The organism is Herbaspirillum sp. VT-16-41 (assembly GCF_001994935.1).
Taxonomy (GTDB): Bacteria; Pseudomonadota; Gammaproteobacteria; order Burkholderiales; family Burkholderiaceae_D; genus Herbaspirillum; species Herbaspirillum frisingense.
In genome coordinates, this window is sequence record NZ_MUXB01000099.1 from 398,241 (window position 1) to 455,542 (window position 57,302).

Consider the following 57,302-nt stretch of genomic DNA (forward strand, 5'->3'; position numbering starts at 1 on the left):
CGACCACTTCCAGGGCGCGGATGGCCTTGTGCTTCAACTCGACGCTGATGGTGGCGGTGACGGCAGGGTTATCCAGCACCAGCCGCGCAAACACCAACCCGGCGCGCGTCAGGCCGGCGTCGAATGCACGTTCGTACCATTGCGCAGCTTCCTGCGGCTTGGCCAGCGGTACCACGACCTCATAGGGAATATGCTGGGCGATCAGCATCCAGGCATCGGCCAGCCCCTGGCGCGCCGCCCGCTCCAGCCAATGAAAGGCAGTGCCTGCACTTTGCGGCAAACCATTACCGCCAAACAGATAACGCTTGCCCAGCGTCAATTGCGCCTGCGCCTCTCCAGCACGCGCGGCGCGGATGATTGCAAGATCCTCGCGATTGGCCATCAGACCTCCACGTCCGGTCAGAAAGCCAAAATTATGCCCCACAATCGACATTTCTTTAAAAATGACTCGAAAAACTATCAGAATGCATCTTTTTGACAACAAGCGTATTGACGAGACGATGCGGATCAAGTTTGCGTCATACCTGCCGTTAATGAGTGACAAGCTGAGTGCCAAAATTTGCCTGTCATGCATTGACGGGGTGGAAAGCGTTTGAAAAAAACAACACTCATACTGCACTTTGGCGCTTTCAACCAAAATTCCTCCCCCCACGTGACCAATCTGCGGCCACGCCAAATGAGAACCCTTAATGTCTCACCATCCGACCAGAAGTACGGATCCTCAAGACTATTTTTATAGAAGGATGTCAAATGAAAAAATCTCTGCTGGCACTGGCCGTCCTCGGCGCGTTCGCAGGTGCTGCTCAAGCACAAAGCTCCGTTACTATCTACGGTATCGTTGATACCGGTATCGCTTACTCCAGCAAGGTTACCGGCGCCCCCGGCGGCGGCACCGGCAGCAAGTTCGGCCTGAACTCCGGCGTGATCCAAGGTTCCCGTCTGGGCTTCAAGGGCGTTGAAGATCTGGGCGGTGGTCTGTCCGCAGTCTTCAATCTGGAAGCTGGCTTCACCAACGACGACGGCGGCCTGCAAGGCAGCGACAACGTCACTACCTCCAACCTGTTCCGTCGCAAGTCGGTGGTCGGTCTGGCTGGCGGCTTCGGTACCGTGCTGCTGGGTCGTCAAACCGACTTCGCTGACACCCTCTCCGCTTACACTTCGATCAACGACTTCGGCGGCGTGGTCTCCAACTCGGGTTCGGGTCTGAGCCGCCTGCAAGGCACTCGTACCAACAACTCGATCAACTACACCACTACCAACCTGAGCGGCTTCACCGGTAACCTGATCTACGGCTTCGGCGAAACCGCTGGCAAGACCTCTGCTGGCCAATCCTTCGGCATCGGTGGTAAGTACGACAACGGTCCTCTGGGTCTGGGTATCAACTACTACCAATCCAAGGCCGGCGCGACTCCGTCTGACACCAGCCTGATCCCGGTCACCGCCGTGGGTACCACTCCTGCTGCTACCAACGTGTATACCAACGCTGCCAACATCGGTAGCTCCGCTCAGAAGGTCTTGAACGTGGTCGCTTCGTATCAGTTCGGCCCGGCACGCGTGTACGCCAACTACTCGCGCGTCAAGCAAGACCTGAACACCATCGGCACCGCTGGCTTCACCTCCGCTCGTACCCTGGGCGCTTCGAAGAAGGCTGACATGTACGAAGTCGGTACTTCGTACGCTCTGAGCCCGTCCCTGAAGCTGATGGCTGCTGTGGACCACACTCGTGCCGACATCGACGGCAGCGGCACCAAGGGCAAGCTGACCCAAATCTCCCTGGGCGCTGACTACTGGCTGTCGAAGCGTACCGACCTGTACGCCTTCGTGTCCAACATGCGTGCTACCGACATGATCAACCCGGGCGTGACCGGTGGTTCGACTGGTTCCGATGCCAGCCAAACCGCTATCATCACCGGTATCCGTCACAAGTTCTAATTCATGGATCTGAAACTGGCATGAATGTGTCAGTTTCAACCTGAATTGAGCCTGAGCTGGAACGAAAAAGGCCTGCATGAGCAATCATGCAGGCCTTTTTCTTTTGCCTTTCCTTTACCTTCCCTTGCTTTTTCTTGTCGCACCAACATGCTTTGCACGCCATGGCAGGCAAGGCCGCCTGGCCACGCCGGCGATGATTGTCAGCATGTCCGATAGCGAGGATAATCTCGCGATATTTCCGGCACGCCACCTTTTGCCTGCCGCTGGTACCTCACTCACAGACCCTCGACGATGACCTCCGAACTGGATTCCAACCTGATTGCCGACTACCTGCTGGAACATCCTCATTTCTTCGAGGAGCATGCAGAGCTGCTTTCGACCATCAAGTTGACCAGCCCGGTAATGGGCCGCGCGGTCTCGCTGCAGGAGCGGCAGATGGAAATCCTGCGCGAAAAGATCCGCGTGCAGGAATTGCGCATGGCCGACCTCATGCGTATCGCCCAGGAAAACGACGAGATCACCAACAAGTTCCAGGCCTGGAGCCGCGCCCTGCTGTTGACGCGCGACGCCGCCGACCTGCCACGCACGCTGGTCACCCAATTGCAGGAAATCTTCCACGTGCCGCAAGTGACCGTGCGCCTGTGGAACCTGGGCCAGGCCCATGCCGACAACTGGGCCACCCGGCAAGTCTCGGACGACGCCCGCATCTTTGCCAACGGTCTGTCGGCGCCCTTCTGCGGTCCCAATAAGGAATTCGAAGCGGCCACCTGGCTGGACGATGCTGACTCGGTGAAATCGGTCGCCATCCTGCCACTGCGCGTGGGTGCAGCGCCTGAAGCCTTCGGCCTGCTGGTACTGGGCTCGCCGGACCCGAGCCGTTTCACCTCCGACATGGGGACCGATTTCCTGACCCGCATCGGCGAAACCGGTAGCGCCGCACTGGCCTGCCTGCTGCGCTGATGCACCGCCTGGCAGAGCGGCCCTGTTCCGTTCTGCGCACGCCGCCAATGTGAAGGATGACGCCATGGATGGCACCGCCTCCGCCCTGATCGGCCACTATCTCTCCTTTTTGCGCGCCCAGCGCAAGCTGTCCCCCCATACACTGGACAACTACGGCCGTGACCTGCAGGAATTACGCTCGCTGCTGGCGCCGGCCGACGCGGACGCATCTACTGCCGAGCTCGATCTGCGCGGCGTCACCCAGGTACAGATCAGGAAATGCGCCGCCCGGCTGCATGCACGCGGCCTGAATGCCCGCTCGATTTCACGCAAGCTGTCGGCCTGGCGCGGCTTCTTCGGGTGGTTGTCGATGGAAATCGAACTGCCCGCCAACCCGGTCGATGGCGTCAAGCCCCCCAAGAAGAGCAAACCCCTGCCCAAGGCGCTGGCCGCCGATGATGCCGTGCGCCTGGTCGCACAGGCCGATCCGGGGCGCGACCCCGACTCCACCCTGGCGGCCTGCAATCGCGCCATGTTCGAATTGCTCTATTCGAGCGGATTACGCGTCTCCGAGCTGGTGGGCATCGACGTGGCCGATATCGGCGAAGGCAGCTATGAGTCCGCCGGCTGGATCGACCTGGGAGAAGCCGAGGTCACCGTCACCGGCAAGGGTGGCAAGAAGCGCAAGGTACCGGTGGGAAAAGCCGCCCTGCAGGCCATCAGCGACTGGCTGCCGCTGCGGGCCGGCCTGGTGCGCGCCGATGGCGGCACCGACTGCCATGCACTTTTCCTCAACGAGCGGGGCGCCCGCATGTCGCCCCGGGTCACGCAATTGCGTTTGAAAGCGCATGGCAAGGGTGTGGAAATGGCGTCGGACGTGCATCCCCACATGTTGCGGCACTCCTTTGCCTCGCATGTGCTGCAGAGCTCGGGCGACCTGCGTGCGGTACAGGAAATGCTGGGCCATGCCTCCATCACCGCGACCCAGGTCTATACCGCGCTGGACTTCCAGCGCCTGGCCCAGGTCTACGACCAGGCCCACCCCCGCGCGCGCAAGGGCGGCAAGGACAACAACAACTAGCCGCGACCGCCGCTACGGCTGTCGGCGCGGGAGGGTGAGCGCCGCATGGGCTAAAATAGATGACCGGCGCTTGCTGCGCCGCCAAGTTTCTCTGCCAGTGACCTGGCTCCTCGAACGTTCCAGCCGATGCCGACCATGAAAGCCAAAGCCGCCGACCACTCCTCCGCCAGCACCAGCGCGCAAGCCGCGACCGTGACGGCGCTGGCCGAGGCGCAACTGCGCGAAGCCGGCGTGCGGGTGACGCAGGCCCGCGTGAATGTGCTGGGAGCATTGCTGGAAACCCGCAGTGCGGCGTCACACCAGGATATCCAGGATCGCTTCGCCGACATGGACCGGGTCACGCTCTACCGCGCCCTGGATTGCCTGACCGAGGCCGGCCTGGCGCACAAGATTTCCAGCGATGATCGGATCTTCCGCTACAGCGCCGGTGCCGATCATCCCGAGCACGGCCTGCACGACCACTCCCATGGCAAGCAACACCAGCACGGTCATTTCAAATGCACCCGTTGCCACCGCGTGTTCTGCCTGGATGCCAGCGATGGCACCGATTTCCTGGCGACCGTCCTGCCCGATGCCGATCGGCATCGCTCCACCGCCGCGCAATTGCAGTCGGCCCTGCGCAAGACACTGGGCAAGGGTTTCCAAAGCCACGAAGTGGAGCTGACCATCAAGGGCTGGTGCGCCGATTGCGCCGACTAAGGCCAGCCCGGCCACTCAGCAACCCAGCAACCCCATCCTCGCCTAGCGCAAGGCTCCCAGCGCCGCCAGCCGGCGCGGCAACTGCCGCACTGAACGAACCTTCACATCAACGAAACCCGGTAAGCGGCTCAAGGCGCGCTGTCCCCCCATATGTCCCAGGAGCGCCTGGCTGCCGCGCAGGTACTGGGTCACCCAGGCAGTACGCACGCCAAGTTCACGGGCACTTTTCAGGTTATCTACGGTGTCCTCGACCAGGATGCAGCGACGCGGCGCGATCTTGTGACGCGCCAGCAGCTTGCGCAGCATCAGCCGCGAAGGCTTGGGCCGCAACTGGCGATGCACGTGCATGCTCTCGATGGAAATGTGATGCGAGAAATGGCGGTGCAGCCCCAGATGCCGCACCAGTTCGCGTGAATAACGGCGGGGCGCATTGGTGAGCAGGATCTTGCGTCCCGGCAGTTGCTGCAGCCAGCGGCCGATGCCACGCTCGGCACGGACCATGCCGGGCAGGTCATCGAAGAGGTGTGCCTCGTGCAGGAACTCATCGATATCCATGCCGTGATGGCGCACCAGGCCCAGCAGGGTGGCACCGTACAGTTTCCAGTAATGCCGGCGCAGATAGTTCACCGCCGCCTCGTCGCTGGGCTGCCCGTCGTTCTCCAGCACCCGCTGGATGATGCGGTTCATGTTGGTGTTGATGGCCGGGAAGATCGCGTGCGAGGCGTTGTGCAGGGTGTTGTCGAGGTCGAACAGCCAGAGCGGTGTAGTATTGGACGCCATAAATCGGACCGGCGCGCCTGCCAGCAGGCATGGACGCACCTTCAGCAAAGAAAGGCCAGCAGTGAACGGATTGATGCAACGGGTGATTATAGTGAGTTTGACCTGGTTGTCCTGCTTTAACTTCTCCCTCCCCGCCCATGCGGCCGCTACCGGCGAGGGACAAAGCAGTATCCCGCCGCGCGGCGCGCTGTATCAGGTCTCCGATGGTCGCCATTCCCTGCTGCTGTTCGGCACCATCCACGTGGGTGCACCCGATTTCTATCCGCTGGAGCCGCGCCTGACCCGCGCCCTGTCTGCCGCCCCCGTGCTGGCGCTGGAACTGGACCCGGACAATGGCGCCGCGATGCAGAACGCCGTGCAGCGCTATGCCCTCTACCCTGACGGTCAGCGCATCCAGGACCACCTCGATCCCGCCCTGGCGCAGCGCACGATTGCCACGCTGGAACGTATGGGCCTGCCGCTGCAGGCTGTACAGCACATGCGTCCATGGATGCTGGCCATGGCCCTGACGGTGCAAGAATACGGGCGCCACGGTTACCGCACCGACCTGGCCGTGGACAGCCATCTGGCCAACGCCGTGCGCGCCCACGGTGGCAAAGTAGTCGAACTGGAGAGCGCGGACCGCCAGATGAGCCTCTTCAGCCAGCTTACCGAAGCACAACAGGCCGAATTCCTGGCCGATACCCTGCGCGAACTGGATGACGCCGCCCTGAGTCGCAAGCTCGACCTGCTGGTGACCGCCTGGCGTCACGCTGACAGCGCCGGCTTCGCCACCGCGCTCAAGGACATGCGGCAGGATGACAGCTTCGCCACCCGCTTTACGCTCAAGACCCTGCTCCAGCAACGCAATCCCGGGCTGGCCAAGGGCGTGGCCGACCTGCTGCGCCAGCATGACGGCGCCGTAGCGGCGATCGGCATCCTGCACCTGGTGGGACCGGACAGCGTGCCGTTCCTGCTGAAGCAAAAGGGATTGCAGGTCAAACAACTCTATTGAGCTGTACCACGCCTTGACCGGCGGGCATAAAAAAATGGATGAGCATGCTCATCCATTTTTTGTCCTGCCGACTACCCGACGCGGTATCAGTGCGAGCGGATCATGGTCCCGAAGGCCTGTTCGGTCAGCACTTCCAGCAGCAGCGAGTGTTCGATGCGACCGTCGATGATGTGCACCGTGTTCACGCCCGACTTGGCCGCATCCAGGGCCGAGGAAATCTTGGGCAGCATGCCGCCGGAAATGGTGCCGTCGGCAAACATCTCGTCGATCTCGCGGGCCGACAGGTCGGTCAGCAGATTGCCGGCCTTGTCCTGGACACCGGCGATGTTGGTCATCATGATCAGCTTTTCGGCGTGCAGGATTTCGGCGATCTTGCCGGCCACCACGTCGGCATTGATGTTGTAGGCCTGGCCGTCGTCACCGAAACCGATGGGCGAAATGATGGGGATGAAGGCATCGTCCTGCAGCGCCTTGACCACCGCCGGGTTGATCGCCTCGATCTCGCCCACGTAGCCGATGTCCAGGAACTGGCCCGGATGCTCCTTGTCCGGCATCTGCATCTTGCGCGCGCGGATCAGGCCGCCGTCCTTGCCGGTCAGGCCCACCGCCTGGCCACCATAGTGATTGATCAGCATCACGATGTCCTGCTGCACTTCGCCGCCCAGCACCCATTCCACCACTTCCATGGTCTCTTCGTCGGTGATGCGCATGCCCTGCACGAAGGTCCCCTGCTTGCCGATCTTCTTGAGTGCCGCATCGATCTGCGGGCCGCCACCGTGGACCACCACCGGGTTCATGCCGACCAGCTTCAACAGGATCACGTCACGGGCGAAGCCGTGCTTGAGGCTTTCCTCGGTCATCGCATTGCCACCGTACTTGACCACGATGGTCTTGCCGTGGAATTTACGGATATACGGCAGCGCCTCGGCCAGGATTTCGGCTTTGATCTGGGGGGCTACGTTGGTCAGGTCGGTGGTCATGGCAATGTCCTGTCGATGCGATGAGGGATGGGTGACGGGTAAAGGTTAGGGACGGGATTTTACATGGAAAGCCGCCCGGCTTCGCAGCGCAACATGCGGCGTGTCCGATCCAGACAACGCCGCCGCCTTCAGGCGCTGCAGCCGCGGATTTCCTGGTCCGGGAAAGCGCTCTTGATGTTGTCCAGGGCGCTGCGCGCCTCCGGTGTCAGATCCCGCAACTGGAACACCTGCTTACCGGCCCCGGAGCGACGCGCAATGATGCGGGCGCTACGCACCCCGCGCGAGATCAGCTGGCTGACATAGGCCTTGGCCGCCTCCTCGGTGCGGAAGATGCCCAGCGAAACACCCGAGCGCAATGCCGGGTTGGGGAAACTGTCAGGAATGACGTAGAAGTCGCCGATGCCCAGGCGACGCAGCTCGGCGATGCGCCGGTCGGCTCCCTCTCGGCCATCCTGGGGGGGGATGTAGACCATGTGGCTGGTCACATCCTGGGTCAGCTTCTGGACCACCTTGTCACCCAGGTTGAGACTGGCAAGCTGGGCCGAGAAGCGACGGGCATCGGCAGCCGTGAAGTTGCCGACCTCGGTGCAGGAAGGGGTAACGGCAGCGACCTGAGGCGCCGTCGTGGCTGGGGTGGATGGGGTTGCTGAGGTGGCCGGCCCCGCCGGCGTCGCTTGCGCAGCGGCGGCAGGTTCACTTGCAGCAGGCGTGGCGGCGGCCGGGGCGGTGGCAGCGGATGCTGCGGCGGACGCCCCCTCGGCGCTGGCAGGCGCGCCGGGCGCCGGCTGCGCCCGCAACTGGGAGGCCAGCTTCTCGCTATTGGCCGGCAGCACGCTCAACAGCTCGGGATGCAATTGCTCGGCCAGGCGCTGCGGCTCGCGTCGTTCGGTCGCGCTGGCGCCGAAATAGCCGCGCGGCAAGCCGAACAGGACCACGTTACCGACCAGCAATAGCCAAAAAAGCAGTTTCAGCTTCATCCGTGCCTTGTCTTTCCTTGTCTTTGCCTGCCTTGGTTGATCTGCCTGACTCGATGGACTGGCTTCAACGCCCATGGTTCATGGCCGTCTGCAGGCCGAGCAGGACCAGATTATCCACTTTTTCCAGCGCCGTATCGCCCAGCCGCAGGTAAGGCGCCAGCAGCACGCCAGCACCACCGGACAGCAGGCAGCGCACCCGCGCCCGGGGTCGCGCCAGCTGGCGTTGCGCCAGCGCATGTTCGATCGCCCCGACCTGGGCGGCGATGCAACCGGAAACGATGGCGTCCACCGTATTGTCGGCAAATACCTTCTCGGGCGGTGCCGCGCCATCGATGCGTGGCAGTTGCGCGGTGTTCAGCGCCAGAGAGGTGGCCATGGTGCCGAAGCCGGGCAGGATCATGCCGCCCTCGAACACACCAGCGGCACTGAGCACGTCGATGGTCGTGGCCGTACCACAGGTGACCACCAGCAATTCCTCGTCGGGAAATAGCGCGCGCGCGCCGATGGCGGCGGCGAAACGGTCACAACCGAGTTGGCCGGGATGGCGATAGCCGTTGCGCACGCCGGCACGCTCGGCGGTGGAGGCAAACCATTCGACGATGACGCGCGGCCCGAAAGCCTCCTGCAAGACTGCCTGCAGGCCGTCCCGCAACGCCGGGCCGGCCACGTTGGAGACGCACACCTGCATTCCTGCAGCCGGCACCACCATGCCCGACCAGGCCTGCAACAGCGTGGCCAGGTCGGCACGCTCGACCGCGCCCTGCTGCAGCCAGCCGCCCGTCACGGCCTTGTCCACGCTGGACAGGGCCCACTTGATACGGGTATTGCCGGCGTCGATCAGCAGCATCATCCGTCCTGCAGGCGCAACGACAGGTCACCGGCCAGCACCTCGACCTGGCCCAGCTCGGTATCCATCAGGAAGCGGCCCATCATGTCCACCCCAACGGCGGTCCCCTCATGGACCACGCGACCGTTGTCGACGATCTTGACGGCCTGTCCGGCGTAGGCGTGGAAGGCTTCCCAGCGCTTGACGAAGGCACCGAAGCCACGTTGTTCGAACTCCTCCAGCACGCCGGCCAGGGCGCTGGCGATGATGGCCAGCACCGTCTCGCGGGGCGCCTTCTGCAATTCGGTCGCCGCCCCCACCGGGCGCTGCAGCTCGTCGGCCAGGCCCGCCGGCACGGCCAGGTTGATACCGATGCCGATCACCGCCCAGGTGGCGTCACCGCGCCCACCGTCGGAAGCGGTCTCGATGAGGATGCCGGCCAGCTTGGCGCCGTCGCGCAGCACGTCATTGGGCCATTTCAGCTGCGGGCGCACGCCGAACACTTCGAGCGCCTCGGCCAGCGCCACGCCGATGGCCAGCGGCAGACCCAGCAGCGCATGCGTGGGGCGCTGCAGGCGCCAGGCCAGCGAAAAGGTCAGCGAATCCTCGGGGACCGCGCGCCAGGGACGGCCGGCGCGGCCGCGACCAGCGGTCTGGCGGTCCGCCACCAGCAACAGAGGGCGCTGCAGGCTGCTCAAACGCTGCATCAGGTCGACGTTGGTGGAACCGGTCTGGGCCACCGCCTCGACGTCGATGCGTTGCTGGCCATCGCGGTCGGAGCCGGCCAGCAACATGCCGATGCGCTCGGGACGCACCAGCGGCGCCGATTCCGATTCGGCGGGCATGGGAAAAGTCAGGGTCATAGCGCGCATTGTACCGGCAGACAGTGTCCACGCGGCGGGCCAGGGGCAGTAGGGACGGCAGGGGCGGCGGCCCGCGAAATCGGTTACCCTCTGGCGCATGCCAGCTCCAACCGATTCCGCCGCCAACAGCGAGGCCAACCGCACCCGCGCTCCTGCTGCGCCGACCGCGTCTTCCTTTGCGCGGGTCAGCCTGCTGGTCTATGCCCTGCTGATCGTCTACGCCAGCTGGTACCCCTTCAGCGGCTGGCGCGACATGGGCATCAAACCCTTCGACTACCTGGGCGCGCGGCTACCCTATTACTGGACCGCCTTCGACGTCTGGACCAATGTCGCCGGCTACGCGCCCCTGGGAGCGCTGCTGGTGCTGGCCATGTATCCACGCATCCGGCCGTGGTGGGCGGTATGGCCGGCCATGCTGGGCGGGGTGCTGCTGTCGGCCTGCATGGAGGCGGTGCAGACCTACCTGCCGACCCGCGTGCCCTCCAACCTCGATCTCCTGACCAACTCCGCCGGGGCCGCACTGGGCGCCGTACTGGGGGCGCTCTGCAGCCGCTATTTCCTGCACGAGAGCCGCTTCCTGCTGGTACGGCGGCGCTGGTTCTCGGGTGAAGCCAGCCGCGGACTGGCGGTGGCGGGCCTGTGGCCGCTGGCGCTGATCTATCCCCAGAACCACCTGTTCGGCCTGGGTCATCTGGTGCCACCCTTGTCGGCCTTCTTTTCCGACCTGCTCGATACCCCCATCGACCTGGCCACCACCTGGCTCAACAGCGCCCAGCTCAGTGCCGAGCAGTACTGGCTGGCCGACGTCATCGTCACCGCCTGCGGCCTGACCGGGGCCGCCTTGCTGTTCCTGTTGCTGTTGCGCAGGCAGGCGCCACGACGGCGGCTGGTGGCGCTGTACCTGCTGGCCTGCATCGCGGCCAAGTCGCTGGCCTGCGCGCTGTTCTTCGCGCCCCAGAATGCCTTCATCTGGATTTCGCCCAGCGCCGTGGGCGGGATCATGCTGGGCACCCTGATGATCGCCGGCCTGACCTGGGCGCCCCCTACGGCACAGCGACGCGTCGCCGCACTGGCGCTGATCCTGAGCCTGGTGGTGACCAATGCGGTACCGGCCAACCCCTACTACCTCTCCACGCTGGAGACCTGGGTACAGGGCAAGTTCCTCAACTTCGACGGGGCCGCCCAGTTCCTGTCGGTCCTGTGGCCCTTCCTGGCGATCTGGTTCCTGTTCCACCCGGTGCACCGCAGGCAAGTCTGAGCGGGGTGTATCATTGACGCTTTGCCGGCCCGCGCCGGCAGCGTCGCCACTGTCCAGAGGTCTTCATCCATGAGCGATCAACCCTACTACGAACACCACGTCTTCTTCTGCCTGAACCAGCGCAAGCCGGGCGAGCGCACCTGCTGTGCCGACAAGGGCGCCCAGGCAGCCCAGGAACATGCCAAGAAACGCATCAAGCAACTGGGCCTGTCGGCACCCGGCAAGGTCCGCATCAACAAGGCCGGCTGCCTGGAGCGCTGCGAAGAAGGCCCGGTGGTGGTGATCTACCCGCAGGGTACCTGGTACACCTACGTCGATAACGAAGACATCGACGAGATCATCGACAGCCACATCGTCGGTGGCAAGGTAGTCGACCGCCTCAAGATCTAGCCTCTCCGCCCCCTCTGTTTAGCAAGCTAGCAACATGAACGCACACACCCAGAATTTCATGATCGCAGGCGCCGTCGGCCAGCTCGAATGCGCACTCGACCTGCCTGACCCCGAACTCTTCGCCGCCCCGGTCGGCCTGGCCCTGGTGGCCCATCCCCACCCGCTCTATGGCGGAACCATGGACAACAAGGTCGCACAAACCCTGGCCCGCACCTTCCTGGCGCTGGGCTATGTGGCGGTACGCATGAATTTCCGTGGCGTGGGCAAGTCCGAGGGCGTGCACGACCATGGCGCCGGCGAGACCGACGACATGGCCCTGCTGCTGCAACACATGCGCAGCCAGTACCCGGACCTGCCGCTGGCGCTGGGCGGATTTTCCTTCGGTACCTTCGTCCAGGCCCAACTGCAGCAGCGCCTGCTGCAACAGGATGCGGGCTCGGCTGCCGAGCGCCTGGTGCTGGTCGGCACCGCCGCCGGCAAGTGGCCCATGCCACCGGCTCCGGCCAATACCATCCTGATCCACGGCGAGCAGGACGACACCATTCCCCTGACCGCCGTACTGGACTGGGCCCGCCCGCAGGAACTGCCGGTAGTCGTCATTCCGGGATCGGACCACTTTTTTCACCGCAAGCTGCAACATATCAAAAACGTCGTGGTCGAAAGCTGGCATCGCCGCCCGGCGCAGCTTCAGGCCTGAGCGTTTTTCACCGACGGCCCGAAGGCACGGCGGCGCTGTGAAGCACAGGGCGCCATGCCGGTTTCGTGAGGGGATTTTCGGGGTGAAGATCCATTCAATTGGGAACGAAGCCACATGACGTTTATAATTCAGTGCGTGCAGCCGGCCCGGTGTCCTCGGCGCCTTCGCCACGCTGCCACCTCACACTGAGCCTGCCCTGCCTTACTCTCTTTTCAAACCAACAGCTACGATGTCCCCCCGTGCTGGCAATTTTTCTTAGGCACCGATGAAAAAGCTTCTCGCGGCGCTCGCCGCAACCGTCCTTTCCGTTTCCGCCCTTACCGCTTCCGCCCAGAGTCTGCCGCCGCCTACCGTGGCTGCCAAGAGCTGGCTGCTGCTGGATGCCTCGGCCAACCAGGTGATCGCCTCCGCCGATCCGGACACCCGCGTGGAGCCAGCCTCGCTGACCAAGCTGATGACCGCCTACCTGGCCTTTGCCGCCCTGCGCGACAAGCGCCTGAGCCTGGAACAGGAAGTCAGCGTCTCGGTCAACGCCTGGAAGGTCGACCCGAGCAGCTCCAAGATGTTCATCGAGCCCAACAAGCCGGTCTCCATCGACAACCTGCTGTACGGCCTGATCTCGGTCTCCGGCAATGATGCCGCCGTGGCCGTGGCCGAAGCGGTCTCCGGCACCGAAGACGCCTTCGTACAGTTGATGAACCGCGAAGCCCAGCGCCAGGGCCTGACCAATACCCACTTCAGCAACCCGCACGGCCTGCCCAGCGCGGACACCTATACCACCGCGCGCGACCTGGCGATCCTGTGCCGCAACCTGATCAACGACTTCCCCGACTATTACAAGCGCTACTACTCGGTCAAGAAGTTCACCTACAACAACATCACCCAGCCCAACCGCAACCGCCTGCTGTGGCTGGACCCGACGGTGGACGGCATGAAGACCGGTCACACTTCCAGCGCCGGCTATTCGCTGATCACCTCGGCCCATCGCCCGGTGCCCAACGGCGAGCGCCGCCTGATCTCGGTGGTGATCGGTACCGTCTCCGACCAGGTCCGTACGCAGGAAAGCCAGAAGCTGCTGAACTGGGGCTTCCAGAACTTCGACGCCGTCAAGCTGTACGCCAAGGGCCAGCCGGTCGATACGCCTGACGTATGGAAGGGTTCGCAGGGCAAGATCAAGGTCGGCTTCAAGAACGACGTCTACATCACCATCCCCAAGGGCAGCGCCGACAAGGTCAAGACCAAGCTGGACCGCAACGATCCGCTGATCGCTCCGATCTCGGAAAACGCCAAGATCGGTACCCTGAAGGTGACCATCGATGACAAGACCGTGGCAGAACTGCCGGTAGTGGCCCTGGAATCGGTGGGTCCGGCCGGCTTCATCGGCCGTGCCTGGGATTCGCTGCGCCTGATGTTCAAGTAAGCAGGTCTTCCGGCTGCTTCGGCACCCAGCAAAACGCCATCGAGCAATCGATGGCGTTTTTTTATGCCTCCTGGGTAGGCATGCGATGCGTGAAATGCGTGAGATGCCGACTCCGATGCAGGCATCCCACAAACAAAAACGCCACCGGCATCGAACCGGTGGCGTTTTGTTCAGGACTGCGATGATGCTCAGGCAGCCACGGCTTCCTTGGTCACGGCCGGCGCGACATCGTCGGCCGAGGAGCGGATCAGGTGATCGAAGGCCGACAGGGCTGCAGTGGCGCCAGCACCCACGGCGATGACGATCTGCTTGAACGGCACGGTGGTCACGTCACCCGCTGCAAACACGCCGGGAATCGAAGTCTGGCCACGGGCATCGATCTCGATCTCGCCATGCTTGGACAGCGCCAGCGTTCCCTTCAGCCATTCGGTATTGGGCACCAGGCCGATCTGGACGAACACGCCTTCCAGTTCCACGTGCTTGACCTCGCCGGTATCACGCTCCTTGTAGCTGATGCCGTTGACGCGCTGGCCATCGCCGGTGATCTCGGTCGTCTGCGCCGAGGTCACGATGGTGACATTGGGCAGGCTCTTCAGCTTGCGCACCAGCACTGCATCGGCCTTCAGTTCAGCAGCGAACTCGATCAGGGTCACATGGGCGACGATACCGGCCAGGTCGATGGCCGCTTCCACGCCGGAGTTGCCGCCGCCGATCACCGACACGCGCTTGCCCTTGAACAGCGGACCATCGCAGTGCGGGCAATAGGCCACGCCCTTGTTCTTGTATTCCTGCTCGCCCGGCACGTTCACATTGCGCCAGCGGGCGCCGGTGGACAGGATCACGGTCTTGCCCTTCAACACGCCGCCGTTGGCCAGCTTCACTTCGATCAGCTTGTCGCCCGGCACCAGGGCCTCGGCGCGTTGCACGTTCATGATGTCGACGTCATACGCCTTGACGTGCTGTTCCAGCGCGGTGGCAAATTGCGGGCCCTCGGTTTCCTTCACCGAGATGAAGTTTTCGATCGCCAGCGTATCGAGTACCTGGCCGCCGAAACGCTCAGCCACCACACCGGTACGGATACCCTTGCGGGCGGCGTAGATTGCAGCAGCTGCACCAGCAGGACCACCGCCGACGATGAGCACGTCGTACGCTTCCTTGGCGCTCAGTTCCTCACCCTTGCGGGCGGCGGCGCCGGTGTCCAGACGGGCGAGGATTTCTTCCACGCCGGTACGGCCCTGGCCGAATACTTCACCGTTCATGTACACGGTCGGCACGGCCATGATCTGGCGTTGCTCGACTTCACCCTGGAACAGCGCGCCATCGATGGTCACCGAGCGGATGCGCGGGTTGATGATGGACATCACGTTCAGGGCCTGCACGACTTCCGGGCAGTTCTGGCAGGTCAGCGAGACATAGGTCTCAAAGCTGTAGTCACCATCCAGGTTCTTGATCTGCTCGATGACCTTGTCGTCGAGCTTGATCGGGTGCCCGCCCACTTGCAGCAGGGCCAGCACCAGGGAGGTAAATTCGTGGCCCATCGGGATCGCGGCGAATTCGACGCTGATATCGGTCCCGGGGCGGTTCAGCGTGAACGACGGGGTACGTGCGTTCGCGCTGGAGTCGCGTTGCTCGACCAGCTTGATGCGGTCCGACAGCAGCACGATTTCCTGCAGGAGTTCCTGCATCTCACGGGACTTGGCGCCATCATCGAGCGACGCGACGATCTCGATCGGGTGGCTGACCTTTTCCAGATAGGCCTTCAATTGGGTCTTGAGATTGGCATCAAGCATGATGATTACTTCCTAGTTGGGAGATTCGGGTCTTCTGGAGCACGGCTTGGCCCTTGTGGGGATCCGCCGCTGGCCACGGATGGCAGCTCCAGACAGTTACTACAGGATAAATTTTGCGTGTATTTCCACGCGTATTTAATTGCCGAGTGGGCGTAGCGAGCGGCCCGAGGTCTGCGGGAGAAGCGCAACCGTACTTGAGTACGGTGAGCATCGCAGCGCAGAGATCGGGCCGCGCAGTAGCCCAATCGGTAATTAAATCTTGCCGACCAGATCCAGGGACGGCTTCAGGGTGGCAGCGCCTTCTTCCCACTTGGCGGGGCAGACTTCACCCGGGTGCGAGGCGACGTATTGTGCAGCCTTGACCTTGCGCAGCAGTTCCGAAGCGTCACGGCCGATGCCGTTGTCATGCACTTCCATGACCTTGATTTCGCCTTCCGGATTGATCACGAAGGTGCCGCGCAGTGCCAGGCCTTCTTCTTCGATCAGCACTTCGAAGTTGCGTGCCAGGGTAGCGGTCGGGTCGCCCACCAGCGGGTACTGGACCTTCTTGATGGCGTCGGAGGTGTCGTGCCATGCCTTGTGGGCGAAGTGGGTGTCGGTGGACACGCCATAGACTTCAACGCCCAGCTTCTTGAATTCAGCGTAGTTGTCGGCCAGATCTTCCAGTTCGGTCGGGCACACGAAGGTGAAGTCCGCCGGGTAGAACACGAACACGGACCACTTGCCCTTCAGGGTGGCTTCGGTGATGTCGACGAACTTGCCATCGTGGTAAGCAGTTGCCTTGAACGGTTTGATAGTGGTGTTGATCAGGGACATGTCGATTTCCTTTTAAGGGGGGTTGAGTGAAGCGATGGGTTGAATAGTAGAACGCCAAACAAAATAGATCAATTTTATTTAATCAATACTTTTGATTGGATTTAACTATCAGTCGTAGAGGCGAGGCTATCGGACTCACCAGCGACCGGCAAACAGCCCGGGCACCCGGATCACATGGCGGCACGGCCTGCAGATGCAAGCGCAACGCGAGCCAAAATCCGATATCGATCGCTTAAGATGGAGCACTTTCGACGCTCCGGCCGACGTCTGACCGGGGAACAGCGAAAGTGGGAGCAATGTTACTGCAAGCCTGCCGTTCTTGTGCAGCCGCACAAGCCGACCAATCCTGACGCCCCGCCCGAGATGAGTGATTCCCGACCGCAAGCCGGCCAACGCGCCGATTTTCCGCATTTCCACCCGATCCAGACGCGCTGGATGGATAACGACGTCTATGGTCACGTCAACAACGTCGTCTACTACAGCTGGTTCGATACCGCCGTGAACCACTACCTGGTGCAACAGGGCGTGCTGGATATCGAGCACGGGGAAGTCATCGGCCTGGTCATCGAAACCCATTGCAATTATTTTGCGTCGGTCGCCTTTCCGGATGCGATCGAGGTCGGCGTGCGGGTGGCACACATGGGTCGCAGCAGCGTGCGCTACGAACTGGGGATCTTCAAGGCCGGCGAAGAGCTGACGGCGGCACGCGGCCACTTCGTGCATGTCTATGTGGATCGCGCTACGCGGCGGCCAGTGGAATTGCCAGCCACGCTGCGTCAGGCGCTGGCCGGCCTGATACAGAGCTGATCCGCGGCTGATCCGAGGCTGAACCGCAAAAGAAAACGCCCGCCGCATCGCTGCGGCAGGCGCTTCTCGTCTTCTCCGTACCGGTCAGCTTAGGCTGCCAGCTTCTTCTCCAGCTTGTCCTTCACGCCCTGCAGTTCGGGCGGCAGCTTGTGCTTGAGCTTGTCGAACAGTTCCGCATGCAGCTCCAGTTCCTTCAGCCAGGCGGCCTTGTCAATGGAGGTGATGGTGGAGAACTGCTCGGCGCTGAAGTCCAGGCCTTCCCATTGCAGGTCATCGAAGCGCGGGGTGACGCCAAACAGGTGCTCGACACCGCCGGTCTTGACGCCTTGCGGGTCTTCGATGCGGTCCAGCATCCACTTCAGCACGCGCATATTGTCGCCGAAGCCCGGCCAGACGAACTTGCCGTCGGCATCGGTACGGAACCAGTTGACGCAGTAGATCTTGGGCAGCTCGGCCGGGGAGGCGGCGATCTTCTTGCCGATGTCCAGCCAGTGCTGGAAGTATTCGCTCATGTTGTAGCCGGCGAAAGGCAGCATGGCGAACGGGTCACGACGCACCACACCCTGCTGGCCGACAGCCGCAGCGGTGGTTTCCGAACCCATGGTGGCGGCCATGTAGACGCCTTCGACCCAGTTGCGGGCTTCGGTCACCAGCGGCACGGTGGTGGAACGACGGCCACCGAAGATGAAGGCCGAGATCGGCACGCCGGCCGGATCATCCCAGGCCGGGTCGATCACCGGGTTCTGGGTGGCGGCGACGGTGAAGCGGGCGTTCGGGTGAGCCGCCTTGCGGCCGGTTTCCTTGCCGATTTCCGGCGTCCAGTCCTTGCCCTGCCAGTCGATCAGGTGGGCCGGGGCTTCCTTGGTCATGCCTTCCCACCAGACATCGCCGTCATCGGTCAGCGCCACGTTGGTGAAGATGGTATTGGCCGAGACAGAGGCCATGCAGTTGTAGTTGCTCTTCTCGTTGGTGCCCGGGGCCACGCCAAAGTAGCCGGCTTCCGGGTTGATCGCATACAGGCGGCCATCGGCACCGGGCTTGATCCAGGCGATGTCGTCACCGATGGTAGTGACCTTCCAGCCGCCGAAGGCCTTGGGCGGGATCAGCATGGCGAAGTTGGTCTTGCCGCAGGCCGATGGGAAGGCCGCTGCGACGTAATGCTTCTTGCCCTCCGGGGATTCCACGCCCAGGATCAGCATGTGCTCGGCCAGCCAGCCCTGGGCGCGGCCCATGGTGGAAGCGATGCGCAGCGCGAAGCACTTCTTGCCCAGCAGCGCGTTGCCGCCGTAGCCGGAGCCGAAGGACCAGATTTCGCGGGTTTCCGGGTAGTGCACGATGTACTTGGTGGCATTGCACGGCCAGGGCACGTCCTTCTGCCCGGCGGCCAGCGGTGCGCCCACGGTGTGCACGCAAGGCACGAACTCGCCATCGCTGCCCAGCACGTCGTACACCGCCTTGCCCATGCGGGTCATGATGCGCATGTTCACCGCCACATAGGGCGAATCCGACAGTTCCACGCCGATGTGGGCAATGGGCGAACCCAGCGGGCCCATCGAGAACGGCACCACGTACAGGGTACGGCCGGCCATGCAACCATCGAACAGGCCGTTCAGGGTCTGGCGCATCTCGGCCGGGTCGGTCCAGTTGTTGGTCGGGCCGGCGTCTTCCTTGTTCTTGGAGCAGATGAAGGTGCGGTCTTCCACGCGCGCCACGTCGGACGGATCGGAGCAGGCCAGGTAGCTGTTGGGACGCTTTTCGGCGTTCAGCTTCTTCATGGTGCCGGCGGCGACCATCTCGCCGCACAGGCGGTCATATTCTTCCTGGGAGCCATCGCACCAGTAAATGCGAGCCGGCTTGGTCAGCGCGGCGATTTCTGCGACCCAGTTGATCAGTTTCTGGTGTTTGACGTAGGCGGGGGCGTTCACTGCGGGAATGCCTGCCATGAGGGGTTGGTTCATATGCTACCTCCAATGCCACTAAGTTGATGAATTCGGTTGGCACGGCAGGATCGTCGTTTCCAGGCGATGGGGTGTTCACATCAGGCTGCGAGACGGCGGTCTTGTCGATGGCGACCGCCTCGCCGAGGCCGGCCACCTTACCCGTCACCGTGGACGGCGGCGGGTTTTGCTCACTCTTCGACAGTCGAGAATGCAAGAAAGTGGCAGCGATTGTACCCCGATAAAAAAGAATTTACGCAAATTTGTAGCGGAAAATACCCGACTTATGTAGTAGGTAATTACAAATCAAAAAAATTCTGTTTTTTCATTACTGTGGCGCATAACATCGATTTCGTTAAAAACCGCATGAAGACTGGATTTGCGAGGGATTGCGGGCGATTCATCATTCACACTGTGAATATCTCACGCAGAAATTCGACGAAAACTTTCACCTTGGCGGTTTCCCGACGTGTGGGCTGGTAGAGCGCGACGATATCGGGACCAGCCGCCTGCCATTCGGACAGCACCGGTAGCAGACTGCCCTCCTGCAAGGCCGGAGCGAGGGTCACCGACATCTGCTGGATGATGCCGCAACCGGCCTGGGCGGCCGCCACCATCGACTCTACGTGATCCATCATCACCAGGCCCCGGGGAATATGCGAGCTTTCCTTCCCCTCATGACTGAAGCGCCAGGGCCGGACCATGCGCGTACGCGGATTGAGAAAGCCCAGGCAGGCAAACTGGTCCAGTGCGTCCGGCGTTTCCGGCCAGCCGTATTGCTGCAGGAAGGCCGGCGCGGCGCAGCACAGGTAACGGGTCGCGGCCAGCTTGCGCGCCACCAGTCCCGAGTCGCCCAGCGCACCGATGCGCACCAGCACGTCCACGCCTTCTTCCACCATGTCTACCATGCGGTCGCTGACGGTGATGCGCAGCTCCAGCTCCGGGTACTGGCGCAAGAAACGTGGCAGCGCGGGTGCCACATAGCGGCGGCTGATGACGCTGGGCAGGTCGACCCGCAGCACACCGGCCGGACGGGTATCGGAGGCACGCAAGCCGGCCTCCAGCTCTCCCATGTCCGCCAGCAGTCGCAGTGCCTGCTGGTGGCAATGGCGACCTTCTTCGGTGAGCGACATGCTGCGCGTGGTGCGGTTGAGCAACCGCACCTTGAAATGTGCCTCCAGGGCGGCGACGTGGGTGGTCACCGAGGAGGTCGACATCGACAGTTTCTCGGCCGCCCGACTGAACGCGCCAGCCTCGACCACGGTACAGAACACCTTGAGCATGTCCAGCCTGTCCATCTTTTTCTCCCCGGTTTGGTTGTCGTCATCCGTTAGCGAGATTCTAGGGCCTCGCGACGCCGCGATTATCCGCAAACCCGCAATTCTGACTTCGGTCGCGCCCGGTTTTTCCGCTGGCCCGGGCTGCCTAGACTGCGTGCATCGACCTCACCGCCACCTGGCGCATGGCGATATCCCCCCGTCCACCCAGTCTCAAGGAAGCCATCATGACCCACGCCATCCCTGCCACCATGCAAGCCGCCGTCCTCACCCGCTTCGGCGCACCACTCGACATCACCGACATCGAAACGCCCAGCCTGCGTCCCGGCCAGGTGCTGGTACGCATCGCTGCCAGCGGCGTCAACCCGCTCGATACCAAGATCCAGGCCGGCAATGCCGCCCACGCCCAGACCCGCCTGCCAGCCATCCTCGGCATGGACATGGCTGGCGTGGTCGAATCCGTGGCGCCCGGTGAAACGCGATTTTCGCCCGGCGACGAAGTCTTCGGCATGAGCGGCGGCATCGGTGGCGTCCCCGGTTCGCTGGCGCAGTTCGCCGCCTTCGATGCCGATCTGCTGGCCCACAAGCCCCGCACGGTGTCCATGCGCGAAGCCGCCGCGCTGCCGCTGATCTTCATCACCGCCTGGGAAGGCCTGGTTGACCGCGCCCGCGTGCAGCCAGGGCAGAAGGTATTGATCCACGGCGGCGCTGGTGGCGTGGGCCACGTGGCCGTGCAGATCGCTGTCGCCCTGGGTGCCGAGGTCTATGCCACCGGCAGCGCCGACCAGAAGACCGTGATCGAGAGCCTGGGCGCCACCGCCATCGACTACCGCGCCCAGGAGGTGGAGCAGTACGTGCAGCAGTACACCGGCGGCGAGGGCTTCGATGTCATCTACGACACCGTCGGCGGCGCAACCCTGGATGCCTCGTTCGCGGCCGCCCGGCGTTATCTCGGTCATGTCGTCAGCTGCCTGGGCTGGGGCGTGCACAAGCTGGCGCCGCTGTCGTTCCGGGCTGCCAGCTATTCGGGCGTCTTCACCCTGCTACCGCTGCTGACCGGGCAGGAGCGTGCGCGTCACGGCCGGATCATGGCCGAGGCCGCCCGCATGGTCGATGCCGGGCAGTTGCGCGTGCTCACCGATACGCATCACTTTACGCTGGAGCAGGTCAACCAGGCCCACGCGCTGGTCAGCGAAGCTCAGGCCCGGGGCAAGGTGGTCATCGATATCGCCCGCTAGGGTCAGCTCGTGCCGAATCCTGGCAATCGCTTTATGATGGACGCCCACGCCGGCCACCCACCTGGCCGGCGCAGCCCCGAAAGACTGCCACGGAGACCCCCATGAAGATCGCCATCCTCGACGACTACCAGGATGTAGTACGCCATCTCGATTGCTTCAGCCTGCTCGACGGTCACGACGTCAAGGTATTCACCAATACCATCCGCGGTACCGGCCAGTTGGTGGCGCGCCTGTCACCCTTCGACGCCGTGGTGCTGATCCGCGAACGCACTGCCCTGACCCGACCCGTCCTGGAAAAGCTGCCCCTGCTCAAGCTGATCTCGCAGACCGGCAAGGTCAGTGGCCATGTCGACGTGGCTGCCGCCACCGAGCGCGGCATCGCCATCGTCGAAGGCGTGGGCGACCCGACCGCGCCGGCCGAACTGACCTGGGCACTGATCATGGCGGCCATGCGCCGGGTGCCGCAGTATTGCAGCGCGCTGCGTGCCGGCGCCTGGCAGCAGGTCTCGCCCACCCCGCACCTGAACCTGCTGGGCACGGCACTCAAGGGCCGCACGCTGGGCATCTGGGGCTACGGCAAGATCGGTCGCATGGTGGCAGGCTATGGTCGCGCCTTCGGCATGCAGGTGCTGGTGTGGGGCCGCGAGGCCAGCCGCGAACAGGCAGTCAAGGATGGCTACCAGGCCGCTGCCAGCAAGGAAGCCTTCTTCGCCCAGGCCGATGTACTGAGCCTGCACCTGCGCCTGAACGACGCCACCCGCGGCATCGTCAAGGCGGCCGACCTGGCGCTGATGAAGCCGACGGCCTGCTTCGTCAACACCAGCCGCGCCGAGCTGGTCGAGCCGGACGCGCTGGAAGCCGCACTGGCGGCAGGACGCCCCGGCCTGGCCGGACTCGATGTCTTCGAGCGCGAACCCTTGCCGGTGGACTTCCCCCTGCTGAAGATGGATAACGTGGTGGCCACCCCGCACCTGGGGTATGTGGAAAAGGACGGCTACGAACTCTACTTCCGCGCCGCTTTCCGGAACATCGTGGACTATGCCGCCGGCACGCCCGCGAACGTGCTCAATCCTGAGGTTCTGGGGTGATGCGATGGATGGTGCGTACCGGCGGCTGATACACCGACTGCGGCATTGGGCCGCCTGACTTCCACAGATGCCGCCATCCCGGTGGCCATGGCAGCGGTGGCCCGGCATACTCGGGGACATTGCGCCGCACCGGAATGACCGGCAGATGCTCCGGCATGCTGCCGTTGTAGTGCCAGCCCAGGCTGAACGCATAATCCGGCAGCAAGGTGGCGCACACCAGCTCGAACCAGTTGGCGTGCTCCTGGTCCTCGCCCAGCGCCTGCGCCAGCCCGTGCGGATCGAACTGCGCCAGCAGGCGTGCCAGTTCCTGCGGCGAGGCCGAGGGGCCATCGCCCCAGCCCAGCACCGGATTGAAGTTGTAATCGGCGCCCGAACCATACCAGCCCTCGCGCCATGGCCGCTCGATCCAGTTGCGCGGGCCGCTGAACAGGTGCCAGCGCCAGTGCAGCCCGGACGGCTTGGGCCAGCTGTAGAGATAGAGCCGTTGATAGCCGGCGCGATGCAGTTCGCGCACCATCTCCATGAGCCGGGCATGCGGCATGCGGTCCGGCGGGGTACGACGGAACAGGATGGGCGTGCCATCGGCGTGCTGCACTTCGTCGGAGGACAGGTTCAGATCCAGCGTACGCACTTCACTGCCGAAACGCGCAGAAATCCAGCCCGTCAACAGGTTGACGAGCACGATCACGCCATAGCCGCGATGGCGGTGGAAGATAACGGTGCCGGGTGCCAAAGGTTTCATATCCGGACCATTATAGATGTCCTTGCAGAATCGCATTGGCGACCAGGCCGCAACGCGTGCGCCACGGTCGCACCAGGCAGGAAACCGCCGCGGCTGCGTGTAAGATAGCGGCTGGCCCGTGCCGGAACTGCCGTTCCCCGCGCCATTGGAGCGTTCCTTGCTTGATCCCCGGAACACCCTTTTCTCGATTTCTCGATTTCTCGATTTTTTGACCAGTTGGAAGATAGGAAGACCATGAGCCTGCGCATCATCGCCACCGGCGGCACCTTCGACAAGCACTATGACGAAATCGCAGGCCAGCTTGGCTTCGGCGAAAGCCACCTGCCGGACGTCATCGCCCGTGCCCGCATCACCACCGAAGTGTCCCTCGAAATCCTGCGCCTGCTCGATTCGCTGGAGATGCAGGATGGCGATCGCCAGCGCGTGCTGGCGGCCTGCCAGGCCTCGCAGCAACAGGCCATTGTCATCGTGCACGGCACCGATACCATGCAGCAGACCGCCCAGGTGCTGGGCCAGGCGCTGACCGACAAGACCGTGGTGCTGACCGGCGCCATGATCCCCTACGAGATCGCCAACTCCGATGCCCTGTTCAATTTCGGCTTCGCCTGCGGCGTGGCGCAAGTGCTGCCACCGGGTGTGTATGTGGCGATGAATGGACGCATCTTCGCCTGGAACAAGGTCGCCAAGAACCGCAGTGCCGGCGTCTTCGAGCCGATCTGAAATGGTACCGGCCGCCCTGCGCTAGCGGGGTTGCTGCTGCGCCCACTCCCGACAGAACGACAACAGCGCCGCCAGGCTGGGCGAAGCTGCCCGGTGACGGCTGACGACCATGTAGAAATGGCGGCGCAAGGTCGGCAACGGGGTCTCCAGTTCGACCAGCTTGCCGGACTCGATCAGGTCCTCCACCACCGAGCGCGACAGGCAACTGATACCCAAACCCTCGGCGGTGGCACGCTTGATCGCCTCCGAATTGCCGAATTCGAACGACGACGGCAAGTGGTGCAGATAGGGAATCAAGGCATGCTCGACCGCCTCGCGCGTCCCTGAACCGGCCTCGCGCAAGAGCCAGTCGGCCTCGCGCAACATCTTCAGCGTGATCTTGCGCCCGCCCGTGACAATGGGATGCGCGGGCGCGGCCACCACGATCAGCTCGTCCATCATCCACGGTTCGACCCGCACGTCATCGGCGTGGCAGGGGCCTTCGATCAGGCCGGCATCGACCTCGAAATTGACCACCGCATCGACGATGTCGGCCGTATTGGCCACAAGCGCCCGTACCCGTGCACCGGTGTGCTCCCGGCGATAGGCCGCGATCATGGCCGGCAACAGATAGCTGCCGATGGTGGTGGAGGCCCCCAGATGCAGTTCGCTGCCGGAGGCCGGGTCGTTGAACTGGCGCTCGATGGTATGGGCAGCGTCCAGCATGTGGCGTGCCTGCGGCAGCAGCTGCCGTCCGCTGTCGTTCAAGACCAGCCGCTTGCCGACGCGGTCGAACAGCTGCACGCCCAGCAGACTCTCCAGCTCATTGAGTGAAGCGCTGGCCGCCGATTGCGACAAGGCGACCAGCCCGGCTGCGGCCGTAGTCGAACCCGACTGGGCCACGGCCAGGAAGATCTGCAATTGCCTGAGTGTGATCCGCATATTTTCCCCAATATCCACCAAGTGCATTCCCGGCGCCCGGGAGCCACCATCAATCTACCCATTTAACAGGTAGATATTAGCAAAACAACGTGTTTTTCTTTTATATCCAGCCCACGTACAGTGCACTCCATCAACTGAACTGATCTATCGAACACATCCTGTGTGGAGAGCATCATGCGTACCGCAACCCAAACTTCCCCCCTGCATCCCGCGCTGGCCGGCATCGTCCTCTCGGGCGCGGTGGCGTGGGTCGCCATGCGCCTGGGCGATATCGCCTGGCTGCAGAATCACGGCTTTTCGGCACTGACGGTGGCCATCGTGCTGGGCATCATCCTGGGCAATACCGTCTATGCGCGCATGGGCGCCTACTGTGGCGAGGGCGTGCGCTTTTCCAAGCAGACGCTGCTGCGCGCCGGCATCATCCTGTACGGCTTTCGCCTGACCTTCCAGGACATCGCCCATGTCGGCATCTCCGGGGTGGTGATCGATGCGGCCATGCTGCTTTCCACCTTCGGTCTGGCCTGGCTGGTCGGTACCCGGGTGCTGAAGCTGGATCGCGATGCCGCGTTGCTGATCGGCGCCGGCAGCTCGATCTGTGGCGCGGCCGCGGTGATGGCAACCGAACCGGTACTGCGGGCACGCAGCGAAGAGGTCACCGTGGCGGTATCGACGGTGGTGATCTTCGGCTCGCTGGCCATCTTCCTCTATCCGCTGCTCTACACCTTGCAGGCCGAACCGGTCTGGGGCCTGCGCCTGCCGGACTTCGGCGTCTACATCGGCTCCACCGTCCATGAAGTGGCGCAAGTGCTGGCTGCGGCGCGCTCCATCGACCAGCATACGGCTGACGTGGCGGTGATCACCAAGATGGTCCGCGTGATGATGCTGGCGCCCTTCCTGCTGATGCTGTCCATGCGGGTCGCTCCGCGCAGTTCGGGTCAACAACACCAACCGCACCAGCCGCATCAGCCGCACCAGCAGCGCAAGCTGTCCATTCCCTGGTTTGCCTTTGCCTTCATCGGCGTGGTGATCTTCAACTCCTTCTTCCCGCTGCCGGCCCAGGTCAACCAGGTGCTGCTGCAGATCGATACCCTGATGCTGGCCATGGCCATGGCCGCCCTGGGTCTGTCCACCCACCTCTCGGCCCTGCGCAGCGCCGGCATCAAGCCGATGATCCTGGGTGCAGTGCTGTTCGCCTGGCTGGTGATCGGTGGCGCACTGGTCAACGGCGCACTGGGACGCTTGCTGGCCTGAGTGTTGGCACCAGACTGAAAAAAAGCGCGGTCTCCCTGGGGAGCCGCGCTTTTCGCATGCGGAAATGACTGCCAGACAGGGGACGTCACTCAGTGCAAGCCGCCGCGCTGGGACAATTCACGGATGATGCGTATCGTATCGATATCGGCCTCCTGATAGGCCTGGCGCCGGAAATTGTCGTAGAAGGCTTCGGAACCATCGATATCGGCCGGCTTGCCATCGTCGTACTCGAAGCGCACGAACAGCACCTCGGCCTGCGGCTCCTCGATGGTCATGCTCATGCGCGAGGCCGGGATGTCACCCTGCGCCGGCACTTCGTAGAGCACCTGGATCTGCGGCAGGTAGGTCACCTTGTCGATGATCACCAGTTCGCCATAGCGCAACTCGCGATGCACGCCCTCCAGGCTCTTGTCGGACAGGCGGCACTCGTCCAGGTGCGGCATGAACAGGCGCGGCGACTCCGCCCGCAGGACCAGGCCATGCCACAGCTCGTCGCGGCTCAGGGTGTCGATCAGCGGGTTGAGCGGATCGTTGATCTGGATGAGGTGATTGAATTTCATGTTTGCACTCGTTTAGTCTGGCCACGCTGGGTGAGCCCATGCGCGCATTGTCCCACAGGGCCGGCCCGCCGGTAGCGACCTGAAGCGGCCGGGCTGCAGGCGGACTGCTACAATGGCGCCTCTTTTCCACCCCCTGCCGCCGCCGATACCCTCCGTATGTCCGCCCCTTCTTTCGGCCTGAACAAGCCACAAAGCGAAGCCGTCCACTATATGGCCGGACCTTGCCTGGTGCTGGCCGGGGCCGGCTCGGGCAAGACCCGGGTGATCACGCAGAAGATCGCACACCTGATCGAGAACTGCGGTTACGAATCGCGCAACATCGCCGCGCTGACCTTCACCAACAAGGCTGCGCTGGAAATGCAGGAGCGTATCGCCAAGCTGTTGAAGGACCCGAAACAGGCCAAGCACCTCACGGTGTCGACCTTCCATTCGCTGGGGGTGAAGATACTGCGGCAGGAGTCCAAGCATCTGGGGCTGAAGGACCGCTTTTCAATCATGGACAGCGACGATTGTTTTTCCCTGGTGCAAGAACTGGCGGTAACCACCGACAAGGCCATCATCCGCGGCATCCAGAACGCCATCTCGCTGTGGAAGAACGGCCTGGTCGATCCGACACTGGCCGAGAAGAACGCCCGCACCGAGGACGAGGCCCAGGCGGCCCGCATCTATCGCAGCTATGTCGCCACGCTCAAGGCCTACCAGGCAGTGGACTTCGACGACCTGATCCGCCTGCCGGTGGAACTGTTCCGCAGCAACGAGGAAGTGCGCGACCGCTGGCAGCGCAAGCTGCGCTACCTGCTCATCGATGAATACCAGGACACCAACACCTGCCAGTACGAACTGGTCAAGCTGCTGGTCACCGGCGTGGGCAAGAAGCCCATGTTCACCGCCGTGGGCGATGACGACCAGGCCATCTATGCCTGGCGCGGCGCCACCATCGAAAACCTCAAGCTGCTGGGTGTGGACTTCCCCAACCTGCACCTGATCAAGCTGGAACAGAACTACCGCTCCAGCACGCGCATCCTGCAGGCGGCCAATGCGGTCATTTCCAACAACCCCAAGCTGTTCGACAAGACGCTCTGGTCGGAACACGGCCTGGGCGATCCGATCAGCGTGATGGCCATGGATGACGAGGAAGCCGAGGCCGACCAGATCGCCATCACCCTCTCGGCACATCGCTTCGAGCGGCGCGCCAAGTTCGCCGACTACGCCATCCTGTACCGCGGCAACCACCAGGCCCGCATCCTGGAAAAATCGCTGCGGCGCGAACGCATTCCCTACGTCATGTCCGGCGGACAGAGCTACTTCGACCGCGCCGAGATCAAGGACATCATTGCCTACCTGCGCCTGATCGCCAATCAGGACGACGACCCGGCCTTCATCCGTGCCGTCACCACCCCGCGCCGGGGCGTCGGCCAGGCCACGCTGGAAGTGCTGGGTACGCTGGCCGGGCAGTGGCAGTGCTCGCTGTTCGAAGCCGTCTACAAGGGTGGTCTGGAAGACAAGCTGACCGACCGCCAACTGCTGCCGCTGCGCAAGTTCTGCGACTTCATCAACGCCCTGGAATCGCGTGCCACCCGACCCGGACCCTCCGGCAGCGGTGCCGAGGCCGGCCGCGTGCTGGACGACATGATGGAGGCCATCAACTACGAGTTCTACCTCTATGACAGCTTCGAGGAGCGCGCCGCCCAGGCACGCTGGCAGAACGTGGTGGACTTCATCAACTGGCTGAAGGAACGCGCCTGCGGCGGCCGCGATGGCGACGGCGAGGAAAAGAACCTGCTGGAGATCACCCAGATGGTGGCCCTGATGAGCATGCTTGAAGGCCGCGATGAAGAGCAGGATGCAGTGCGCATGTCGACCCTGCACGCCTCCAAGGGACTGGAGTTTCCGCACGTCTTCCTGGTGGGCGTGGAAGAAGGCATCCTGCCCCACAAGGGCGACCCCGATACCCCGCCCGAAGCCGCCGCCGCACGCGTGGAAGAAGAACGCCGGTTGATGTATGTCGGCATCACCCGCGCCCAGCGCTCGCTGCACCTGTCCTGGTGCAAGCGCCGCAAGCGCGCCAAGGAAGTGATCGAGTGCCAGATTTCGCGCTTCGTGAAGGAGATGCGGCTGGACGAAGGCGAGGCGGTGCCGCAGGAAAGTGAAAAGATCACGCCCCAGGCGCGGCTGGCCAATCTGAAGGCCTTGTTGCAGAAACCTCGTCCGACGCCGGAAGGAAGTTGAGCCTGGCCGCGCCAGAGTGTTCAAAACGTGGCAAAAATGTCGTCCACACGCACATAAATTGTGCGATTTGCCCGGATTTGATGTGCAAGCGCCCGCCCCGGCCGTCTCGCGGTTTAAAATGCCGCCTGCTAAAAAATCCCCGAGTTTCACCGGAGCAACATCACCGGCTGTGCCATCCGCGCGTGCCGCCTTGCTCCGCCCAACCATTCCAGACAAGGAAATCCACAAGATGATCAAGATGTTCTCCCGCCACGCCCGCGCGCTGGCGCTGACCGCCGGCTTCGTCGGCATGCTGGGCCTGGCTGCCTGTGGCAAGCAGGAAGACAAGAGCGCCACTGCCGCCGCGCCGCAGGCCGCCCCGGCACGCGTGTACGTGGTCGGCGTGGAATCGGCCTACGCGCCCTTCTCCTCGGAAAACGAACAGAAGGAAGTGGTCGGCTTCGACATCGACATCATGAAGGCGCTGGCCAAGAAGATCGGCATCGAAGTCAAGTTCGTGCCGACCCCGTTCGAAGGCTTCTTCAACTTCCTGGCGCAGGGTGACCGTGACCTGCTGATCTCGGCCATCACCATCACCGACGAGCGCAAGAAATCGGTGGCCTTCTCGGACCCCTACTTCGTGGCCACCCAGACCATCGCCCTGCCGGCCGCTGATACCAAGGTCAGCAAGATGACCGACCTGAAGCCCCTGACCGTGGGCACCCAGAGCGCCACCTCCGGTGACGAACTGGTGCAGCAGGTGCTGGGCAAGAACAGCGCCAGGATCAAGCGCTTCGACTCGACCCCGCTGGCCCTGAAGGAACTGGAAAGCGGTGGCGTCGATGCGGTCGTGGCCGATGAGCCGGTGGTCAAGAACTACATCGCCAACAACCCCAACAGCAAGCTGCGCACCGTCACCGATCCGGATTTCCCCAAGGAAGACTACGGCATCGCCGTGCGCAAGGATGATCCGGAACTGCTGGCCAGGATCAACAAGGGCCTGGCCGAGATGAAGGCCGATGGCAGCTTCGCCGCCATCAGCGCACAATACTTCGGCAAGTAAGCAGACCGCTGCCAAGACAGGACGGCGGCGCCATGCCGCCGTCCTGCATTTTCGACACCCGATTTCTTCAATCACCGATCGAGTCCGACATGGATTTCCGCTGGAGCATCATCCAAGGCTATGCGCCGCTGTTCGCCAAGGGCGTTCTCATGACCTTGCAGGTGTCGCTGATCAGTATCCTGATCGGCACCGTGATCGGCTTGCTGGTGGGCATGCTGCGCCTGGCCGAGGTACAGCACGGCGCCTGGAAGTGGCCGCTCAGATGCCTGCGCTGGCTGTCCGGCTTCTATGTGGCCTTTTTCCGTGGCACGCCGTTGTTCGTGCAGATCATGTTGATCCACTTTGCAATGATGCCCTTGCTGGTGCAGCAGGAGCATGGCCTCCTGATCAGCGGCGAACTGGCCAGGACCATCAAGCAGGACTACGGCGCCTTCCTGTCGGGTACGGTGGCCTTGTCGCTCAATGCCGGGGCCTACATCTCGGAAATCTTCCGCGCCGGCATCCAGTCCATCGAGCGCGGCCAGTCCTATGCCGCCGCCAGCCTGGGCATGAACTACGGCCTGACGATGCGCTACGTGGTGCTGCCCCAGGCCTTTCGCCGCATGCTGCCTCCGCTGGGCAACGAAGCCATCACGCTGCTGAAGGATTCGTCCCTGGTCTCGGCCATCGGCCTGGCCGAACTGGCGTATGCGGCCCGTACCGTGGCCGGCACCTATGCCCGCTACTGGGAACCGTATATCACCATCTCGGTACTGTATTTCTCCATGACCATCTGCCTGGCACTGGTCGTGTCGCGCCTGGAAAACAAGTACAGCGCACCGCATCGTCGTTGATCGCAGCTGACCACTACTGACCACCACCGCCGCAATGTGCGGCAATCGCGTGCGCTCAGCGCAGGCGGGCGGTATCATCCCGCGCATGACACAGATGCAGACTCCCCCAAGCAATACCCCAGGCAACGGTCGCGCAGTCGTGATCGGTGCCGGCCCGGCCGGGCTGATGGCGGCCGAAGTGCTGGCCGCCCATGGCCTGGCCGTGGACGTCTATGACGCCATGCCCTCGGCCGGCCGCAAGTTCCTGCTGGCCGGGCGTGGCGGCATGAACATCACGCACTCCGAAGCGCAGCCCGACTTCCTGCCGCGCTACGGCAATCGCCGCGAGCAGGTCGCGCCCTTCGTGCGCCGCTTCGATGCGGATCGCCTGCGCCAGTGGATCCATGATCTCGGCATCGAGACCTTCGTCGGCAGTTCCGGCCGGGTCTTCCCGCGCGAGATGAAGGCTGCACCGCTGCTGCGCGCCTGGCTGCATCGCCTGCGCGAGTCCGGCGTGCGCCTGCACATGCGCCATCGCTGGCTGGGCTGGCAGGACGATGGCAGCCTGCACCTGGCCGGCCCCGAGGGCGACATCAGCGTGCGCGCCGACGCCGTGGTCCTGGCCCTGGGCGGAGCGAGCTGGCCGCGCCTGGGCTCGGACGGCAGCTGGGTGCCATTGCTGCGTGAACGCCAGGTCGAGGTCGCTGCGCTGCAGCCCTCCAACTGCGGCTTCGAACTGGACTGGAGCGAACACTTCCGCGAGCGCTTCGCCGGCCAACCGGTCAAGCCGGTGGTCGCCAGTACCGCGCTGCCCAGCGGCGGCGTACAGAATCGTCGCGGTGAATTCATCGTCACCGCACAAGGCATCGAAGGCAGCCTGGTCTATGCCATGTCGGCTGCCCTGCGCGAGACCATCGCCAGCACCGGATCGGCCCGCCTCTATCTGGACCTGCTGCCGGACTGGTCGCTGGAAAAGGTGGAAGCCGAGCTGGCCCATCCACGGGGCGCCCGCTCGCTGTCCAGCCACCTCCAGAGCCGCCTGCATCTCAAGGGCGTCAAGGCCGGCCTGTTGCGCGAACTGATGAGCAAGGAAGATTTCGCCGACATGGGCAAGCTGGCACGTGCCATCAAGGCACTGCCGCTGCCGGTGTTGCGACCGCGTCCGATCGAGGAAGCCATCAGCAGTGCCGGTGGCGTCAGCTTCGAGGCCCTGGACGACGCGCTGATGCTGCGCGCCCTGCCGGGTGTGTTCTGCGCCGGCGAAATGCTGGACTGGGAAGCGCCCACGGGCGGCTATCTGCTCACCGCCTGCTTCGCCACCGGCCATGCCGCCGGCCTTGGCGTGGTCCAATGGCTCAAGGACGAAGGCCGCCATGCCGGCCTGGCCACCCCCTCTACGGAAGGACAGAAGTGATCAACGAAGACCGCATCATCGACATCGAGATGAAGATCGCCCATCAGGAAGATCTGGTGGATGAGCTGAACCAGACCGTCTATCGCCAGCAGAAGAAGATCGAGGAACTGGAAATGCTGCTGCATGCCCTGGCTAAACGCTTCAAGGAAATGTCCGACAGCAGTCAGGATCGTGCGGCGGCCAATGAAAGGCCGCCGCATTACTGAACCATAGGCGACGGCACTGTCGCGGGATGGAAAATTCAGGGACGGACGTGGACAATCCGACATCGCTTGTGTCGGGACGGACGTGTAAAATCTTCCTTTTTGCCCCTGCCTCCGGAAGCCTATGTGGTTTAAGAATCTACAGATCTATCGTCTGCCCGCACCGTGGGCGATCAACGCCGACGAACTCGAATCCCACCTGGCACCGCAGGCCTTCACCGCCTGCTCCAGCCTGGACATGCAAAGCCAGGGCTGGGTCCCGCCGCGCAACAATGAAAAGCTGGTACATGTGGTGAACCGCCAGCTGTTGCTCAAGCTCGATACCGAAAAGAAACTGCTGCCCTCGACCGTCATCAACCAGGTCACCAAGGCCCGCGCCGCCGAGCTGGAAGAACAGCAGGGCTTCCCGCCCGGCCGCAAGCAGACCAAGGAATTGAAGGAGCAGGTCACCGATGAGCTGCTGCCGCGCGCCTTTTCCGTGGTGCGCAGCACCTGGGTGTGGATCGATCCGGTCAATGGCTGGCTGCTGGTCGATGCCGGCTCGCCCTCCAAGGCCGAGGAAGTCCTGAAACTGCTGTTCAAGGCCATTCCGAAGTTCCCGCTGGAAACGCTGCGCACCGTCATGTCGCCAGGCGCGGCGATGACCGACTGGCTGGTCAGCGATGAAGCCCCCAACGGCTTCACCGTGGACCAGGATACCGAACTGCGCTCCACCGCCGAGAGCAAGGCCACCGTGCGCTATGTCCGCCACGCACTGGAAGCGGAAGACATCCGCCGCCACATTGAGGCCGGCAAGCAGTGCACCCGCCTGGCCCTGACCTGGGCGGACAAGGTGTCCTTCGTGCTGACCGAGAACCTGTCGGTCAAGCGCATCGCGCCGCTGGACGTGCTCAAGGAAGACAGCGAAATCGCCGGCAAGAACGACGACGAACGCTTCGACGGCGATTTCATGCTGATGAGCGGCGAACTGGCCAAGCTGCTGGCCGCGCTGGTGGACGCCCTGGGCGGCCAGTTGAAGGAAAATGACGGTGCCCTGGCACAAGCGGCCTGAGCACTAAGGCCTGAGCTGCTGCAAGCAAGCCAATGAACAACGGGAGCCTCGGCTCCCGTTTTTTTATGTCCCTTGCCAGCACTGGCATCGCAGTGTCAACTGCCCGCTTCCACCAGCACGCTCTCCAGCGGCAGCATGGCGTGCTTGAGCGTGGCGGCCAGCCGCGCATTGGACACCCCGTCCCGGGCGCCCAACGCCAGTCCATTGAGGAAGCTGGTATAGAAATCGCCCAGCGCAGTCACGTCGGCATCGGCGCGAATCTCGCCATCGCGTTGCGCCTGTAGCAGGCGGGCGCGGATCTCGTTGCGGCGCTTGTGCCGGCGTTGCGACAGCGCATCACTGTGTTCGCTGTTCTCGGGGGCACAGTTGATGGCGGAAATCACCACCATGCAGCCTTTGCCAACCGGCAATCCTGGTAACTCGGATTTGCCGGAATACATGCGCACGCTGGCGCGCAGCATGGCCTGCAGATCTTCGCGTATGCCCTTTCCAGCCTGCAACAGGCGCAAGGGTTCGGCGCTGACCGTGCGCGAATAGACTTCCACCACCTCCCGGAACAAGGCATCCTTGTCGCCGAAGGCGGCGTACAGGCTCGGGGCCTTCACGCCGATGGCATCGGTCAGGTCGGCCATGGTGGTGCCTTCGTAACCCTTGTTCCAGAAGACTTGCATGGCCTGGCGCAATGCCTGATCGCGATCGAAACTGCGCGGGCGGCCGCGGGTTCTTATCATCGGTGTCCTTTGCGGGGTGTTACCCCAATCGGTAATGGATTCGTCAGGCAGTGTAGTTTATTTTAATCGGGGTTACAAAAATAATTGCAAACCCCTTGAATAATCCCGCAGTCGTTTCTATTATCTAATGCTCGTTACATAAATAAGCGTGTACCGAACAGGATTGGTGGTCCATGACCACCTGTTTCCCACCTCATCAGTCAAATAGGCACCCATCGAAAGGACATGCCATGAGCCGCAAGACCCGAATAGAAAACTACCGCAACATCGGTATCAGCGCCCACATCGACGCGGGCAAGACCACGACCACCGAGCGCATTCTTTTTTATACGGGTGTGAATCACAAGATCGGCGAAGTGCATAACGGTGCGGCCACCATGGACTGGATGGAGCAGGAGCAGGAACGCGGCATCACCATCACCTCGGCCGCCACCACCGCCTTCTGGAAGGGCATGGCCGGCAATTACCCCGAACACCGCATCAACATCATCGACACCCCGGGCCACGTGGACTTCACCATCGAGGTGGAGCGTTCCATGCGCGTGCTGGATGGCGCGGTGATGGTGTACGACTCGGTGGGTGGCGTGCAGCCGCAGTCCGAGACCGTCTGGCGCCAGGCCAACAAGTACAAGGTGCCGCGCATCGCCTTCGTCAACAAGATGGACCGCATCGGCGCAGACTTCTTCCGCGTGCAGCGTCAGATCGAGGAACGCCTGAAGGGCAAAGCCGTCCCCATCCAGATTCCGGTGGGCGCGGAAGACCACTTCTCGGGTGTGATCGACCTGGTCAAGATGAAGGCCATCATCTGGGACGAGGCCAGCCAGGGCGTGCTGTTCAAGTACGAAGACATCCCGCTGGAGCTGGAAGAGACCGCACGCGAATGGCGCGACCGCATGGTCGAGCAGGCCGCCGAGGCCAATGAGGAATTGCTGGAGAAATACCTCTCCGGCACGCCCCTGACCGAGGACGACATCAAGCGCGGCCTGCGCCTGCGCACGGTGGCCAACGAGATCGTGCCGATGCTGGCTGGCAGCGCCTTCAAGAACAAGGGCGTGCAGGCCATGCTGGATGCGGTGATCGACTACCTGCCCTCGCCCATCGACGTGCCGGCCATCGCCGGCCATGCCGAGGACGACAGCGAGATCGAGCGCCATCCGTCGGACGAGGAACCGTTCTCGGCCCTGGCCTTCAAGATCATGACCGACCCGTTCGTGGGGCAACTGACCTTCTTCCGCGTGTATTCCGGCCTCATCAACTCCGGCGACACGGTCTACAACCCGCTGAAGGGCAGGAAGGAACGCCTGGGCCGCATCCTGCAGATGCACGCCAACGAGCGCAAGGAGATCAAGGAAGTGTTCGCCGGCGATATCGCGGCGGCCGTCGGTCTGAAGGACGTGACCACCGGTGACACCCTGTCGGATCCGGAGCATCCGATCATCCTGGAACGCATGATCTTCCCGGAACCGGTGATCTCGCAGGCGGTGGAACCGAAGACCAAGGCCGACCAGGAAAAGATGGGCATTGCCCTGAACCGCCTGGCGCAGGAGGATCCGTCCTTCCGCGTGCATACCGACGAGGAATCGGGCCAGACCATCATGTCGGGCATGGGCGAGCTGCACCTGGAAATCCTGGTGGACCGCATGAAGCGCGAGTTCAACGTCGAAGCCACCGTCGGCAAGCCGCAGGTGGCCTACCGCGAAGCGATCCGCAAGGGCGTGGAAGACGTGGAAGGCAAGTTCGTCAAGCAGTCGGGCGGACGCGGTCAGTACGGCCATGTGGTGATCAAGCTGGAGCCGCAACCGGCCGGCAAGGGCTATGAATTCGTCGATGCCATCAAGGGTGGCGTGGTCCCGCGCGAATTCATCCCGGCGGTGGACAAGGGCATCCAGGAATCGCTCAAGGCGGGTGTGCTGGCGGGGTATCCGGTAGTGGACGTGAAGGCCACGCTGACCTTCGGGTCGTATCACGACGTGGACTCCAACGAAAACGCCTTCCGCATGGCGGGCTCGATGGCCTTCAAGGAGGCGATGAAGCGCGCCGGTCCCATGCTGCTGGAGCCGATGATGCAGGTCGAGGTCGAAACGCCCGAGGAATTCATGGGCAACGTGATGGGCGACCTGTCCTCGCGGCGCGGGATGGTGCAGGGCATGGAAGACATGGTCGGCGGCGGCAAGCTGGTGCGCGCCGAAGTCCCCCTGTCGGAAATGTTCGGCTACTCGACCACGCTGCGTTCGCTGTCGCAAGGTCGCGCCACCTACTCGATGGAGTTCAAGCACTATGCCGAGGCGCCACGGCAGGTGGTGGAGCAGTTGACCGGTAACAAGGCACGCGGCTGATTGCCTGGTCTGCGCAGGCCATCGGGGTTCTACGCCGGGTAGTCACAAAGCCGGGGCATCTTGCGATGTCCCGGCTTTATTTTTAGAGACGGCCAGTCAACGTGGCTGGTTGACCTTCTCCCTGGCCATCGACAGGGCAATCGCCGCCGCCACGACCAGGCTGGCCGAGATCACATACAGGCCATTGTTGGTGCTGTGCGTGACATCCTTGATCCAGCCGACGATGAAGGGGCTGACAAAACCCGCCAGGTTGCCCACCGAGTTGATGACTGCGATCCCTGCGGCGGCAGCGGCACCGCGCAGGAAGGCCGGTGGCAGACACCAGAACTGCGCCAGGCCGGTAATGATGCCCATGGTCGCCAGCGTCAGCGTGGCCACGGCCACCAGCGGCGTCTGCGGCAGCAGGGTACTGGCAATCAGGCCGACCATCCCCAACAGCGCCGGCAGGGCGACGTGCCGGCGGCGTTCACCGGTGCGATCGGAATGCGTGCTGGTCCAGATCATTGCCAGGGTGGCCGCAGCATAGGGGATGGCGACCAGCCAGCCGATGGTTTCGGGGCTGCTCACACCGGAGGCTTTGATCAACGTCGGCAACCAGAAGCCGATGCCATACAGGCCCATGATGAAACCGAAGTAGGCAGCCGACAGCACCCACACCATCGGATGGCGGAATCCACCCAGCATCGAATGCTCGCTGACCTTGGCGTCGTCGGCGTCGATATTGGCCTGCAGCAGGCGCTTCTCGTCATCGTTGAGCCAGGAAGCCTTGTTGATCCCGTCGTCCAGGTATTTGAGCACCATCACACCCAGCAGCAGCGAAGGCAAGGCTTCGATCAGGAACAGCCACTTCCATCCCGCCATGCCATGCGCACCATCGAAGGTCGCCAGGATCCAGCCCGACAGCGGACCGCCCAGTACCCCGGCCATGGGGATGCCGGTCATGAACAGCGACGTCACCTTGGAGCGTCGGGCCGAGGGATACCAGTAGGTCAGGTAGAGGATGATGCCAGGGAAGAAGCCGGCCTCGGCCACGCCCAGGAAGAAGCGCATGATGTAGAAGACGGTAGGCGTCTGCACGAACATCATGGCGCCGGAGATGATGCCCCAGCTGAACATGATGCGGGCAATCCAGCGACGCGCGCCGAAGCGATGCAGCATCAGGTTGCTGGGTACTTCGAAGATGAAATACCCGAGGAAGAAGATACCGGCGCCCAGGCCGTACACGGCCTCGGAAAACTGCAGTTCATTCAGCATCTGCAGCTTGGCGAAACCGACGTTGACGCGGTCGAGATAGGCGACCACGTAGCAGATGAAGAGGAAGGGAATCAGGCGCCAGGTGACTTTGGCATAGAGCCGCTCTTCGGCGGCCGGCGCAAGCCCGGCCTGGCCGGTGGCGATAGTGGTGGTCATGGGGTCTCCGTTGTGATGGGGTACTGCTGGCCGGCCGCCTCTGCGGGGGCTCGGCCGCTATTGCCGGCTCAGGTGAACATGTCGGGTTGGGTCGCCACCAGGTCGTCGTAGATGGGCTGGAAGTGTAACCAGCCGATATAGTCGCTCCCGACGTGCTCGCGGCTGTAGCGGGCCTTGTCTTCGGGCACCAGGCGCGGCGTCTGGCCGCTGGCGGCGATGAGCAACTGCTGTTTGCAGCAGCGTTCCAGGGCGATGAACCAGAAGGCGGCCGATTCGATGCTGTGGCGGCTGGCGGTCAACAGCCCGTGGTTCTGATGGATGGCCGCCTTCACGCCGGCAAAGGCATTGGCCACGCGATGCCCGGCCTTGACCTCGACGGCGACCTGGCCGGCCTCGTCGCCGATGACCACATGGTCTTCGAAGAAGGCGGCGGCATCCTGGCTGATCGGCAACAGCGGCTGGCCCAGCGTGGAGAAAGCGGTGCCGTATTCGGTATGGGCATGGCACATGGCGACGATCTCGGGATGCGCTTCGTGCACGGCCGCATGCAACACGAAACCGGCGCGGTTGACAGCATAGTCACCTTCGACCACGCGACCTTCGTGATCCACCAGGATCAGGTTGGACATACGCACCTGATTGAAATGCACGGCCATCGGATTGGTCCAGTACAGGTGGGGACGTTCCGGGTCACGCACCGTCAGGTGGCCGGCAAAGCCATAGTCGAAGCCTTGCTGGCCGAAGGCGCGGCAGGCCGCGACCAGGCGCTTCTTGAGGTAGAGGCGATGCTCGTCGAAGCTCTTGAACTCGGGAATCTCGGGGAACCTCAGGCCCAGTTGCTCGGGCTGGTAGACAGATGTGCGTTTGACGGTGTCGAGCATGATGCGGTCTCCTGTTATCGGGAATGAAGGGGCGCAGGTAGTCTTCCTGACGGCTGGCTGCCATGGTGGCAGTACGCCCGCGCGTTGACAAAAGACCTCTTTTCACCGATTGTTGAATCCGGCTCAACCATAAGCCGATCCGCCGCACACTCCACCCTGCCAGCCATCCGCCATGCGCAAACTGCCCTCCTTCTTCTCGCTACGTGCCTTCGAGGCTGCTGCCCGGCTGGGCAGTTTCACACTGGCGGCACAGGAGCTGCACCTGACCACCTCGGCCATCAGCCACCAGGTGCGCTCGCTCGAGGAGTGGTGCGGCAAGGAGTTGTTCATCCGCCAGACCCGGCGGGTGACGCTGACCCTCCAGGGTCAGCTGTTTCTGGGCAAGCTCTCCCCGGCCTTCGATGCGATCGAAGACGCCTGTGCGGTGTTCCGCCAGGCCGATGAGCGGGCCGTGCTGGCGGTGCATTGCGCGCCCAGCTTTGCCAGCAAGTGGTTGAGTCCGCGCCTGGGGCAGTTCATGCAGGCGCATCCGGCGATCACCCTGCAGATGTCCACCAGCGCCGAGCCCATCGACCTGCAGCGCGATGCCGCCATCGATATCGACATTGCCTACGGCGCCCCGCCGCACCGCGATGGCGTCCTCGTCGAAGCACTGGGCATGGAACCGACCGTACCGCTGTGCTCTCCGGCTCTGCTGCAGCGTCATGCCATCCGGGGGCCGCTGGATCTGCTGGAACTCACCCTGATCGAATCCAAGCTCAATCCGGTGCGCTGGAAGGACTGGTTCGACCTGCACGGCGTACGCCTGCCGCCGCGCGCCCATCCCTCCTTTGACCGTGGCTCGCTGGCAGTAGCCGCCGCCGTCGATGGCCTGGGCGTGGCGCTGGAGACGGCGCGCTTCGCCGAGACCGAACTGGCGCGCGGAGACCTGGTGCGGCTGGACGAGAATGTCTTCAAGTCCATCCAGAAGGAAATGCACTTCCTGTGCTATCGCCGGGGAGACGCCGGCATGCGGGCGGTGAAGGCATTCAGGGAATGGATACGTACGGCTGCGGGCTAAACCCAGCGAAGACCACGTGCAACGCGACTAGTCCGCTTGTTTATACAAGCGCATAACAAACAAAAACGCCCCGTTCTTGCGAACGAGGCGTTTTATCTGGCACAGCGGCAGGGGCTCTCCTACACACGCGCAAGCCGCGGAATCGCTTGCAAGCGATTCCCTTCTCGCCCCGCCGGGAGCCGCGCAGGCGGCTCCCTCCACTCCGCTGGTTTTTGCTGCGCAAAAACAAAAACGCCCCGTTCTTGCGAACGGGGCGTTTTATTTGGCGGAGCGGACGGGGCTCGAACCCGCGACCCCCGGCGTGACAGGCCGGTATTCTAACCAACTGAACTACCACTCCTAAAACCGTTTCAGCTGTCTTTGCTTGCTGAAAGAACGCTATTATAGGAGAGCTTTTTTCAAAAAGCTAGCCCCTCTTCATAAAATTGCGAAATATTTTACGGTCAGGCTCACGCCTTGAATTTGCCTTCGAATGCCAGCTTCGACAGCGGTTCGCGCGGGCTGGGGACTTCACGGGCTTGCAGGCCTTCCGGCAGGACGGACTTGTCGCCCAGCTTGCCGATGACGACCATGGCTTCCACCGAGAATTCGGCCGGTACGTTCAGTTCGGTACGGGCCTTGTCCTTGTCGAAACCGGCCATGCCGTGGGCATGCCAGCCGGACAGCGAGGCTTGCAGGGCCAGGTAGCCCCAGGCCGAGCCGGTGTCGAAGGAGTGGGTCGGGGCCGGGACGACTTCGGTCGCGCCAGGGGGCAGCATGACGGTACGCGACAGCACAACGATCAGGACCGACGCGTTGGCGCACCAGGATCGGTTGAATTCGTTGAGCAGGCCCAGCAGGCTGTCCCATGCAGGGGTGCCGCGACGGGCGTAGACGAAGCGCCAGGGCTGGGCATTGTAGGCGGAGGGCGCCCAGCGGGCGGCTTCCAGGAAGGTCAGTACGGTTTCTTCGGCAATCTCGGCGCCGTTGTAGGCGCGGGGGGACCAGCGGTTCAGGAATTGCGGATCGATGGGGTAGTCGGCGTTGCGCGGATTGGCGGACATGCTCTTTTCCTGTGAAGTTGTTTTTGAGGGATGAATTCAGGCAGCAGGCATATTAGCAGCGCCGCCTTTTTCGTGCAGGGCAGCAAAGGGTGCGGCGGCTGCACGGCCGCGCCAGCCATAAAAAAACCCGCGCACCTTGCGGCGGCGGGTTAAATCCAATTCTCAGGGGTGATGAATTGGAGGGGGAGGAACTTCAGAATAACGATGCTCTCTTCCCGCCTCCAAGCTTTTTACACGCTGTAACATTCGTTGCAATTCTGCAGTGGACTGTGGGGAATCTGTCAGGAATGGCATCCGCGCCATCCCTGTCCCCATCGGAGCCACACTTACTTGCCGATACAGAAGCGCGAGAAGATCACGCCCAGCAGGTCATCCGGCGTGAACTTGCCGGTGATGCTGGACAGGCGCTCCTGCGCCAGCCGCAACTCTTCGGCGAACAGGTCCAGCGCGTGTTCGCCGGCCTCGTTGTCCAGCGCCGCATGGGCTGCTGCCTGGGCCAGGTGCTCATCGGCCGCCTTCAAGGCCAGCAGGTGGCGCTCACGTGCCAGGTAGCGCGATTCCACCGTCTGCTGCCAGCCGGCGATGCGCAGCAGTTCTCCACGCAGCAACTCCACGCCCTGCCCTTCGGCCGCCGACAGGTAGACATGGGTGGCGTCGGGCATCTGGTCCACCGCCGGCTTGTGGCCGGAACGGTCGATCTTGTTCCAGATGCGGATGATCGGCACGCCCTCGGGGAAACGGGCGGTGATATTTTCGTCTTCCAGGGTCGGTCCACGGTCGGCATCCAGCATGTGCAGGATGACATCGGCCTTGGCCACCTCGGCCCAGGTGCGTTCGATGCCGATGCGCTCGACCTCGTCGGGGCCGCTGCCATCGGCGCCAGCCTCGCGGATGCCGGCGGTGTCGATGATGTTCAGCGGCATGCCTTCGATCTGGATGGTCTGGGTGACCTTGTCGCGGGTGGTACCGGCGATGGGGGTGACGATGGCCACGTCCGAACCGGCCAGGACATTGAGCAGCGAGGATTTGCCGACATTGGGCTTGCCCGCCAGCACGGCGTTCAGACCATCGCGCAGCAGGGCGCCCTGGGCGGCATGGCGGAAGACATCTTCCAGCGTGCTGCGGATGGTGGCCAGTTGACCACGCGCATCACTCTGCTTGAGGAAGTCGATCTCTTCCTCGGGGAAGTCCAGCGTGGCCTCCACCAGCATGCGCAGCCGGGTGACCTGATCGACCAGCTCATGGATCACCTTGGAAAAAGCGCCGGAGAGCGACTCCGAGGCCGACTTGGCGGCTGCCTCGGTGGTGGCTTCGATCAGGTCGGCCACGGCCTCGGCCTGGGCCAGGTCGATCTTGTCGTTGAGGAAGGCGCGCTGGGTGAATTCACCCGGTTCGGCCAGGCGCAGGCCGATCTCGGCGCCGGCCTGGACACAGCGTGCCAGCAACATCTGCATTACCACCGGGCCGCCATGGCCCTGCAGTTCGAGCACGTCTTCGCCGGTGTAGGAATGCGGGCCCGGGAAATGGATCGCCAGACCCTGATCGATGGCGCTGCCGTCCTCGTTGAGGAAAGGCAGGTAGGTGGCGTGGCGCGGCGCCAGGCTGTCGCGTCCGCATACCGCGCGGATCACCGGTGCCAGGTTCTTGCCGGAAATGCGGACCACACCGATACCGCCGCGTCCGGGTGCGGTGGCGATGGCGGCAATGGGAGAAGAATCGAAAGTCATCTGCGTCTACTTGTTGTTGTGTGATCAAAACACGCCGGATCCCCCCTTCGGGCCGGCGGCAGGGTCAATGTTAAACCCGACGGGAGCGTAGGACCGAAAAAAAACCCGTGGATTCCACGGGTTTTTTCTTCGATGACGACAGGGACCGGCTTACTTGGTCTTGCCGCTCTCGATATTGCGGGTGATCACCCATTGCTGCGCGATCGACAGGATGTTGTTGGTCACCCAGTACAGCACCAGGCCGGACGGGAAGAAGAAGAACATGAACGAGAACACCAGCGGCATGAACATCATCACCTTGGCCTGCACCGGATCCGGCGGGGTCGGGTTCAGCTTGGTCTGCAGGAACATCGAGGCAGCCATGATGATGGGCAGCAGGCCGATGGGCATGTTGAAGTAGGGGATGGTGCCGAACAGACGGTCCGGTGCGGTCAGGTCATGCACCCAGCCCAGCCAAGGCGCACCGCGCATTTCCACCGATGCCAGCAGCACCGAGTACAGCGCGATGAACACCGGGATCTGGATCACGATGGGCAGGCAGCCACCCAGCGGGTTGATCTTCTCGGTCTTGTAGAGCGCCATCATCTCGCGGTTCATGGCCTGCGGATCACCCTTGTGGCGTTCGCGGATGGATTGCATCTTGGGCGAGACCGCCTTCATCTTGGCCATGCTGCGATAGCTGGCAGCCGACAGCGGGAAGAACACCAGCTTGATCAGCACCGTCAGCAGGATGATGGTCCAGCCCCAGTTACCCACCAGGTTGTGGATGTGGGTCATCAGCCAGAAGATGGGCTCGGCGATCACGGTCAGGTGACCGTAGTCACGCACCAGGTCCAGGCCCGGGGCGATGGCCTGCAGGGTCTTGGAGACGGTGGGGCCGGAATACAGCTGGCTGTCCATGGTCACGCTGGCGTTGGGCGCCACGGTACCCAGCGGCAGGATGGAACCGACCGCATACAGGTTGTCGCCAACCTTTTTGCTGAAGACGTCGCGCTGGGCCTTCTCCGGCGGGATGAAGGCCGAGACGAAGTAGTGCTGCACCATCGCGATCCAGCCGTTGTCGGCCTTGTTCACGTGCTGCTGCTTGCCGTTGGCGATCTTCTCGAAGTCCAGCTTTTCGAAGTGTTCGCTGTCGCTGTAGACGGCCGGGCCGGTGAAGGTGCTGTAGAAGTGCGATTCGCCGCCCGGCTTGTTGCCGTCGCGCACCAGCTGCAGGTACAGCGAGGGATTGATGGCCGCGCCGGTGGCGTTGGTCACCGTGTGCTTGACGTCGATCAGGTAGCTGTCGCGCTTGAAGGTGTAGGTCTTGGTCAGCTTCACGCCACCCTGGTCGGCCACCAGCACCAGTTGCACTTCATTGCCGTTGTCCAGCGAACGCGGACCCGGCTGGGCGGTGAAGATGGTCTTGTGGTTGGGGAAGGGGCCGCCGATCAGGCCCGACTCGGCCAGGTACATATGGCCGGGCTCGGAATCGAAGAGCACCACGTTCTTGGTCGGATCGACCACGTCCGGCTGCTTGAGCAGTTCCAGGCGCTTCAGTTCGCCACCGACGGTGTCGATGCTGGCCTTCACCAGATCGGTCGTGATGGTGATAGTTTCGCCCTTGGTCGCCACGGCATTGCCGTCCGCGCCCGGCACTGCGCCAGGGGTACCGGCAGCAGCCGGAGCCGGCGTACCTGCCTGCGGGACAGGCGAACCGGTCGGGCTGGCGGTGGGTGCGGCCGGATTGGCGGCGGCTTGCTCCTGAGTCGGGGTGGCCGACGGGAAGAACATCGACTGATGTCCGTTATGGCGCATCCAGCTATCCCAGAGCAGCAGCAGGGAGAAGGAGAATACAACCCACAGGACGGTACGTTTGATATCCATATGCGTATTGATGAGTTCAGGAGTGGCTGCAACCGTCAGCGGCCACAGGGGGAGAAACCCGCGCAGCCGGGGGCTGCGACGAAGTATTCGGAAAATCGGGAGAAGACGCGGAAGACTGGCTCATCGCATGCACCCGCGCTTCGGCCGAACCCGGCACGAAATCCAGTCCGCCGGCATGCCAGGGATGGCATTTGCACAGGCGCTTGCCGGCCAGGAAGCTACCCTTGAGCGCGCCATGTACGCGCACCGCCTCGGCGGCATAGTCGGAACAGCTGGGATAGAAACGGCAATTCTGCCCCAGGAACGGGCTTACTCCCAGCTTGTAGGCACGTAACAGCAGGAGCAAAGGCGTTTTCATCACTTCCTATTTCCTGGCAAATGCCGGCGCGTTCGGCAAGAAGGCGAACAACTGCAGCAACTCGGCCCGCAGCATGGCCTTGACGCTGGCGCTGCGTGCCGGATCCTTGCGTGTATTGACCGGGCGCGACAGGCGCACGATGCAATCCACGGCGGGCAATTCGGCCTGGCGGAACAGCTCGCGCGTGGCACGCTTGATCGTATTGCGGGTCACGGCACGCGGCGCGAGCCGCTTGGCCGCAACCACGCCAAGGCGGGCCTGCGGCAGGCTGTTACGGCGCGCATACAACACGAAGTGCTCGGTACGATACACGGGGCGCAAACGAAAAACGGATGAAAACTCATCCGTTTTAACGATTCGCCGATCGCGTGGGAAGTCGCCTGCTTGACGTGCTGGAAGCGGTGAGCGGACGTCCGTCACTCGAAACGGCAGCGCAATGCCCTGGCTTAAACAGCAGCCAGACGCTTGCGGCCCTTGGCGCGACGGGCGTTGATCACGGCACGGCCGCCACGGGTTGCCATACGGGCACGGAAACCATGGGTACGCTTGCGACGCACGACGGAAGGTTGGTAAGTACGTTTCATGTTGGACTCGCTAAGTTGGGCTGCCTTGGAGCAAACAGCAAAAATAAATCGGAATTCTGGAACCGCTTTCGGTGTGCCTGTTCCGCATCACCGATGCCCTGCCGCCATATAAGCCGGCAGCCCCTGCATCGCTGACACCATTTGTTGGCCTCTGTCGCTGGCGGCCTGGCTTACCGGAGGTAATCGGGCGACCTGCAACTGAAACAGCACTGCGACGGCACCGCGCGCAATTCTTCAGATGGTGAACCCTGAATTAGACTGCATTTTCTACTTAGCTGTCAATGACTTATGCGCTTTTGAGGCTGCTGATGACAAGCAACGGCCGAGTTCGCGACAGGAACGTGGCAGATTAGCCTCGCCGACGACAGGGACAGGAAAGAAATTGCCATGACGACATGATTCCCATCCCCTCCCGCCACTGCAATTCTGCCAACGCATGGAGCCCATGCGTGCGCCTCATGTTCAACTGCGAAAATCATCTAAAGCATTTCACAGCGCCGTACTGGCTCAAGGGATGAGGCAGAACAGCAACACCCCAGGCTTGCGACCGCCCTCGTTACAAAAAAGATGCTGGCTCCACGCCGCCTGTAGAAATAAGTCATACCGGGCTGGCACGATTCCAGCTATAAGGGACTAGGGGTAGTCATCAGTGTGCAAATCGCACCGCAACCAGGAGACGACAAACACAGGCGGGAACGCCTGCCAATCTGACCAGGCGGATATTGTCTGCCGGTTTTCTCCCGACGGCCATCAGGGTTTTTACGATGGCGCGCTGCGCGAAAATAGCGCACCGTGAGGTCAACCGCTGCAGCAATCCGCACATTGAAAGAGCATGGACAGAAGCTTGCTTCGCAAATAGCGCGTAAGAATGGCGCGAAGGGATCGTTCTCATCAGATGGATCGTTTTCGCCATGACGTCCGGCAGTTCAGAAAATCTTCGCATCAGATGAACCATGCCGGTCACAATGGATCACTACCTGGAAGCAAAAGACGAAGTAAAAAAGGACTAGAATAAAAAACAGAACTGAAAAGTTCTTCGCATCACGCTGTAGACGCTACGGCTTTCAAAGAACACACCGGCAATGACGCTTTTCCGAGTCACCGACGCGTTCTTCGATAACCGCAGATGGCAAGTCCAGACATATGAATCTGTTTCGTACTTTTTTGAGAGCGACGGAGGTGGTATGGATATCTACAGCAGCTTTGCAAGCCGGTTCGACAAGACCAGAGAAGAAGAATTATCGCTTGAAGAGTATCTGAATCTTTGCAAGAACGACCCGGCAGTCTATGCATCGGCTGCCGAACGGATGCTGATGGCCATCGGCGAGCCGGAGAAGGTCGACACCCGGGAAGATCCGCGCCTCTCGCGCATCTTCGCCAACAAGGTCATCAAGGTCTATCCCGCCTTCAAGGAGTTCTACGGCGCGGAAGAAGTGATCGAGCAAGTGGTTTCCTATTTCCGCCATGCCGCCCAGGGCCTGGAAGAGAAGAAGCAGATTCTCTACCTGCTGGGTCCGGTGGGCGGCGGCAAGTCCTCCATCGCCGAGCGCCTGAAGCAGCTCATGGAGCAGGTGCCCTTCTATTCCATCAAGGGTTCGCCGGTCAATGAATCGCCGCTGGGCTTGTTCGACTATGACGAGGATGGCGCCATCCTGGAGGAACAGTACGGCATCCCGCGCCGCTACCTCAAGCCCATCCTGAGCCCCTGGGCCGTCAAGCGCCTGCACGAGTACAACGGCGACATCCGCCAGTTCCGCGTGGTCAAGCGCTACCCGTCGATCCTGCGCCAGATCGGCATTTCCAAGACCGAACCGGGCGACGAGAACAACCAGGACATCTCGACCCTGGTGGGCAAGGTCGATATCCGCAAGCTGGAACAGTATTCACAGGACGATGCCGACGCCTACAGCTATTCGGGCGGACTGTGCCTGTCCAACCAGGGCCTGCTGGAATTCGTGGAAATGTTCAAGGCGCCCATCAAGGTCCTGCACCCGCTGCTGACGGCAACCCAGGAAGGCAACTTCAAGGGCACCGAAGGCTTTGGCGCGATTCCCTTCGATGGCGTCATCCTGGCCCACTCCAACGAATCGGAGTGGAAGGCCTTCCGCAACAACAAGAACAACGAAGCGCTGCTGGACCGTATCTTCATCGTCAAGGTGCCGTATTGCCTGCGCGTGTCCGAAGAAATCAAGATCTATGAAAAACTGATTCGCAGCTCTTCGCTGGCCAAGGCCACTTGCGCGCCGGGCACCCTGAAGATGATGGCGCAGTTCTCGGTGCTCACCCGCCTGAAGGAGCCGGAAAACTCCAGCCTCTTCTCCAAGATGCAGGTCTACGACGGCGAGAACCTGAAGGACACCGACCCCAAGGCCAAGTCCTATCAGGAGTACCGCGACTATGCCGGCGTCGATGAAGGCATGAACGGTATCTCCACCCGCTTCGCCTTCAAGATTCTGTCGCGGGTGTTCAACTTCGATACCACCGAGGTCGCGGCCAATCCGGTGCATCTGATGTATGTGCTGGAACAGCAGATCGAGCGTGAACAGTTCCCGCAGGAAGCCGAGCAGAAATACCTCTCCTTCGTGAAGGACACGCTGGCCTCGCGCTATGCCGAATTCATCGGCAAGGAAATCCAGACCGCCTACCTGGAGTCGTACTCGGAATATGGCCAGAACGTCTTCGATCGTTACGTGACCTATGCCGACTTCTGGATCCAGGACCAGGAATACCGCGATCACGACACCGGCGAGAGCTTCGACCGCGCCGCCCTGAATGCGGAACTGGAAAAGATCGAGAAGCCGGCCGGCATCAGCAATCCCAAGGACTTCCGCAACGAGATCGTCAACTTCGTACTGCGCGCCCGGGTCAACAACGGTGGCAAGAACCCGCTGTGGACCAGCTACGAAAAACTGCGTGTGGTGATCGAGAAGAAGATGTTCTCCAACACCGAGGACCTGCTGCCGGTGATCTCCTTCAATGCCAAGGGTTCCACCGAGGAAATGCAGAAACACGAAGACTTCGTCAATCGCATGGTCAGCAAGGGATACACGCCCAAGCAGGTGCGCCTGCTGTGCGAATGGTACCTGCGCGTGCGCAAGTCCTCGTAAGCGCCGCTGTTGCGCATCGTCCGCGGCATGCGTGGCGATGCGCGTGGCGACCCTTCGGCGCCGTGCGCCTGGCGCACCGCCGACCACTAGCAGGAGAACCGAGTGCTGCATCAGATCATCGACCGCAGGCTGGCTGGCAAGAACAAGAGCATCGCCAACCGGGAGCGCTTCCTGCGGCGCTTCAAGGGGCATATCCAACGTTCGGTGGCGGACGCAGTGCGCGACCGCAGCATCACCGATCTCGAAAAATCCAAGAGCATCAGCATCCCCCGCAAGGATGTCTCGGAGCCCTTCTTCCATCACGGCAAGGGCGGCAAGCGCGAGGCTGTGCATCCGGGCAACCAGGATTACCTGCAGGGTGACCGCATCCCGCGCCAGAACGGTGGCAGCGGCGGCGGAGGCGGCAGCAGTGCCAGCAACGACGGCGAAGGACAGGACGATTTCACCTTCGAACTGACCCGCGAAGAATTCATGCATTACTTCTTCGAGGACCTCGAACTGCCGCGCCTGGTGGAAACCAACCTGCTGCAGGTACCAAGCTGGAAGAACCAGCGCGCCGGCTATTCGGTGGATGGCTCGCCCAACAACATCGACGTGGTGCGCTCGCTGCGCTCCTCGCTGGGCCGCCGCATCGCCCTGGGTGGTCCCTTGCAGCGCCAGCTCGACGTGGCCGAGGAAACGCTGGCCGAGATGAAGCGCAAACCCGAGGAGCACAGCGCCGACATCCAGTTGCTGGAAGAGGAAGTGAAGCATTTGCGCGCCCGCATCCTGCGCATCCCCTTCATCGACCCCTTCGACCTGCGCTATGTGAACCGGGTGCGTCAACCGCAACCCTCCAGTCGTGCGGTGATGTTCTGCGTGATGGACGTGTCGGGCTCGATGGATGAGCAGCGCAAGGATCTGTCGAAGCGCTTCTTCATCCTGCTGTATCTCTTCCTCACGCGCAATTACGAGCACATCGAAGTGGTCTTCATCCGCCACCACACGCGAGCTGACGAGGTCGATGAAAACACCTTCTTCCACTCGCAGGAAAGTGGGGGCACCGTCGTCTCCAGCGCCCTGGAACTGATGCACGACATCATCACCAAGCGCTACTCCCCCAGCGAATGGAACATCTACGGAGCGCAGGCCTCCGACGGCGACAACTGGAACGACGATTCTCCGAAATGCCGCGAGCTGCTGGAGTCGGCCATCCTGCCGCTGACGCGCTACTTCGCCTACATCCAGGTGGCCGATCCGGAACAGAACCTGTGGACCGAGTACATGCAACTGATCGAGTCGCACCCGCACTTCGCCATGAAGAAGGTGCAGTCGGCCGCCGAGATCTACCCGGTCTTCCGCGAACTCTTTGAAAAGCAGGTGCACGCATGAACAGCCGCTTCAAGCATGACCCCCTGCCCTGCCCCTCGGACTGGAGCTTCGATCTGATCGAACGCTACAACGATGAAATCGCCCGGGTGGCCAAGGGTTACGAGCTGGACATCTATCCCATCCAGCTGGAGATCATCTCGGCCGAACAGATGATGGATGCCTATGCCTCGCACGGCATGCCGGTCAACTATCGGCACTGGTCCTACGGCAAGCACTTCATGCTGACCGAGCGCGACTACAAGCGCGGCCAGATGGGCCTGGCCTATGAGATCGTGATCAACTCCGACCCTTGCATCGCCTACCTGATGGAAGAGAACACGATGACCATGCAGGCCCTGGTCATCGCTCACGCGGCCTACGGACACAACTCCTTCTTCAAGGGTAACTACCTGTTCCAGTTGTGGACCGATGCAAGTGCCATCATCGATTACCTGGTGTATGCACGCAATTACATTGCCGAGTGCGAAGAGCGTCATGGCTTCGAGCGGGTCGAGGAGCTGCTGGACTCCTGCCATGCGCTGATGAATTACGGCGTGGATCGCTACAAGCGCCCGCAACGGCTGTCGCTGGCGCAGGAAAAGGCGCGTCAGCGCGAGCGCGAAGCCTACATGCAGTCGCAGGTCAACGAACTCTGGCGCACCTTGCCGGCGAAGAAGGAAACGGCCGCCGCTGCTGTCGAAGGCCGCTTCCCCTCCGAGCCGCAGGAAAACCTGCTCTACTTCGCCGAGAAGAACGCGCCCTTGCTGGAGCCCTGGGAACGTGAAGTGATCCGCATCGTGCGCAAGGTCGGCCAGTATTTCTATCCGCAGCGCCAGACCCAGGTCATGAACGAGGGCTGGGCCACCTTCTGGCATTACACGCTATTGAATACGCTCTACGACCAGGGTCGCCTGACCGATGGCTTCATGATGGAATTCCTGCATTCGCACAGCAATGTGGTGTTCCAGCCGCCCATCACCAAGCCCTATTACAACGGCATCAACCCCTATGCCCTGGGCTTCTCGATGATGAGCGACATCCGCCGCATCTGCGAACAGCCCAGCGATGAAGACCGCGAATGGTTCCCCGAGATCGCCGGCAGCAACTGGCTCGACACCCTGCAATACGTGATGCGCAACTACAAGGACGAGAGCTTCATCGCCCAGTATCTTTCGCCCAAGCTCATGCGCGACATGCGCATGTTCGCCGTGCTGGACGATGAGACGCGCAGCGAGATCGAGGTCTCGGCCATCCACAACGAGCGCGGCTTCCAGTATGTGCGCCAGGCCCTCTCGCGGCAGTACGACATCAACCACCGCGAGCCCAACATCCAGGTCTGGTCGGTCAACACGCGCGGCAACCGCAGCCTGACGTTGCGCCACTTCCGCAGTGACGGCCGCTCGCTGGGCGACAGCACCAATGAGGTGCTGCGACACATGGCCCGGCTGTGGCAGTTCGACGTCTATCTGGAGAGCGTGGATGACAACGGCTACATTGTGCAACGCTATGAATGCGTGGCCGAGAACAGGTATGCTCTGCGCTCATGACTGATCGCCATCAGGAGTGATGATGCCCGCTGCCCCCGCCACCCCGCGCCCGCCGATCTCGGCCCGAACCATCCCGCTGTTTCCGCTGGCCAGCACGCTCTTTCCCGAAGGGCGGCTACCGCTGCAGATCTTCGAGGTGCGCTATCTGGACATGATCGGCAAGTGCATCGCCGAAGGCAGTGGCTTCGGCGTGGTGGCCCTGACGGCAGGCTCCGAGGTCCGTCGTCCGGGACAGAGCGAGCGTTTCGTCGGCGTAGGCACGATGGCCCGCATCAAGGAGTGGAGTACGCCATCCCCCGGTCTGATGCGGGTGGCCTGCCTGGGTGACGAGCGCTTCCGCATCCTGCAGGCCGAACAGCAGAAGCATGGCCTGTGGACGGCCCAGGTGGAAATGATGGAGGCCGATCGCGCCGTGACGATTCCCGAGGAACTGGGCAACACCGCGCAGGCGCTGGACAACCTGCTGCAGTCGGTATTGCGCCAGGGCCTGCCGGAGAGCGAGGTGCCGATCGCGGCACCTTACCGGCTGGACGATTGCGGCTGGGTCGCCAACCGCTGGGCCGAGATGATGCCCATCACAGTCGAACTCAAGCAGAGCCTGCTGGCGCTGGACAACCCCGTGCTCCGCCTGGAGCTGGTGCAGGACGCGCTGGATGAACTGGGCTGGCTGAAGTAGCCGCCTCCCCCTTATCCCTTGCCTTACGGCGCGACCCCGCTGATCCCCGCCTCGGCCAGCAAGGCCGACAATCCCGACCAGAAGATCTGGATACCGATGCACAACAGAATGAAGGCCGACAGGCGCAGCACCACCATGGTGCCCAGGCGCCCCATCAGGTTGACCAGCTTGTGGGCGTAGTTGTAGCAGAGGAAGATCACCAGCGCGGTGAGCGCGGCACCCAGCGCGGCGCTGCCCACCGAAATCACCCAGTCCAGCAGGCGCGTGGGCGTATTGGCGCCCAGCGTGATGGAGGCGGCAATCGTGCCCGGTCCGACGGTGAGGGGAAAGCTCATGGGATAGAAGCTGCGCGCCTTGATCTCTTCGTCGGGCAGGTCTTCGTCATAGGTCTTGGCGACCTGGGTGGGAATGGAACTGTCCTGGCTGTTGTCGTTGAGCAGCTTCCAGCCCGATACCGCCACCAGCAGGCCACCACCCACGCGCACGATGGGCAGCGAGATACCGAAGAAGGTCAGCACGTGCGAACCGATGAAGATCGCCGCCACCAGCATGAACCAGCAATTGATGGCCACCTGGCGCGCAATGCGCTTCTCGGTGCTGCGGCTGACGTTGCCCAGCAGGTTGGCGAACACCGGTGCGATGCCCAGCGGATTGAGGATGGGCAGCAGCGTGATCGGGATCAGGACCACGGCCTTGAGGAAGAGGATGAACATGGCGGAATGGGCGCTCGGAAATGCATTGATCGGTTGACCCGGCAGCGTAGCTGAAAGCCGCTACGCTGCCAACTACGACCGTGCTGTGCGCCCGATGTTCGCCCGCTGCTGGCCTGATCAGGCCGCGCGCAAGCGCATGCCGCGCACACGGGTCAGCAGCAGGACTGCGATACCCAGGTTGAGCAGGTTCCAGGCGATGCCGTTGGCGAAGGCGGCGTGATAGGAGCCGGTCAGGTCGAAGATCTTGCCCGACATCCAGCCGCCCAGGGCCATGCCGAACATGGTCGCCATGATGACCGCCCCCACCCGCTGGCCGGCTTCGGCGGCCGGGAAGTATTCGCGCACGATGATGGCGTAGGACGGCACGATGCCGCCCTGGAACAGGCCGAACAGTGCCGAGATGATGTACAGCGAAGCCAGGCTGTCGAAGGGGATGAACAGCAGCAGCGACAGGCCCTGCAGCATGGAACCCAGCAACAGCGTGCGCAGGCCGCCGATGCGGTCGCAGATGGCTCCCGAGACCAGGCGGCTGACCACGCCGCAGGCCAGCATCAGTGACAGCATCTGGGCACCCCGCGCCGGACCGTAACCGAGATCGCCGCAGTAGGCCACGATGTGTACCTGGGGCATGGCCATGGCCACGCAACAGGCCACACCGGCCACGCATAGCAGCAACTGCGCCGCACCGGGCGAGAGGCCGAAGGGACGCGGTCCGCCGCCGATGCGGGCGCCGGTCGTGCCACTTTCCTGCACCGGAGGACGGGCGCGCATCAGCAGGGCCAATGAGCACATGATCAGCGTACAGGTGATGCCCAGGCCGATATAGGTCTGCTGCCAGCCGACACTGTCGACGAAATGCTGGACGATGGGTGGCCAGATCGCGCCACCCAGGTAGTTGCCGCTGGCGCATACCGCCACGGCGATACCGCGTCGCTTGCGGAACCACAGCGAGGTGTCGGCCACCAGCGGGGAAAAGGTACAGGCCGTCCCCAGCAGGCCGATCAGCACGCAGTGCGCCGCCATGAAGAACCAGATATTGGGCGCCAGCGCTGCGGCGATGAAGCCCCCACCTAGGCAGACGCCGCCCAGCAGCAGGGGGCGCATGATGCCGGAGCGGTCGGCCATGCGCCCCATCAGCAGGCCACCCACGCCCACGCCGAGCATGGTCAGCGTGTAGGGCATGGACGCCAGGCCACGATCCACCTGGAAATGCGCCTGCACCGCCGGCAGCACCACCGCCATCACGTACATGCCGCTGGCCCCGACGACCATCAAGACCATGGTGATGCACAGGCGCAGCACGGCATAGGAGGAATCGACCTGATGACGGTCAACGGCGGCAGGCTCTGGGGGCAATGAGGGTGGCACGGTCGGTCTCCGGACTAATTATTGATATCGCTGCGGCGTTTCTGGTTTTTATCTGCCGCGCAAGAATTGCACCCGACTGGTGCGGGCCGACTAGCCTAACATGGGTCGCGCCGGCTTGCTGGTGAGTACTTGGCGCCGGCGATGTGGGGGGATCAATCCACGTGTTCAGCCGACGTGATCAGCCGACGTGATCAGCCGACGTGATCAGCCAACGTGATCAGCCAACGTGATACAGGTGCACCTGGCGAAAGCCCAGGCGCTCCTTGTGGCGGGCGATCTTCTGCAGCATCTGCAGGCCCTGCTCATGGCCCTCGACCACCACGCGACGCACCGCACTGCGGCCCTCGGCACCGTCCCAGGCCTGTGTGAGTACCCAGTCCCCCAGGAGGTCCTGGACCAGGTCCACGGTGAAGATGGCGCGCGACTTGCCGTCCGAGAAGTGCAGGCGCGTGGCCACGGTCACGGGCAGTGCATGGGTGACGTGGTCAGCGGAATCGATCATGGCTAAAGCAAGGGCTACGGAACGGCGGGCGTGGATGATAGCAGGACGGCTGCCGAATACAAGCCACAGGAAAAACTGCCCGGCGCGCAGGCCGGGCATGGAAGGACTTACAGGTTGGGCGCGAGCCAGCGCTCCAGCTCGTCCCTGGACACCTGGCGACGGCGGGCCATGTCCTCGACCTGGTCGGCGCCGATCTTGCCGACCACGAAGTACTTCGACTGCGGATGGGCAAAGTAGAAGCCCGACACCGACGCGCCAGGGAACATGGCATAGGACTCGGTCAACTGCATGCCGATCTCGTCGCACTGCATGGTGCGGAAAGCGTCAGCCTTGACGGTGTGCTCCGGGCAGGCCGGATAGCCGGGCGCGGGGCGGATGCCGAGGTATTTTTCCTTGATCAGGTCGGTGCTGCTCAACTGCTCGTCGGCGGCATAGCCCCACAGGTCCTTGCGCACGCGCTCGTGCAGGTATTCGGCAAAGGCTTCGGCCAGGCGGTCGGCCAGGGCCTTGAGCATGATGGAGGAGTAATCGTCATGCGCATCCTCGAAGCGCTTCTCGTACTTTTCGATACCCAGGCCGGCGGTGACGGCGAACATGCCGATGTAGTCCTGCACGCCCGAATCCTTGGGCGCGATGAAGTCCGACAGGCACTGGTTGGGACGCGCCACGCCATCGACCACCGGCTTCTCGGTCTGCTGGCGCAGGCCGTAGTAGGTGAAGGCGACCTGGCTGCGGCTGTCGTCGGTATAGATCTCGATGTCGTCGTCATTGACGGTATTGGCCGGCAGCAGCGAGATGACACCATTGGCGGTGAGCCAGCGGCCATCGATGATCTTCTTGAGCATGGCCTGGGCCTCTTCGAAGACCTTGGTAGCGGCTTCCCCGACGACCTCATCGGTCAGGATGGCGGGATAAGGTCCGGCCAGGTCCCAGGTCTGGAAGAACGGGCCCCAGTCGATATAGTTGGCCAGCAGGCCCAGGTCGACATTCTTGAACAGGCGACGGCCGATGAACTTGGGCTTGACCGGGGCGAAGTCGAGCCGGGTCTTGTTGGCGCGGGCGGCTGCCAGCGACAGCATGGGTGCGGCCTTCTTGCTTGCGTGCTGCTCGCGGATGCGTTCGTAGTCGGCGTTGAGTTCGCTGACGTACTGTGTCTTCTGCTCGTCGGCCAGCAGCGATTGCGCCACCGACACGGCACGCGAGGCGTCCGGCACGTAGACCACCGGGCCTTCGTAGTTGGGCGCGATCTTGACCGCCGTGTGTGCGCGCGAGGTGGTGGCGCCACCGATCATGAGCGGCATCTTGATGCCGGCGAAATACGGGTCGCGCTGCATTTCCTTGGCCACGTAGGCCATCTCTTCCAGCGAGGGGGTGATCAGGCCCGACAGGCCGATGATGTCAGCCTTCTCTTCCTTGGCCTTGGCCAGGATCTCGGCGCAGGGCACCATCACGCCCATGTTGACCACCTCGAAGTTGTTGCACTGGAGGACGACGGTGACGATGTTCTTGCCGATGTCGTGGACGTCGCCCTTGACGGTGGCGATCACGATCTTGCCCTTGGGCTTGGCGACCTCGCCGGTGGTGATTTCGAGCTGGCGCTTTTCTTCCTCGATGAAGGGGATCAGGTGCGCCACGGCCTGCTTCATCACGCGGGCCGACTTGACCACCTGCGGCAGGAACATCTTGCCCTGGCCGAACAGGTCGCCGACCACGTTCATGCCGTCCATCAGCGGGCCTTCGATAACATGGATGGGACGGCCACCATCGGCGGCGATCTGCTGGCGCACCTCTTCGGTGTCTTCCACGATCCATTGCGTGATGCCGTGCACCAGCGCATGCGAGAGGCGCTTGGCGACCGGTTCGCTGCGCCATTCCAGGGTGGCTTCTTCCTTCTTGTCGCCGGCCTTGAGGGTGGCGGCATATTCGATCATGCGCTCGGTGGCGTCGTCGCGGCGGTTCAGGACCACGTCTTCCACGCGCTCGCGCAGTTCGGCCGGCAGGTCGTCATAGACGCCGATCATGCCGGCATTGACGATGCCCATGGTCATGCCGGCCTTGATGGCGTGGTACAGGAAGACCGTATGGATGGCCTCGCGCGCCGGGTCGTTGCCGCGGAAGCTGAAGGACACGTTGGAGACACCGCCGCTGATCTTGGCGTAGGGCAGGTTCTCGTGGATCCAGCGGGTGGCTTCGATGAAGTCGACCGCGTAGTTGTTGTGTTCCTCGATACCCGTTGCCACCGCGAAGATGTTGGGGTCGAAGATGATGTCTTCCGGCGGGAAGTCCAGCTTGTCCACCAGCAGGCGATA

Annotated in this window: 52 protein-coding genes and 1 tRNA gene (2 of these 53 cut by a window edge); 26 read left to right on the plus strand and 27 right to left on the minus strand. The window is 62.8% G+C overall.

Annotated features, from left to right (window positions below):
* Positions 1-382, minus strand: the start of a protein-coding gene (locus BTM36_RS10320) for an SEL1-like repeat protein (protein WP_077236197.1). Its footprint begins 1,238 nt before the window's first position; the window shows 382 of its 1,620 coding nt (coding positions 1-382); the start codon lies at positions 380-382; its stop codon lies off the left edge, out of view.
* Between the two features lie 368 nt (positions 383-750).
* Here BTM36_RS10320 and BTM36_RS10325 point away from each other — a divergent pair, with 368 nt between their 5' ends.
* The 4 genes from BTM36_RS10325 to BTM36_RS10340 all read left to right on the plus strand — a co-directional run bounded on the left by BTM36_RS10325 (position 751) and on the right by BTM36_RS10340 (position 4,651).
* Positions 751-1,932, plus strand: a complete 1,182-nt coding sequence (locus BTM36_RS10325; RefSeq protein ID WP_077236198.1) for a porin — start codon at positions 751-753, stop codon at positions 1,930-1,932.
* A 291-nt stretch (positions 1,933-2,223) separates the two neighbouring features.
* Positions 2,224-2,892, plus strand: coding sequence for a DUF484 family protein (locus BTM36_RS10330; RefSeq protein WP_006465155.1), 669 nt, complete (start codon positions 2,224-2,226; stop codon positions 2,890-2,892).
* Between the two features lie 64 nt (positions 2,893-2,956).
* Complete coding sequence (locus BTM36_RS10335; RefSeq protein WP_077236200.1) at positions 2,957-3,952, plus strand: tyrosine recombinase XerC; 996 nt, start codon at positions 2,957-2,959, stop codon at positions 3,950-3,952.
* A gap of 126 nt (positions 3,953-4,078) precedes the next feature.
* Positions 4,079-4,651: a Fur family transcriptional regulator gene (locus BTM36_RS10340; RefSeq protein ID WP_006465157.1), complete on the plus strand. Its 573-nt coding sequence runs from the start codon at positions 4,079-4,081 to the stop codon at positions 4,649-4,651.
* 42 nt (positions 4,652-4,693) lie between these two features.
* Here BTM36_RS10340 and BTM36_RS10345 read toward each other — a convergent pair whose 3' ends face one another.
* On the minus strand, positions 4,694-5,431 hold the full coding sequence (locus BTM36_RS10345) for an HAD-IA family hydrolase (RefSeq protein ID WP_077236202.1): 738 nt from the start codon (positions 5,429-5,431) through the stop codon (positions 4,694-4,696).
* A 91-nt stretch (positions 5,432-5,522) separates the two neighbouring features.
* On the opposite strand from BTM36_RS10345, the gene BTM36_RS10350 reads away from it, so the two are divergent.
* Positions 5,523-6,425: a TraB/GumN family protein gene (locus BTM36_RS10350; protein WP_254426973.1), complete on the plus strand. Its 903-nt coding sequence runs from the start codon at positions 5,523-5,525 to the stop codon at positions 6,423-6,425.
* Positions 6,426-6,511: 86 nt separating this feature from the next.
* On the opposite strand, the gene argB is transcribed toward BTM36_RS10350, so the two are convergent.
* The 4 genes from argB to BTM36_RS10370 all read right to left on the minus strand — a co-directional run bounded on the left by argB (position 6,512) and on the right by BTM36_RS10370 (position 10,053).
* Entirely contained in the window at positions 6,512-7,405 is an 894-nt protein-coding gene (gene argB, locus BTM36_RS10355; protein ID WP_006465160.1) for an acetylglutamate kinase, read from the minus strand.
* A 128-nt stretch (positions 7,406-7,533) separates the two neighbouring features.
* The gene (locus BTM36_RS10360) at positions 7,534-8,382 is read right to left on the minus strand and encodes an SPOR domain-containing protein (protein ID WP_077236205.1); all 849 of its coding nucleotides are present in this window, start codon (positions 8,380-8,382) and stop codon (positions 7,534-7,536) included.
* Positions 8,383-8,446: 64 nt separating this feature from the next.
* Positions 8,447-9,232 (minus strand): type III pantothenate kinase, encoded by a 786-nt coding sequence (locus BTM36_RS10365; protein WP_077236207.1) that lies wholly within the window; start codon positions 9,230-9,232, stop codon positions 8,447-8,449.
* Entirely contained in the window at positions 9,229-10,053 is an 825-nt protein-coding gene (locus BTM36_RS10370; protein ID WP_306460535.1) for a biotin--[acetyl-CoA-carboxylase] ligase, read from the minus strand. Before BTM36_RS10370 ends, BTM36_RS10365 begins: the two co-directional genes overlap by 4 nt.
* Before the next feature lie 115 nt (positions 10,054-10,168).
* Between BTM36_RS10370 and BTM36_RS10375 the strand changes: the two genes are divergently transcribed.
* The 4 genes from BTM36_RS10375 (at position 10,169) to BTM36_RS10390 (ending at position 13,836) form a co-directional block, all read left to right on the plus strand.
* Entirely contained in the window at positions 10,169-11,329 is a 1,161-nt protein-coding gene (locus tag BTM36_RS10375) for a VanZ family protein (protein WP_006461410.1), read from the plus strand.
* A 69-nt stretch (positions 11,330-11,398) separates the two neighbouring features.
* Positions 11,399-11,719: a ferredoxin gene (locus BTM36_RS10380; protein WP_006461409.1), complete on the plus strand. Its 321-nt coding sequence runs from the start codon at positions 11,399-11,401 to the stop codon at positions 11,717-11,719.
* Between the two features lie 34 nt (positions 11,720-11,753).
* Positions 11,754-12,416: an alpha/beta hydrolase gene (locus tag BTM36_RS10385; RefSeq protein ID WP_077236209.1), complete on the plus strand. Its 663-nt coding sequence runs from the start codon at positions 11,754-11,756 to the stop codon at positions 12,414-12,416.
* A 265-nt stretch (positions 12,417-12,681) separates the two neighbouring features.
* Positions 12,682-13,836: a D-alanyl-D-alanine carboxypeptidase family protein gene (locus BTM36_RS10390; protein WP_039873826.1), complete on the plus strand. Its 1,155-nt coding sequence runs from the start codon at positions 12,682-12,684 to the stop codon at positions 13,834-13,836.
* Positions 13,837-14,024: 188 nt separating this feature from the next.
* Here BTM36_RS10390 and ahpF read toward each other — a convergent pair whose 3' ends face one another.
* Complete coding sequence (ahpF, locus tag BTM36_RS10395; RefSeq protein ID WP_006461406.1) at positions 14,025-15,626, minus strand: alkyl hydroperoxide reductase subunit F; 1,602 nt, start codon at positions 15,624-15,626, stop codon at positions 14,025-14,027.
* Positions 15,627-15,878: 252 nt separating this feature from the next.
* A complete protein-coding gene (gene ahpC / locus BTM36_RS10400) occupies positions 15,879-16,442 on the minus strand; it encodes an alkyl hydroperoxide reductase subunit C (protein ID WP_006461404.1) in 564 nt (187 codons plus the stop codon).
* A gap of 363 nt (positions 16,443-16,805) precedes the next feature.
* Between ahpC and BTM36_RS10405 the strand changes: the two genes are divergently transcribed.
* A complete protein-coding gene (locus tag BTM36_RS10405) occupies positions 16,806-17,249 on the plus strand; it encodes a thioesterase family protein (RefSeq protein ID WP_077236295.1) in 444 nt (147 codons plus the stop codon).
* An 89-nt stretch (positions 17,250-17,338) separates the two neighbouring features.
* Here BTM36_RS10405 and BTM36_RS10410 read toward each other — a convergent pair whose 3' ends face one another.
* Entirely contained in the window at positions 17,339-19,207 is a 1,869-nt protein-coding gene (locus tag BTM36_RS10410; protein WP_006461399.1) for a phosphoenolpyruvate carboxykinase (GTP), read from the minus strand.
* 386 nt (positions 19,208-19,593) lie between these two features.
* Positions 19,594-20,484 carry a LysR family transcriptional regulator gene (locus BTM36_RS10415; RefSeq protein ID WP_077236210.1) on the minus strand — a complete coding sequence of 297 codons (891 nt, stop codon included), beginning with the start codon at positions 20,482-20,484 and terminating at the stop codon, positions 19,594-19,596.
* A 206-nt stretch (positions 20,485-20,690) separates the two neighbouring features.
* Between BTM36_RS10415 and BTM36_RS10420 the strand changes: the two genes are divergently transcribed.
* Both BTM36_RS10420 and BTM36_RS10425 read left to right on the plus strand, forming a co-directional pair.
* A complete protein-coding gene (locus BTM36_RS10420; RefSeq protein WP_174616834.1) occupies positions 20,691-21,701 on the plus strand; it encodes a zinc-dependent alcohol dehydrogenase family protein in 1,011 nt (336 codons plus the stop codon).
* Between the two features lie 101 nt (positions 21,702-21,802).
* On the plus strand, positions 21,803-22,789 hold the full coding sequence (locus BTM36_RS10425; RefSeq protein ID WP_077236211.1) for a D-2-hydroxyacid dehydrogenase family protein: 987 nt from the start codon (positions 21,803-21,805) through the stop codon (positions 22,787-22,789).
* Here the strand turns inward: BTM36_RS10425 and BTM36_RS10430 are convergent.
* Positions 22,767-23,531 carry a hypothetical protein gene (locus tag BTM36_RS10430; RefSeq protein ID WP_006461391.1) on the minus strand — a complete coding sequence of 255 codons (765 nt, stop codon included), beginning with the start codon at positions 23,529-23,531 and terminating at the stop codon, positions 22,767-22,769. The two genes, BTM36_RS10425 and BTM36_RS10430, sit on opposite strands and share 23 nt — an antisense overlap.
* A 234-nt stretch (positions 23,532-23,765) precedes the next feature.
* Here BTM36_RS10430 and BTM36_RS10435 point away from each other — a divergent pair, with 234 nt between their 5' ends.
* Positions 23,766-24,251, plus strand: a complete 486-nt coding sequence (locus BTM36_RS10435; RefSeq protein WP_006461390.1) for an asparaginase domain-containing protein — start codon at positions 23,766-23,768, stop codon at positions 24,249-24,251.
* Between the two features lie 21 nt (positions 24,252-24,272).
* On the opposite strand, the gene BTM36_RS10440 is transcribed toward BTM36_RS10435, so the two are convergent.
* Positions 24,273-25,172 (minus strand): LysR family transcriptional regulator, encoded by a 900-nt coding sequence (locus BTM36_RS10440; RefSeq protein ID WP_077236213.1) that lies wholly within the window; start codon positions 25,170-25,172, stop codon positions 24,273-24,275.
* A gap of 174 nt (positions 25,173-25,346) precedes the next feature.
* Between BTM36_RS10440 and BTM36_RS10445 the strand changes: the two genes are divergently transcribed.
* A complete protein-coding gene (locus BTM36_RS10445; protein ID WP_077236214.1) occupies positions 25,347-26,423 on the plus strand; it encodes a YeiH family protein in 1,077 nt (358 codons plus the stop codon).
* Between the two features lie 89 nt (positions 26,424-26,512).
* On the opposite strand, the gene BTM36_RS10450 is transcribed toward BTM36_RS10445, so the two are convergent.
* Entirely contained in the window at positions 26,513-26,983 is a 471-nt protein-coding gene (locus BTM36_RS10450; RefSeq protein ID WP_077236216.1) for an SRPBCC family protein, read from the minus strand.
* A 156-nt stretch (positions 26,984-27,139) separates the two neighbouring features.
* Between BTM36_RS10450 and BTM36_RS10455 the strand changes: the two genes are divergently transcribed.
* The 6 genes from BTM36_RS10455 (at position 27,140) to BTM36_RS10480 (ending at position 33,734) form a co-directional block, all read left to right on the plus strand.
* On the plus strand, positions 27,140-29,212 hold the full coding sequence (locus BTM36_RS10455) for a UvrD-helicase domain-containing protein (RefSeq protein WP_077236217.1): 2,073 nt from the start codon (positions 27,140-27,142) through the stop codon (positions 29,210-29,212).
* A 229-nt stretch (positions 29,213-29,441) separates the two neighbouring features.
* A complete protein-coding gene (locus tag BTM36_RS10460) occupies positions 29,442-30,254 on the plus strand; it encodes a basic amino acid ABC transporter substrate-binding protein (protein ID WP_077236218.1) in 813 nt (270 codons plus the stop codon).
* Between the two features lie 89 nt (positions 30,255-30,343).
* Complete coding sequence (locus tag BTM36_RS10465; protein ID WP_077236219.1) at positions 30,344-31,087, plus strand: amino acid ABC transporter permease; 744 nt, start codon at positions 30,344-30,346, stop codon at positions 31,085-31,087.
* 94 nt (positions 31,088-31,181) lie between these two features.
* The gene (locus BTM36_RS10470; RefSeq protein ID WP_077236297.1) at positions 31,182-32,480 is read left to right on the plus strand and encodes a TIGR03862 family flavoprotein; all 1,299 of its coding nucleotides are present in this window, start codon (positions 31,182-31,184) and stop codon (positions 32,478-32,480) included.
* A complete protein-coding gene (locus BTM36_RS10475) occupies positions 32,477-32,686 on the plus strand; it encodes a SlyX family protein (protein ID WP_006461382.1) in 210 nt (69 codons plus the stop codon). The genes BTM36_RS10470 and BTM36_RS10475 overlap by 4 nt, the downstream gene beginning before the upstream one ends.
* Before the next feature lie 121 nt (positions 32,687-32,807).
* Positions 32,808-33,734: a recombination-associated protein RdgC gene (locus BTM36_RS10480; protein WP_077236221.1), complete on the plus strand. Its 927-nt coding sequence runs from the start codon at positions 32,808-32,810 to the stop codon at positions 33,732-33,734.
* A 95-nt stretch (positions 33,735-33,829) separates the two neighbouring features.
* On the opposite strand, the gene BTM36_RS10485 is transcribed toward BTM36_RS10480, so the two are convergent.
* Positions 33,830-34,465 carry a TetR/AcrR family transcriptional regulator gene (locus tag BTM36_RS10485; RefSeq protein ID WP_006461380.1) on the minus strand — a complete coding sequence of 212 codons (636 nt, stop codon included), beginning with the start codon at positions 34,463-34,465 and terminating at the stop codon, positions 33,830-33,832.
* Between the two features lie 230 nt (positions 34,466-34,695).
* On the opposite strand from BTM36_RS10485, the gene fusA reads away from it, so the two are divergent.
* Positions 34,696-36,801, plus strand: coding sequence for an elongation factor G (gene fusA / locus BTM36_RS10490; RefSeq protein WP_006461379.1), 2,106 nt, complete (start codon positions 34,696-34,698; stop codon positions 36,799-36,801).
* Between the two features lie 96 nt (positions 36,802-36,897).
* On the opposite strand, the gene BTM36_RS10495 is transcribed toward fusA, so the two are convergent.
* Complete coding sequence (locus BTM36_RS10495) at positions 36,898-38,211, minus strand: MFS transporter (RefSeq protein ID WP_077236223.1); 1,314 nt, start codon at positions 38,209-38,211, stop codon at positions 36,898-36,900.
* 68 nt (positions 38,212-38,279) lie between these two features.
* On the minus strand, positions 38,280-39,092 hold the full coding sequence (locus tag BTM36_RS10500) for a class II aldolase/adducin family protein (RefSeq protein WP_077236224.1): 813 nt from the start codon (positions 39,090-39,092) through the stop codon (positions 38,280-38,282).
* 172 nt (positions 39,093-39,264) lie between these two features.
* Between BTM36_RS10500 and BTM36_RS10505 the strand changes: the two genes are divergently transcribed.
* Positions 39,265-40,152, plus strand: a complete 888-nt coding sequence (locus BTM36_RS10505) for a LysR substrate-binding domain-containing protein (RefSeq protein WP_077236225.1) — start codon at positions 39,265-39,267, stop codon at positions 40,150-40,152.
* Positions 40,153-40,415: 263 nt separating this feature from the next.
* Here the strand turns inward: BTM36_RS10505 and BTM36_RS10510 are convergent.
* From BTM36_RS10510 to rpmH, 7 genes are all read right to left on the minus strand, one after another.
* Positions 40,416-40,492 (minus strand) — tRNA-Asp (locus BTM36_RS10510).
* A 109-nt stretch (positions 40,493-40,601) separates the two neighbouring features.
* Positions 40,602-41,195, minus strand: a complete 594-nt coding sequence (locus tag BTM36_RS10515; protein WP_077236226.1) for a nitroreductase family protein — start codon at positions 41,193-41,195, stop codon at positions 40,602-40,604.
* A gap of 326 nt (positions 41,196-41,521) precedes the next feature.
* Complete coding sequence (gene mnmE / locus BTM36_RS10520) at positions 41,522-42,922, minus strand: tRNA uridine-5-carboxymethylaminomethyl(34) synthesis GTPase MnmE (protein ID WP_006461364.1); 1,401 nt, start codon at positions 42,920-42,922, stop codon at positions 41,522-41,524.
* A 150-nt stretch (positions 42,923-43,072) separates the two neighbouring features.
* Positions 43,073-44,788, minus strand: a complete 1,716-nt coding sequence (yidC, locus tag BTM36_RS10525; RefSeq protein WP_006461363.1) for a membrane protein insertase YidC — start codon at positions 44,786-44,788, stop codon at positions 43,073-43,075.
* Positions 44,789-44,804: 16 nt separating this feature from the next.
* On the minus strand, positions 44,805-45,146 hold the full coding sequence (gene yidD, locus BTM36_RS10530; RefSeq protein WP_077236227.1) for a membrane protein insertion efficiency factor YidD: 342 nt from the start codon (positions 45,144-45,146) through the stop codon (positions 44,805-44,807).
* 6 nt (positions 45,147-45,152) lie between these two features.
* Positions 45,153-45,566 (minus strand): ribonuclease P protein component, encoded by a 414-nt coding sequence (rnpA, locus tag BTM36_RS10535; RefSeq protein ID WP_077236229.1) that lies wholly within the window; start codon positions 45,564-45,566, stop codon positions 45,153-45,155.
* Between the two features lie 26 nt (positions 45,567-45,592).
* Positions 45,593-45,730 (minus strand): 50S ribosomal protein L34, encoded by a 138-nt coding sequence (rpmH, locus tag BTM36_RS10540; protein WP_006461360.1) that lies wholly within the window; start codon positions 45,728-45,730, stop codon positions 45,593-45,595.
* 1,184 nt (positions 45,731-46,914) lie between these two features.
* On the opposite strand from rpmH, the gene BTM36_RS10545 reads away from it, so the two are divergent.
* From BTM36_RS10545 to BTM36_RS10560, 4 genes are all read left to right on the plus strand, one after another.
* Positions 46,915-48,837 carry a PrkA family serine protein kinase gene (locus BTM36_RS10545; RefSeq protein ID WP_006461359.1) on the plus strand — a complete coding sequence of 641 codons (1,923 nt, stop codon included), beginning with the start codon at positions 46,915-46,917 and terminating at the stop codon, positions 48,835-48,837.
* A gap of 102 nt (positions 48,838-48,939) precedes the next feature.
* Positions 48,940-50,208, plus strand: a complete 1,269-nt coding sequence (locus tag BTM36_RS10550; RefSeq protein WP_006461358.1) for a YeaH/YhbH family protein — start codon at positions 48,940-48,942, stop codon at positions 50,206-50,208.
* Positions 50,205-51,734: a SpoVR family protein gene (locus BTM36_RS10555; protein ID WP_077236230.1), complete on the plus strand. Its 1,530-nt coding sequence runs from the start codon at positions 50,205-50,207 to the stop codon at positions 51,732-51,734. The genes BTM36_RS10550 and BTM36_RS10555 overlap by 4 nt, the downstream gene beginning before the upstream one ends.
* Before the next feature lie 22 nt (positions 51,735-51,756).
* A complete protein-coding gene (locus tag BTM36_RS10560; protein ID WP_077236298.1) occupies positions 51,757-52,410 on the plus strand; it encodes an LON peptidase substrate-binding domain-containing protein in 654 nt (217 codons plus the stop codon).
* A gap of 23 nt (positions 52,411-52,433) precedes the next feature.
* Here BTM36_RS10560 and BTM36_RS10565 read toward each other — a convergent pair whose 3' ends face one another.
* The 4 genes from BTM36_RS10565 to metH form a co-directional block, all read right to left on the minus strand.
* Positions 52,434-53,123, minus strand: coding sequence for a MarC family protein (locus BTM36_RS10565; protein ID WP_006461355.1), 690 nt, complete (start codon positions 53,121-53,123; stop codon positions 52,434-52,436).
* A 117-nt stretch (positions 53,124-53,240) separates the two neighbouring features.
* Complete coding sequence (locus tag BTM36_RS10570) at positions 53,241-54,491, minus strand: MFS transporter (RefSeq protein WP_077236232.1); 1,251 nt, start codon at positions 54,489-54,491, stop codon at positions 53,241-53,243.
* A gap of 217 nt (positions 54,492-54,708) precedes the next feature.
* A complete protein-coding gene (locus BTM36_RS10575) occupies positions 54,709-54,993 on the minus strand; it encodes a WGR domain-containing protein (RefSeq protein WP_077236299.1) in 285 nt (94 codons plus the stop codon).
* Positions 54,994-55,100: 107 nt separating this feature from the next.
* Positions 55,101-57,302 carry the 3' portion of a methionine synthase gene (gene metH, locus BTM36_RS10580; RefSeq protein WP_006461352.1) on the minus strand. 1,542 nt of this gene lie beyond the right edge of the window, so only the last 2,202 of its 3,744 coding nucleotides appear in the window; its start codon lies off the right edge, out of view; the stop codon is at positions 55,101-55,103.

Coding starts and splice junctions, on each gene's coding strand:
- BTM36_RS10325 (WP_077236198.1), top strand. CDS start 751: ATGAAAAAATCTCTGCTGGCACTGGCCGTCCTCGGCGCGTTCGCAGGT.
- BTM36_RS10330 (WP_006465155.1), top strand. CDS start 2,224: ATGACCTCCGAACTGGATTCCAACCTGATTGCCGACTACCTGCTGGAA.
- BTM36_RS10335 (WP_077236200.1), top strand. CDS start 2,957: ATGGATGGCACCGCCTCCGCCCTGATCGGCCACTATCTCTCCTTTTTG.
- BTM36_RS10340 (WP_006465157.1), top strand. CDS start 4,079: ATGCCGACCATGAAAGCCAAAGCCGCCGACCACTCCTCCGCCAGCACC.
- BTM36_RS10345 (WP_077236202.1), bottom strand. CDS start 5,431: ATGGCGTCCAATACTACACCGCTCTGGCTGTTCGACCTCGACAACACC.
- argB (WP_006465160.1), bottom strand. CDS start 7,405: ATGACCACCGACCTGACCAACGTAGCCCCCCAGATCAAAGCCGAAATC.
- BTM36_RS10360 (WP_077236205.1), bottom strand. CDS start 8,382: ATGAAGCTGAAACTGCTTTTTTGGCTATTGCTGGTCGGTAACGTGGTC.
- BTM36_RS10365 (WP_077236207.1), bottom strand. CDS start 9,232: ATGATGCTGCTGATCGACGCCGGCAATACCCGTATCAAGTGGGCCCTG.
- BTM36_RS10370 (WP_306460535.1), bottom strand. CDS start 10,053: ATGCCCGCCGAATCGGAATCGGCGCCGCTGGTGCGTCCCGAGCGCATC.
- BTM36_RS10375 (WP_006461410.1), top strand. CDS start 10,169: ATGCCAGCTCCAACCGATTCCGCCGCCAACAGCGAGGCCAACCGCACC.
- BTM36_RS10380 (WP_006461409.1), top strand. CDS start 11,399: ATGAGCGATCAACCCTACTACGAACACCACGTCTTCTTCTGCCTGAAC.
- BTM36_RS10385 (WP_077236209.1), top strand. CDS start 11,754: ATGAACGCACACACCCAGAATTTCATGATCGCAGGCGCCGTCGGCCAG.
- BTM36_RS10390 (WP_039873826.1), top strand. CDS start 12,682: ATGAAAAAGCTTCTCGCGGCGCTCGCCGCAACCGTCCTTTCCGTTTCC.
- ahpF (WP_006461406.1), bottom strand. CDS start 15,626: ATGCTTGATGCCAATCTCAAGACCCAATTGAAGGCCTATCTGGAAAAG.
- ahpC (WP_006461404.1), bottom strand. CDS start 16,442: ATGTCCCTGATCAACACCACTATCAAACCGTTCAAGGCAACTGCTTAC.
- BTM36_RS10405 (WP_077236295.1), top strand. CDS start 16,806: ATGAGTGATTCCCGACCGCAAGCCGGCCAACGCGCCGATTTTCCGCAT.
- BTM36_RS10410 (WP_006461399.1), bottom strand. CDS start 19,207: ATGAACCAACCCCTCATGGCAGGCATTCCCGCAGTGAACGCCCCCGCC.
- BTM36_RS10415 (WP_077236210.1), bottom strand. CDS start 20,484: ATGGACAGGCTGGACATGCTCAAGGTGTTCTGTACCGTGGTCGAGGCT.
- BTM36_RS10420 (WP_174616834.1), top strand. CDS start 20,691: ATGACCCACGCCATCCCTGCCACCATGCAAGCCGCCGTCCTCACCCGC.
- BTM36_RS10425 (WP_077236211.1), top strand. CDS start 21,803: ATGAAGATCGCCATCCTCGACGACTACCAGGATGTAGTACGCCATCTC.
- BTM36_RS10430 (WP_006461391.1), bottom strand. CDS start 23,531: ATGAAACCTTTGGCACCCGGCACCGTTATCTTCCACCGCCATCGCGGC.
- BTM36_RS10435 (WP_006461390.1), top strand. CDS start 23,766: ATGAGCCTGCGCATCATCGCCACCGGCGGCACCTTCGACAAGCACTAT.
- BTM36_RS10440 (WP_077236213.1), bottom strand. CDS start 25,172: ATGCGGATCACACTCAGGCAATTGCAGATCTTCCTGGCCGTGGCCCAG.
- BTM36_RS10445 (WP_077236214.1), top strand. CDS start 25,347: ATGCGTACCGCAACCCAAACTTCCCCCCTGCATCCCGCGCTGGCCGGC.
- BTM36_RS10450 (WP_077236216.1), bottom strand. CDS start 26,983: ATGAAATTCAATCACCTCATCCAGATCAACGATCCGCTCAACCCGCTG.
- BTM36_RS10455 (WP_077236217.1), top strand. CDS start 27,140: ATGTCCGCCCCTTCTTTCGGCCTGAACAAGCCACAAAGCGAAGCCGTC.
- BTM36_RS10460 (WP_077236218.1), top strand. CDS start 29,442: ATGATCAAGATGTTCTCCCGCCACGCCCGCGCGCTGGCGCTGACCGCC.
- BTM36_RS10465 (WP_077236219.1), top strand. CDS start 30,344: ATGGATTTCCGCTGGAGCATCATCCAAGGCTATGCGCCGCTGTTCGCC.
- BTM36_RS10470 (WP_077236297.1), top strand. CDS start 31,182: ATGCAGACTCCCCCAAGCAATACCCCAGGCAACGGTCGCGCAGTCGTG.
- BTM36_RS10480 (WP_077236221.1), top strand. CDS start 32,808: ATGTGGTTTAAGAATCTACAGATCTATCGTCTGCCCGCACCGTGGGCG.
- BTM36_RS10485 (WP_006461380.1), bottom strand. CDS start 34,465: ATGATAAGAACCCGCGGCCGCCCGCGCAGTTTCGATCGCGATCAGGCA.
- fusA (WP_006461379.1), top strand. CDS start 34,696: ATGAGCCGCAAGACCCGAATAGAAAACTACCGCAACATCGGTATCAGC.
- BTM36_RS10495 (WP_077236223.1), bottom strand. CDS start 38,211: ATGACCACCACTATCGCCACCGGCCAGGCCGGGCTTGCGCCGGCCGCC.
- BTM36_RS10500 (WP_077236224.1), bottom strand. CDS start 39,092: ATGCTCGACACCGTCAAACGCACATCTGTCTACCAGCCCGAGCAACTG.
- BTM36_RS10505 (WP_077236225.1), top strand. CDS start 39,265: ATGCGCAAACTGCCCTCCTTCTTCTCGCTACGTGCCTTCGAGGCTGCT.
- BTM36_RS10515 (WP_077236226.1), bottom strand. CDS start 41,195: ATGTCCGCCAATCCGCGCAACGCCGACTACCCCATCGATCCGCAATTC.
- mnmE (WP_006461364.1), bottom strand. CDS start 42,922: ATGACTTTCGATTCTTCTCCCATTGCCGCCATCGCCACCGCACCCGGA.
- yidC (WP_006461363.1), bottom strand. CDS start 44,788: ATGGATATCAAACGTACCGTCCTGTGGGTTGTATTCTCCTTCTCCCTG.
- yidD (WP_077236227.1), bottom strand. CDS start 45,146: ATGAAAACGCCTTTGCTCCTGCTGTTACGTGCCTACAAGCTGGGAGTA.
- rpmH (WP_006461360.1), bottom strand. CDS start 45,730: ATGAAACGTACTTACCAACCTTCCGTCGTGCGTCGCAAGCGTACCCAT.
- BTM36_RS10545 (WP_006461359.1), top strand. CDS start 46,915: ATGGATATCTACAGCAGCTTTGCAAGCCGGTTCGACAAGACCAGAGAA.
- BTM36_RS10555 (WP_077236230.1), top strand. CDS start 50,205: ATGAACAGCCGCTTCAAGCATGACCCCCTGCCCTGCCCCTCGGACTGG.
- BTM36_RS10560 (WP_077236298.1), top strand. CDS start 51,757: ATGCCCGCTGCCCCCGCCACCCCGCGCCCGCCGATCTCGGCCCGAACC.
- BTM36_RS10565 (WP_006461355.1), bottom strand. CDS start 53,123: ATGTTCATCCTCTTCCTCAAGGCCGTGGTCCTGATCCCGATCACGCTG.
- BTM36_RS10575 (WP_077236299.1), bottom strand. CDS start 54,993: ATGATCGATTCCGCTGACCACGTCACCCATGCACTGCCCGTGACCGTG.